The organism is Parahaliea mediterranea, from assembly GCF_003402235.1.
GTDB classification, from domain to species: Bacteria; Pseudomonadota; Gammaproteobacteria; order Pseudomonadales; family Halieaceae; genus Parahaliea; species Parahaliea mediterranea.
The window spans coordinates 230,687-287,746 of sequence record NZ_QEWO01000004.1; the positions used below are offsets into that span (position 1 = coordinate 230,687).

Below are 57,060 nucleotides of genomic sequence, written 5' to 3' on the forward strand. Positions count from 1 at the left end.
CGGATGCGTTCCTGCAAACCCTGCCAGAAGGCCACGTCGTAAATATCACTGTGCATAGCGTCAAACACCTTCCTTGCGCGCTGGTTGCCGGAGAAAAACAGGCGAAACTCCTCCGGGAAAATATCGTTGGGCCCCACGGTGTACCAGGGCTTGCTGGCCAGCTCTTCCGCCTCGCTGCGGGGCTCGGGAATCTTGCGGAAGTTGCAGTCCATCAGCGGCTGGATTTCGTCGTAGTCGTAAAACACCACCCGGCCGTGGCGGGTCACGCCAAAGTTTTTCAGCAGCATGTCGCCGGGGAAGATATTGGCCGCGGCCAGCTGTTTGATGGCGTTACCGTATTCATCCATCACCGCCGCAATCTGCTCGTCTGTCGCGTCCTGCAGGTAGAGGTTGAGGGGCGTCATGCGCCGCTCCACATAAACGTGCTTGATGATCAGGGCCTTGCCGTGCTCCTCGATCAGCGACGGCGCCACCTTGCGCAACTCTTCCATCAACTCCTCAGAGAAACGCTCGCGGGCAAAGGCCAGGTTGGTGAACTCCTGGGTATCCGCCATGCGCCCAGCCCGGTCCCAGCGCTTTACCAGCCGGTACTTGGCCTTGACCTGTTCGTGGGTCATTTCCTTGGGCGGAGTGAAGCGATCCTTGATGATTTTGAACACAAAATCGTAGGACGGCATGGTGAACACGCTCATCACCATGCCCTTGATACCGGGGGCAATGATGAACTGGTCGGTGGTGCGGGTCATATGCCGGTAGGCACAGCGGTGGTAGTAGGTTTTGCCGTGCTTGTTGTAACCCATCGCGCTGTAGATTTCCGAAATGGGTTTGGCCGGCATCAGCTGCTGTAAAAACAGCACATACTGCGAGGGGATGCTGGCATCCACCATGAAGTAGGAACGGGTAAAACTGAACAGCACACTGCACTTGTCGGCACCAAACAGGACGGTGTCGACAAACACCTCGGCGTCCTCTTTGGCGTTCTGCATCAGCGGGAACACGATGGGCATGGAGTCCGACCCGGCCGCAATACGCCCGACAATATAGGCGCCCTTGTTGCGGAAGAAGTGATGCTCCAGCATCTGGAATTCGACACCGTCGCGACCCAGATCAAAGCGCGGCGCCAGAAAGCTCTCTATCGCCTCCACAATAAAGCCGATGTCCCGCTCCAGGTTCTCGTAGGGCAGGCTAAAGGCGTAGTCGGCAAACAGCGCCCGCAGCAGTTCGGGCAAAGAGCCATCCAGCGGGTAGCGCCGCACGACCTTGCGGAAGTCCGAGGGCGGCATATCGCCCTGGGGCGAGAACACAAAGGCGTGCTCGTCGCGAATTTTGCGATGCTTGAACACCGCGCAGTACACCGAGTTGAAGAAGGTCTCGGCCATCTCGAAGTTGTTGTGGCCCTCTATCAGACTGGCATACTCGGCCTTGGTGTCGGTCCAGAACTGGTAGTCGCGCAGCTGGTCACCAGCGATAAGCTCGACCACATCCAGCACCGCCGTGGTTTTGGCCTTGTACAGGTCGATACGCTCAATCGACGAGGCGTGCATGCCGTGCCAGTCGGCATTTTCAAAGCGGGTGCGTGCCGCCAGGGTAACGTTCTGGAACTCGGCAAAGTAGGATTCAAAGCCGTTGAGAATGCTGCGGGCAAAGCGCTCTTTCTTCTCTGTCTGGCTCACGTCCCGCAGCTCACCGGACATAGCGATCCCCCTGCCTGACATGCGGCTTCGTCGTTTGGAATTTCATCGCCTGCAATGTCACAACCTGGCGCCTCACAGCTTGGGGTTGCCGAACTTGCGCCGCAGTTTGCGCATGCCACCCAGCCAGCGGTCGTAGTTGGCGGCCTTGTGGGCGCGATAGTCGACAACTTCCTTGTGGGGCAGAATCAGGAAGCTCTCCTCGGCCAGCCCGTCAATGACCGCCTGGGCCACCGCCTCGGCGCTGATCACCCCGTCCACGCCGGCGGTACCGCCGTCCTTGTTGTCGCCGATCATGCGCGTTGCCACCGCCTGGGGGCACAGGGCAGACACCTTGATGCCATCGTCGCCATGGGTGATGGCCAGCGCCTCGGCAAAGCCGATGGCCGCATGCTTGGTGGTCGAGTAGGCGGCATCGCCCACCTGGTTGAGCAGGCCCGCCGCGGAGGCGGTGTTCAAAAAGTAACCCTCGCCACGGCGGATCATTCCGGGCAGGCAGGCACGGGCGGCGTACACGTGGGACATCACGTGAATATCCCACATGGCCTGCCACGTGCTGTTGGGCGCCGAGGTGGCATGCCAGGGCTCGCCATCGCCGGCGATAATACCGGCGTTGCTGCAGAACAGGTCGATACGGCCGTGCTGCCCTTCCACCGCCTGCACCATGGCGGCAATCTGCGCCTCGTCGCGCACGTCCACCCCGTAGGCTTCACCGCCTATGGCCGTGGCCACTTTGGCGGCGTTGTCTTTTTCCAGGTCTGCCACCACCACGCAGGCAGCGCCCTCGGCGGCAAATCGCTCGCACAGCGCCCTGCCAATGCCATTGGCGCCGCCGGTGACCACAACGACCTTGCCCTGCACCTGCATCAGAGCAACTCCTTGGCGAACAGCTCCAGCACCGCCGTATCGTGAACGCCGAGCAGCATGGTGCCCACTTCGCCGCGCTTGCCGGCCTCTTTCCAGGGCGCCAGGCGCTCGACAATGCGCTCCTTGGGCCCCACCAGGGCCACCTCGTCCAGCAGGGCATTGGGCACTTTGGCTTCCGCCTCGGCCTTTTTACCCGACAGGTAGAGCTCCTGGATCTGCTGCGCCTCATCGCCGTAGCCGAGGCGGGTGGCGTAGTCGTTGTAGAAGTTCTTGTTCTTCGCGCCCATGCCGCCGATGTACAGGGCCAGCCAGGGGCGCAGGGAGTCGTAGGCGGCTTCCAAATCGTCGTTCATCGCCACAGACACAAAGGGCGCCACGTCGAAGTTGTCCAGGCTCTTGCCGTTGCCAGCCTTGTCGAAACCCTGCTGGATGTGCTCGCCCAGCACGTCGAATTTGTTCGGGTCCATCCACACCGGGAACACGCCATCGGCAACCTCACCGGCACAGCGCAGCCCCGCGGGAGTGATGGAGGCGGTGTAGATGGGGATATCCGGGCTGCCGCTGAGGATGGACTTCAGGGGCTTGCCAAGGCCGGTGGTGCCGGGGCCCTTGTTGGGCAGCTGGTACATATCGCCGTCGAACTCCACCGGGCCGTCGCGCTCCATGATTTTGCGCATGATCTGGATGTACTCGCGGGTGCGTGTCACCGGCTTGCCGTAGGGCACGCCGTGCCAGCCTTCCACCACCTGGGGGCCCGAGGCGCCAAGGCCTACGATAAAGCGGCCGCCAGAGAGCTGGTCCAGGGACATGGCGGTCATGGCGCACATGGCCGGGCTGCGGGCCGGCATCTGCATGATGGCGGTGCCCACGCGAATCTTGCTGGTGTTGGCCAGCACCCAGGTGGCGGTGGTAACCGCGTCGTTGCCGTAGGCCTCGGCGGTCCACACCGAGTCGTAACCCATGGTTTCCGCCTGCTGGATCAGGTCCAGGGGCAGGTGAATCTCTTTGCCGGAATAGCCGAGCAGAAAGCCTAGTTTCATTGTTGTGCTCCGGATAGGCGGGCGTTGGCGCCCGGTCAAGGTGGGGTATCTACGTTACGCCGGCCAGCGCCCGGGGGCAAACCCGGGCGCTGGCATCTTCATGCGTAGCGCAGCGCGTCAAAGCGGCCCTGGTGATAGTCGCCGTTGCCGAAGGTGGCGTTGATCATCATCAGGCGCTTGGCATAGTGGCCGATATCCAGTTCGTCGGTCAGGCCCATGCCGCCGTGCAGCTGGATAGCCTCGCCGTAGATCAGCTTGCCGGCACGATCGACCATGGCCTTCAGGGCATGCGCCGTGGTGGCGGCTGAGTCGGCGCCCTCTTCCAGTTCGCACACCGCGCGGTACAGCAGGGACTTGGTCTGCTCGTAGGCCATGAAGGTATCCACCATGCGGTGCTGCAGGGCCTGGAAGCTGCCAATGGCCACGCCGAACTGCTTGCGCGTTTTGGTGTATTCCAGGGTCTTGGCGTTGAGCTGGGCCATGATGCCAAGCGCCTCAGCTGCCAGGGCCACCACGGCGGACTGCACCACCGGCTCAATCAGCGCCAGGGCGCCACCGGCCTCGCCAATCAGCGCGGTGGCAGGCACCGCCACGTTATCCAGGGTGATATTGGCCACCGTCTGGCCGTCCATCTGCTTGAAGGGGGTCACCACCACCCCCGCCGCGCTGGCCGGCACCAGAAAGAGGCTGATGCCCTCGGCGTCGGCCTGCTCCCCGGCGGTGCGCGCGCTGACGATCAGCGCATCAGCATTGGCGCCGTTGAACACCACAACTTTTTCGCCGTTAAGGCGATAGCCCTCGCCGTCATTGCTGGCGCGGGTTTTCACATCGCGCAGTTCAAAGCGACTCTGGCGCTCAAGGTAGGCAAACGCGCCCTGGCAGCTGCCCTCAATGATTTTGGGCAGGTATTCATCGGCCAGGGCCTGGTTGCCGCCGCGCTGCAGCAGGGCGCCAAACAACAGCACCGTGGCCAGGTAGGGCTCCAGCACCAGGCCCTTGCCGAATTCCTCCATCAGCAGCATGGTGTCCACCGGGCCACCGCCGAAGCCGCCGTACTCTTCGGCGAAGGGCACCGACAGCCAGCCCAGTTCGGCAAAGGTCTGCCACTGCTGGGCGCTCATGCCGGCCTGGGAGTCGGCAATGGTGCGGCGGGTTTCAAAGTCGTAGCTGTCCTGCACGTAACGGGCGACGCTGTCGCGCAGCATGCTTTGTTCTTCAGTGAAATCGAAATTCATGGTGTTATCTCCCGTGCTTACAGGCCCAGCACGGCCTTGGCGATGATGTTTTTCTGCACCTCGTTGGAGCCCCCGTATACAGTCGCGGCGCGGCCGTACATAAAGGACTGGCGGGCAGCGCTGCCGAATGCATGGCCGAGTTGCTCGGCGCTGAGCGCATTGGGCAGTACCCCCTGGTAGTAGGCTGCCAGGTCCATGCGTAGCTCCTGGATAGCCTGCTGGATTTCCGTGCCCTTGATCTTGAGCAGGGACGATTCCGCCCCCGGCGCGCCGCCGGATGCCACCGTGGCCAGCACCCGCAACTCGGTGAACTCCAGCGCCATCAGCTCGATCTCGATATTCGACAGGCGCTTGCGGAACAGCGAATCGTCAAGCAGGCGCTGGCCGCCATTGACCTCTGCGGCCGCCTCCTGGCGCACCATTTCCAGGCCGCGCTTGCTGTCTGCCACACCAGCGATGGTAGTGCGCTCGTGGGCAAGCAGGGCCTTGGCGTAGGTCCAGCCCTTGTCCTGCTCGCCAATGCGGTTGGCCACCGGCACCCGCACGTCGTTGAACTCCACTTCGTTCAGGCTGTGGTGATTGTCGATGGACACAATGGGGTTTACCTTGATGCCCGGGCTTTTCATATCGATCAGCAGGAAGGTGATGCCCTCCTGCTTCTTGCCCTCGTTGTTGGTGCGCACCAGGCAGAAAATCCAGTCGGCGTACTGGGCGTAGGTCGTCCAGATTTTGGCGCCATTTACGACATAATCGTCACCATCGAGCACCGCTTTGGTCTTCAGGGATGCCAGATCGGACCCGGAGCCCGGCTCCGAATAGCCCTGGCACCACCAGTCGTCACTGCGCAGAATGCGGGGCAGAAAGCGCGCCTTCTGTTCGTCGTTGCCAAAGGTATAGATAACCGGCGCCACCATCTGCAGGCCAAAGGGCACCACATCGCGAATGCCATGGGCCGCGCGCTCAGACTCGTAGATGTACTTCTGGGTGGGGCTCCAACCCGTGCCGCCGTACTCCACCGGCCAGTTGGGGGCAATCCAGCCCTGCTCGAAGAGCCGCTTCTGCCAGTCCACCACCGCGTCCTTGAAGGTAGCTTTGTCCGCCAGGCGAGCCTGCAACTCGGCGTCGTAGGCATGCTTGAAAAAGGCCCGAACCTCATCGCGAAAGGCGATGTCATCGGGGGAGAAGCGGGTATCCATGTGAACCTCCTGGGGCCCGGATTTGACCTTTGGGTATGTTTATTGTGTGAGGGGCATGTACGATAGCGACATTATGCAGTGTAGACAAGCGTGGCTGCTGCTGTGGGGGCTGAAAAGCGTTCGCTAATTTAATGAGGCTGGTTAAGGGATAGCGCCGCACAACGGTCGTGAGGTGCCCACCGACCTTAAGATCGACGGAAACAAGTACGACCTATGTCGTCAAATTAGACTGACAGCCACGGAACTGGCCTTTAAGGCGATGTACGAAACGCTGGACGGTAAGCCATTTCCCCCATCGTCGAAATTAGTCGGCGTCGAGCAGCTGCCCTACACCGAAATGCCGGTCGAAATTTCTGCCATCGCGGCGCTAGACACCTGATGTTCGTCACGCGCTGCTGCAATGAGACTTGGCGCGCATGTGGGCTTGGGTTGACACAAGCTATGACACCCGAGGTTTTGTCACACAATATCGTTCCATTCGCGTGACCGCGCATGTAGTTCAGAATACGAAACGCACTGGCGGCTCCGCGATCGATGACAGAACGACACGGCATCCCGGGTGCAACATCTCGATGCGAAAGAGAAAATGCATCACGCAGTGTTTTGGTTGGGCCAAGATCATCGGTGGACTGCGCCAATTGATGTTCAGGGGCCTGGAGCGCGTCGACCAGCGCTTCACTCTGGCGATGGCAGTTTACAACCTGGTGCGGATGCGCACATTGGTAGCGCAATGATCGCCCAGGACAGCGTATGCGGCCTCGATCTGTGTGGATATGAGCCAAATCCAGACTGCGGACGCGTTGCTTGCCAGTTCGACGGCTCATTGAGCGACCAGCACATGAAGATGCGGCACTGCTCCAAGGAACACCGGCTACGTTCCCGGTGAATTGCGAAGCGTTTCGTCTCACCTGTTTTTCAACGGCTTGCTAACTGGCAGGTTACTCAACGTTCATGGCTTCGTTGGCAGTGTGAGCCTTAAAGATGACTGCTGGGAAAACGCAGTGAAACATCAAATTATTGCTCGACACAGTACAATCCAGGGTCAAATACATTACATGACAGTTCTATTACCCGAATGGAAAAGGCGTCATCCAAGTCGGACCATCCAAACGCTCCCTCTAGGGCAGTATCCGAACTTGACCAGGATGAACATGTCTCAGGCGCCACCGCCCATCGACCAGCAGAAACGATGTCGATACCTGTCCAAATTTCAATGGGCAATGAACTGGACGTACTGAAAGGCAGGTTAAGCGGAAAATCAAACACCGCAACGGTATTTGCACGCGCGATAAAATCCTCTGTCGCATTGAAGTAACTGGTACCCGCGCTCAACACCCAGTCAACGGCTGGATCAGGCCCGCGATCAGCACCACCAAGCAGGGCTGCATACACGCCACCACTCGGCTTGTTCGCGTCTTCGTTACACTTTTGATCGGCCCCCGCTATGCCGCCGAGATCACCATTGAACGAGCCCGCCGTCACAAATATTCGCTTATCCTCGGAGGAAATGGACATGAGGGCCGCACTTTCAGCGCCAATGGTATACGCGGCAGACGCGGTCAGGGTCAATTCGACCGTCTCGCTGGGATCGTAGACCTGATCATCGAGCACGGTGATGGTTACATCGACCGATGACGCCCCGGCGGGAATTGTCACTGCTGTCAGGCTATCGACAGCATAGTCCTCAGCGTCGGTCAGATCAGCGGTAGGCGTGCCGGTAATCCCTGTCGCGCTGCCGCCCAAAGTAAAGCTGACGTCCAGTGGATTAGTGGTATCCCCGGTTCTGGCTAGAGTGAAAGCCCCCGGTGTCGGAGACCCGGATTCAACGCCATCGGCTTGCTTGATGACGGTGACCTCGGGCAGTGTACAGGTATAGTCAGTATGACAACTGGCACCCTCGGGAAGCGGCATGCCTGTGACACATTCATTCGCAGGAGAGTTCGAGGTGCAGGCCGGTGGTGGTGTGATATCAGTGATGGCAAGGGCCACCCCAGCTGTGTTGGTATAGCTTGCCTCGCCCAGCGGGATATCGACCGTGCCACCGCCAGGCTGGCTCAGTGCAATCATCAAAGCGGCGATGGCCGTCGGAACTTGCATGCTGGAGATAGCGCCTAACCCGGTGCCGATGGCCAGCAGCAGAATGCCGTGGAGTTTTTTGCCGTGCTGGCGGCGTAGATAGCGCCCACCCAAAACGGCCAGGCCAATTGCCAGTGGCAGGAGTAGCAGTGAGGGAATCGGCACGGCCTGAACGGTTGAGCCGCCGCCAGCGGCGGGCTCGACGGCCGGTCTGTAGGTTAAAGAACCGGTCTGCGCCAGAGAGGGAGTACTGGCAAGCAGCAGAAGAAAGGTGCTGCCAGGCCCTAAGGTGCTCATTCGTTTTATCATTGTCGCTTTCTGCTCCTGTGCTGCCGTGCTAGGAAGCGGCACTGTCCAACGCTATTTTTTAGGTCAGCCGGGGAGGATAGTCGGGCATCGCTAGCCATTCGTCAGTACAGCAAAACGTCGCAGGATGAAGTAAATCATGGTACAGCGCTCGTTGCCAAGTCTATGGTGAATGCCAGATGGGTGACGTCCACCCGCGTTCCTGAATGGGGTACTAGCAGGCTGCTGAAAGACCCCTGCCTACCGGCAGTGGGTTTGAGACAATGCAGATATCGATTCCGGCGGAGACGCGAACCATGCGCGGCGGCGACAACTACACTAAAAGCCGTTTCTCTGTCGTCCGACTTGAAGACTTCGTTCCTGCCAGCCACCCGCTGCTTCCGCTTCGCCTTTGGATCAACGACGCGCTTGAGCGTATGGATTTGCTGTTCAGCCGGATGTACGACAAGGGTCACCTGGGCGGACGTCCGAGCATCGCTCCCGAGAAGCTGCTTCGCGCCATGCTTCTGCAGGTCTTCTACAGCATCCGCAGTGAGCGACAACTCGTTGAGCAGATTTCCTACAACCTGCTGTTCCGCTGGTTCGTCGGGCTTTCTATCGATGACAAGGTCTGGAACCACAGCGTATTCAGCAAGAACCGAGACCGTATGCTTGAGCACGATGTTGTGAAAGCGTTCTTCAATCAGGTCGTTGAGATGGCTGAGCAGGAAGATCTTCTCTCCAGCGAACACTTCAGCATTGATGGTACACCGCTGAAGGCTTGGGCGGGCCACAAGAGCATCCGCCGAAGGGATGGATCTGACAGTGATCGACCGCCGGATGGCTGGCACGGTGAGAAGCGCAGCAACAAGACGCATGCGCGACTACGGATCCGGACAGTCGAATCTACAAGAAAACGCGAGGCACTGCGGCTGAACTGGCGTACCTTGGCCATGCGCTCAGCGACAATCGGCATTCCCTGATCGTGAACGTGCGTACAACCCATGCAACAGGTAAAGCAGAACGTGAAGCTACTGCTTCGATGCTGGGCGACATTGGCGAGGGCAAACGGGTGACACTGGGTGCCGACAAAGGCTATGACACCCGAGGTTTTGTCACAGACTGTCGATCCATTCGTGTGACGCCGCATGTAGTGCAGAACACGAAACGCACCGGCGGCTCCGCGACCGACGACAGAACGACACGGCACCCCGGGTACGACATCTCGATGCGAAAGCGAAAATGTATCGAGCAATGCTTTGGCTGGGCGAAGACCATCGGTGGACTTCGCCAATTAATGTTCAGGGCCTGGAGCGTTTCACTCTGGCGATGGCAGCTTACAATCTGGTGCCGATGCACACGTTGGTAGCGCAATGGTCGCCCGGGACGGCCTATGCGTGCGGCGTCGATCTGTCCGGTTGTGAACCGAATTCAGACTGCGGACGCGATGCGGCACTGCTCCGAGGAACACCGGTTGCAATCACGGTGAATTGCGAAGTGCTTAATCTCAGCAGTCTTTCAACGGCCTGCTAGGCACCCACTAAGGGGCGGAGGAACCAAGCAGCGTTTTCAATAGCTGCCAAGGGAAGGGCTTGAGTTGCTCCAGGCGCTGGGCGGGCGAGCGCTCGCTGTCGGTCAGCCGGAAACTGGCCACCAGTACCGTGTCCTGCCCGGCGCCGTCACGCGGCCCGGCCACTTCGGTAATCATGAAAACAATGGTGTCGTGGCGGTCGTGGAAAACATAGGTCATCTTGCCGGGAAACGGCTTTTTATCACTGTGGCTGAGCCCCCCAACGGCGAAGCTCACACTGAAATCCAGCTGCGATGGCGGCAGGCGCTCTACATCGAAACGCTCCAGCGCCAGAAATTTAAAGACGAACTGCAAGTGCCCACGCTGCCCGCTGGTGCGGCGATACTCACATTGGCTGTAAAACGTGGGGATATGCTCGTTGCTGGACAGGGGTTTGACCGGCGCACCAAGGACGCCCACCGCCAGCGACTGGGTCAGCTGCTCACAGGCCTCTGGTATCGTTGCAATCTGCTCGGGCAGGCCCGCCCAGACTGGGCGAGTCATACTCAGCAATATCACGGCGAACATCACGCTTGCTGTGCGCATGGGCACTCCTTTAGCTTTAGCATCGCCCGCCAACACCGCGCGGGCGATACTGGCTATTTGTTGAGCAGGCCCTGGGCCAGGGCCACGGCACGCTGGCGATCATCGGCGCGGCTCTCGCCGGCGTTGACTGTCAGGTGCAGCACTTGCACCCCGTCCACCACACTGAGCTGGCGCATACTCTCGGCCCAGGCGGCCTTGTCGCCCACGCCATCCACCGGCACAACATCGGCCTGGATGGTCACCTGCCGGGTTTCGGTACCGCCGGTCACACCCTCGGTCAGCTTGCGCATGGCACCGTCAAAATTGGCCAGGGCCTGGGCGGGGCTCTCGGCGGGCTCCAGCAGGGTCAGGGACACCTCGGAATAAGCCTTGATGGATGGCAGTGCGACGTCTTCGCCGCGGGTTTTGCGAAGCAGGTAGTCATTCATGGCAGCCGCCTGCGCTTGCGCCAGTTCCTCGGCGTTGGGCTTGGGGATCTGCACAATACACAGGGGGTGCGGCGAATACTGGCTGGGTCGACGGTTAACGGGGGCGTCTGCGCTCATTTCGAAATGCTCACCCAGTAGTGCGTCGCTCAACAGCGTGCAGGGGTCCGCACTGGCGAATCGCGCGCCGTGTCCATCGCCGGAACTCACGCTGCTACCATCGCCGCCACTACTGCCACTACCGCTGCCACCGGCAGTCCCGTCCCCGCAGCCCACCAGCAGCAACGCCAGTAACCAGGGTACGCCAATCCATTGAAACCGGGCGTTGTTCATGTGCTTCCCCTTATTATGCTTGTGAACGTTTGTGAACGCGTGAGCGCGCCATAGCCTGACTATAGACCAGTTTGCGACACCAGCCCCACTAGCAGCCCACCCGGCGATGGCAGCGCGCGGATACGGCCAGCCGGTTACCTGCGCCGCGCCGGTATCGCCCCATACAGGAATCGAGCGGTTCAGCAACGCACTCGCGCAATGAAAGCCGCTGGGTATCGCAATTAACCATACCTGTAACAGCTAATCGCATTAGGGCAGCGGCGCCTTACGGTACAGAATAGGCGAATCGTCTGCCACTTCGGATAATCAGGTTCCAACATGCCGACTTCCCGCCGCGATTTTTTGCGCTCCGCCACTACCCTTACCGCCGCATCGTCGCTGGCATCGCTGCCGCCGCTGATCCAGCAGGCCCTGGCGGTGGAGGCCAACCACGTGACCGGCACCATCCGCGATGTGGAGCACATTGTGATCCTGATGCAGGAGAACCGCTCCTTCGACCACTACTTCGGCACCCTCAAAGGGGTGCGCGGCTTTGGCGATCGCTTTCCCATTCCGCTGGAAAGCGGCAAGCCGGTGTGGTTTGAAAGCGACGGGCAGCGTGACATCACGCCCTTCCACCTGGACCAGGACACCATGAATGCGCTGAAGGCCAATACGACCTCGCACGAAATCGCCGACACCCAGGCCGCCTGGAACCAGGGTAAGTTTGGCTACTGGCCCAAGTACAAGCTGGATATGCGCACCCGCCAGACCACCGGGCACTCCATGGGTTACTACACCCGCGCGGAGATCCCCTTTCAGTTTGCCCTGGCGGACGCCTTTACCCTGTGCGACAACTACCACTGCAGCGTAGCCTCCGGCACCGACCCCAATCGTATTTTTTTCTTCTCTGGCGCCAACTACGACCCGAAGCGCTGCGCCCAGGGGCTCAATCACACACCGGAGAATTCCGAACCGAACAACCTGCGCTGCTGGGTAACGGGGCAGTGGCCAGACCCGGGCTATGCGTATCTTGGTGAAGGCTTTGACTGGCCCACTCTGCCCGAACTGCTGCAGGACGCCGGCGTCAGCTGGCGCATCTACCAGGACCCCAACAACAACTGGACCGGCGCCATGCACGGCTGCCTGGCCTTCAACAGCTTCCGCCAGGCTCAGAAAGGATCGCCCCTCTACGAGCAGGGCATGAGCCACTGGACCCTGGCCGACCTGGCGCAGCAGGTGAAGGACGAAACCCTGCCCCAGGTGTCCTGGATACTGCCCTCGCAGGCCGACTGCGAACACGCTGAAGGTTCCAGTCCACTCAGCGGCGCGGACTTCACGGCGCAGGTGCTGGCAGCGCTGGTGGCCAACCCGAAGGTGTGGAGCAAAACCGCCCTGTTCATCACCTTTGACGAAAACGACGGCTATTTTGACCACCTGCCACCGCCGGCGGTGCCCTCCTACAACCCGGACGGCTCGCTGGCCGGCGACGCCACCCTCGATGTGCGCGGCCACTACTTTGAAGCGCCAGGTTTTGAGCCCTACCGCGACCTGTTGCGCGAACGCATGCTCAAGCTGATGAATATCGATATGCCGCCACTGAACCAGTATCTGGACCCGCGCGACAGCGAGCACGGCCTGGTGCGCCCCTATGGCATGGGGCCGCGGGTGCCGATGTATGTGGTGTCTCCCTGGAGCCGGGGCGGCTGGGTAAGCTCCCAGGTGTTTGACCACTCATCGGTGGGGCGTTTTCTGGAGCAGCGCTTTGGCATCACTGTGCCGGCCATTTCACCCTGGAACCGGGCCGTGGCGGGCGACCTGACCAGCGCCTTCGACTTTGTCTCGCCCAATGACCCTTCACTGCCGCCGCTGCCCAATACACGCGAGCGCCTGACGCTGGAAAAAACCCAGCTGACCATGCCCGCCGCCGCCGCGCCCGACCCGCTGCCCGCTTTTGCGCAGGAGCCCGGCACCCGCCCCTCACGGCCAACCGGCTATGCCCTGCAGGTTCACGACCGCGTCGACGAAGCCGGCAACGTCACCCTGCAGTTTGTGAACGACGGTGCGGTGGGCGCGGTCTTCCATGTCTACGATCATCGCCACCTGGACCGCATTCCCCGCCGCTACACCGTCGAAGCGGGCAAGTCACTGACGGCAGCCTGGAGCGGCGACGACGGCCTCTACGACCTGGAAGTTCACAGTACCAACGGCTTTTTTCGGCGTTTCAGCGGCCGCAGCGCCAGTGTCAGCCATGAAAGCGTCGCGCTGCAGCTGCGGCTGAGCTACGCGCCGGCCACCGACACCCTCAAGGCCAGTATCCACAACGCCGGCACAGGCAGCGCCCGGCTTGAGATCAGCGCCAATGCCTATCGCGAGGACGGGCCCTGGCCACTGAACATTGCACCGGGGGAGACCACAGAGCAGGCCTGGTCACTCAAGGACAGCGGTAACTGGTACGACTTCACCCTGAGCAGCGACAGCTACCAGCGCCGGGTTGCCGGGCGCATGGAAAACGGCCGGGACCTGATCAGCGACCCGGCCATGGCAAGGGGCTAGCCCGCCCGAGCGGGCGGGCGGCGGATATCAGTAGAGCAGGCTGTAGAGCTTGCGCTGGTACTCAGCGGCCAGGGGGTCGCCCTTGCCGAGGCTGGCAATGGCGTCCAGGAAGGACTTTTTGGTTGCGCCGTCGGCGTGGTTGATGTCCGCCTTCAGGATCAGGAACAGGTTCTCCAGGGCCTCTTTGGCGTAGCCGCTGCCGGAGTAGGCCACCGCCAGCTGGGCGCGCAGGTCGCGATTGTCCGGGTCCTGTTCCAGCTGCTGTTCCAGCGCCTCGATCTCCGGGGATTTGGCCGCCTCGCGCTTCAGGGTGACCTGGGCCTTGAGCTGCTCCCAGCTTGGGTCCTGATCCGCCATGCGCACGGTATCGAGCACCTGTTCGGCCTCGTCCAGGCGCATCGCCTCGATCAGGCAGTGGGCGTAGGCCAGGGTGATGTCATGCGCCTGGCCGGAATCCTCCCAGGCCTGGCGCAGGGGGCTAAGGGCCGCGGCAAAATCGCCCTTGGCCATGGCCTCCTGGGCCATTTGCAGCAGGCCGTCCCAGGCCTTGGGCAGGTATTTGGCCAGCAGCTCCCGCACCTGGGCCTCGGACTGGGCACCGGCAAAGCCGTCCACCGGCTGGCCGTCCTGCATCACCATCACGGTGGGCAGGCTGCGCACGCCAAACTGCTGGGTGATCATCTGCTGCTGGTCGGCGTTGACCTTGGCCAGCAGGAAGGCCCCGTTGTACTCCCGGGCGATTTTCTCCAGCACCGGCATCAGCACCTTGCAGGGCTCGCACCAGTCGGCCCAGAAATCCACCACCACCGGACGCTGGTGGGATTCCTCAATCAGCAGCTGGGCGGCGTTGGTTTCGTCGATATCGACGATAATGTCGGCGGCGGCATTCATGCGCGGGTTCCTCTGTGTATGGCGTGCGGGGCCAAGCCCCGTCTAGTCGGCGTCCGGTTGCTCGGCGTCCGGTTACTGGGCATCCGGCTTCAGGCCGAGCACGTCCTGCATGTCGTACAGGCCCGGCTGGCGCGCGGCCAGCCAGTGGGCGGCGCGCACGGCGCCGCGGCCGAAAGACATGCGGCTGGAGGCCTTGTGGGTGATTTCAATGCGTTCGCCCTCGGCAGCGAACAGCACCGTGTGATCCCCCACCACGTCGCCGGCGCGCACGGTGGCAAAGCCGATGGTGTCCCGGTCGCGGGCGCCGGTCTGGCCCTCGCGGCCGTAGACTGCCACTTCCGCCAGGTCGCGGCCGAGGGCGTTGGCCACCACCCCGCCCATGCTGAGGGCCGTGCCCGAAGGCGCGTCGATCTTGTGACGGTGATGGGCTTCGATGATTTCGATGTCCACCTCGTCACCCAGCACCCGGGCGGCCATATCCAGCAGTTTGAAGCACAGATTCACGCCGGTGCTGAAGTTGGAGGCCTTGCACACGGCGGTTTTGCCGGCGGCGGCGTCGATCTGCTGCTGCTGTTTGGCGGTGAAGCCGGTGGTGCCGATCACCATGCCCACGCCGTGCTCGGCGCACAGGGCGGCGTTGGCGAGGGTGGCATCGGGAATGGTGAAGTCGATCAGCACATCGATGTCACTGATCACCTCGGCCAGCTCGCCACGGATGGCAACACCATTCTTGCCAAGGCCTGCCAGCTCACCCGCGTCGGCGCCAATCAGGCTGCTGTCGGGGCGCTCCAGCGCGGCGGCCAGTGTCACGCCCTCGGCGGCGGCTACGGCCTCCACCAGGGTGCGCCCCATGCGTCCGGCAACGCCGGTGATGCCAATGCGTACGCTCATGATTTCATGTCTTCAAAAAAGTTTTTCACACCCTCGAACCAGCTGCTCTGGCGCGGGGACTGGGCGCCGCCGGCCTGGCCGAGGCTGTCCTGGAATTCCTTCAGCAGGTCTTTCTGCTTTTTGTTCAGGTTGACCGGGGTTTCCACCACGGCCCGGCACAGCAGGTCGCCCACGCTGCCGCCGCGCACTGGCTTCACGCCCTTGCCACGCAGGCGGAACAGTTTGCCGGTCTGGGTTTCGGCGGGGATCTTCAGCTTCACCCGGCCATCCAGGGTCGGCACTTCCAACTCGCCACCCAGGGCCGCATCCACAAAGGTGATGGGCACTTCGCAGTAGAGGTTTTTGCCGTCGCGCTCGAAGATGGGGTGCGCGCGCACCGACATCTGCACAAACAGGTCGCCGGGCGGCCCGCCATCAGGGCCGGCTTCGCCTTCGCCAGTGAGGCGGATACGGTCGCCGGTATCCACGCCGGGGGGCACTTTGACCGACAGGGTTTTGGTTTTTTCCACCCGGCCCTGGCCGTGACAGCCGCGACAGGGGTCGGAGATGGTCTTGCCGCGGCCGCGACAGGCGGGGCAGGTTTGCTGCACGGCAAACAGGCCCTGCTGCATGCGCACCTGGCCCATGCCGCCGCAGGTATTACAGGTGACCGGGGACGAGCCCTTGCGGGCACCGGAGCCGTCGCATTCGTCACAGGCCGCCAGCGTGGGCACACGGATTTCCACCGTGGTGCCGCGCACCGCATCTTCCAGGGAGATATCCAGGGTGTAGCGCAGGTCGGAGCCGCGCTGCGGGCCGCCGCGACCGCGGCCGCCGCCCCCGAAGATGTCGCCGAACACGTCGCCGAAAATATCGCTGAAGCTGCCGCCGCCAAAACCACCGGCGCCGCCACCCATGCTCGGGTCCACGCCGGCGTGGCCGAACTGGTCATAGGCCGCGCGCTTTTCGGCGTTCATCAGCACGTCGTAGGCCTCGGTGGCCTCCTTGAACTTGGCGTCGGCGTCGGGATCATCCGGGTTACGGTCCGGGTGGTATTTCATCGCCACCCGGCGGTAGGCCTTCTTGATCTCTTTTTCATCGGTGCTGCGGTCGACACCGAGCACTTCGTAATAATCGCGTTTTGACATGGTGGCCGTGGCCCTGGTTGATCCGTCCTACAAATGACTACGCGGGCCCAGTGTCCCGCGTGCGTTGCCAGCTGCCGGCCACCCCCACACGGGCGGGGATGGCCGGCAGTGTCTTCAAGGCCCGCCGCGCCTGCCGGATACTCCCGGGCCGGGCGCTGCGGGCCTGAACTGCCCGACTTACTTCTTGTCGTCGTTCACTTCCTCGAACTCGGCATCGACCACGTCGTCGCCATCGTTCTTGGCACTGTCGCCGGCGTTATCGGCGGCGCCTTCACCGGCGGCGGCCTGGGCCTGGTACATCTTCTGGGCCACGGGGCCGGTCGCCTCGGTCAGCTTGGTGGCTGCCGCGTCGATGGCGTCCTTGTCGTCGCCCTTCAGGGCTTCCTCGGCCTCGGCAATCGCCGCTTCAATAGCAGACTTCTCGTCGTCGGTCGCGTGTTCGCCACCTTCTTCCAGGGTCTTCTTCGCCGCATGCACCAGGCCTTCACAGGTATTGCGCGCGGTGATGAGCTCCTCGAACTTCTTGTCCGCCTCGGCGTTGGCCTCGGCGTCGGCCACCATCTTCTCGATGTCCTCCTCGCTCAAACCGCCGGACGCGGTGATGCGGATGGACTGCTCCTTGTTGGTGGCCTTGTCCTTGGCGGACACGTTCAGGATGCCGTTGGCGTCCAGGTCGAAGGTCACCTCGATCTGGGGCATGCCGCGGGGCGCCGGCGGGATGTCCGCCAGGTCGAAGCGACCCAGGGATTTGTTCTGGGACGCCTGCTTGCGCTCACCCTGCACCACATGAATGGTCACGGCGGTCTGGTTGTCTTCCGCGGTGGAGAAGGTCTGCGATTTCTTGGTCGGAATCGTGGTGTTCTTCTCGATCAGCGGGGTCGCCACGCCACCCATGGTTTCGATACCCAGGGTCAGCGGGGTCACGTCCAGCAGCAGCACGTCCTTCACGTCGCCGGACAGCACGGCGCCCTGGATGGCGGCGCCCATGGCCACGGCCTCGTCGGGGTTCACGTCCTTGCGCGGCTCCTTGCCAAAGAAGTCGGCCACCACCTTCTGCACCATCGGCATGCGGGTCTGGCCACCGACCAGGATCACTTCCTGAATCTCGCTGGGGCTCAGGTCGGCGTCTTTCAGGGCCACTTTCACCGGCTCCATGGAGCGCTTGACCAGCTCTTCCACCAACGACTCCAGCTTGGAACGGCTCAGCTTGACCACCAGGTGTTTCGGGCCGGTGGCATCGGCGGTGATATAAGGCAGGTTGACCTCGGTCTGCTGCGAACTGGACAGCTCGATCTTGGCCTTCTCGGCGGCTTCTTTCAGGCGCTGCAGGGCCAGCGGATCGTTGTGCAGGTCGATGCCGCTCTCTTTCTTGAACTCTGCCGCCAGGTACTCGATCAGGCGCATGTCGAAGTCTTCACCACCCAGGAAGGTATCGCCATTGGTGGACAGCACCTCGAACTGGTGCTCGCCGTCCACTTCGGCAATCTCGATGATGGAGATGTCGAAGGTGCCGCCGCCCAGGTCGTAAACCGCCACGGTGCGATCGCCCTTGGCCTTGTCCATGCCATAGGCCAGCGCCGCCGCGGTGGGCTCGTTGATGATGCGCTTCACTTCCAGGCCGGCGATTTTGCCGGCGTCCTTGGTGGCCTGGCGCTGGGAGTCGTTGAAGTAGGCCGGCACGGTGATTACCGCGGCGTCGACCTTCTCGCCCAGGTATTCCTCGGCGGTTTTCTTCATCTTGCGCAGGACTTCAGCGGACACCTGGGGCGGTGCCATCTTGTTGTCCTTCACCTGTACCCAGGCGTCGCCGTTGTCGGCCTCGATGATCTTGTAGGGGACCATCTTGATGTCTTTCTGAACCACATCGTCCTTGAACTTGCGGCCGATCAGGCGCTTCACCGCAAACAGGGTGTTCTGCGGGTTGGTCACGGCCTGGCGCTTGGCGCTCTGGCCCACCAGAATCTCGCCGTCTTCGGTGTAGGCGACGATGGAAGGCGTGGTGCGATCGCCCTCTGAGTTTTCAATGACCTTGGCCGATGTGCCATCCAGCACGGACACACACGAGTTGGTGGTGCCGAGGTCGATACCGATAATCTTGCCCATGGTTGTTCCTCCTTCAATGGCCAGCTCTGCCGGCCATGTTCAATGCGATGTTCTCTATATTGGCGCTAGTTGGTGCTTTTCAAGGGGCGCTGGCTGCTAGCTGGCCGCCTTGCTCACCATCACCATGGCCGGGCGCACCAGCCGCTCGTTCAGGGTGTAGCCCTTTTGCATCACGGCAATCACCGTGTTGGGCTCCACGTCGGGGTTCTCCACCATGCTCATGGCCTGGTGCAGCTGCGGGTCGAAGGGCTCGCCCTGGGGGTCTACGGCGACAATGTTGAAGCGCTTCAAGGCGTCTTGCAGGCTCTTCAGGGTCAGCTCCACGCCCTCGGCGATGGCCTTCACCTGGGCTTCGTCGCCCGCGGCGGATTCCAGCGCGCGCTCCAGGTTGTCCACCACCGGCAGCAGTTCCCGGGCGAAACCTTCCAAGGCAAATTTGCGGGCCTTTTCCACGTCCAGCTCGGCGCGGCGCTTGGCGTTCTGGGCCTCGGCCTGGGCGCGCAGGGCCACATCCTTGAGCTGGGCCACCTCGTCCTGCAGTTGGGCGAGCGGGTCATCCTCGGCGGCAGCTTCGGCCACCTCAGCCTCCGGGGCTTGCTCCGGCTCGGCGGCAGCGGCCGCGTCTTCCACAGACTCAGGGGAACTTTCCGGGGCCTCTGCCGCCGGTTCGATATCAGGCTGTTTCGGGTCTTTCTCGGCCACGATCTCACTCCAATACTGGCATTTTCGTTACAAATAGCTGCCACAGGCGGCATATGCGGCCACCCGCGCACGGGGATCTCGCAGTGAATGTGGGGCCGGCTCGGGGGAATTCAAGGGCCGGCGGGTGGACTCAGTGGGCCAGGGCCGACGACAGCAGGCGGGCGGTCACATCCACAATGGGTATGACCCGCTCGTAGGCCATGCGGGTGGGGCCAATGACCCCCAGCACGCCCAGGGTGCGGGCGCCGTCGCCATAGGGAGCGGTAATCACGCTGTAGTCGCCAAACACTTCGTAACCCGCCTCTTCGCCGATGAAGATCTGCACCCCCTCGGCCCGGGAGCAGCGCTCCAGCAGGTGCAGCAGGTCCTTCTTCTGCTCGAAGGCGTCGAACAGCTCCCGCAGGCGGGTGAGCTCCTGTGCCGTGGCGTTGCCCAGCAACCGCGACTCGCCGGCCACCAGGTAGTCATCGTCATCGCCCTCTTCCTGGTCCAGCGCCTGGCTGGCCAGATCCAGGGCCGCCTGCAGGTAAGTATCGATGCGCGAGCGGGCCTCTTCCATCTCCCGCAGAATGCCCTCCTGCACCAGCGACAGGGCCTGGCCGGCAAAGCGCCGGTTGACCAGCTGGGCCGCCTCCCGCAGCTCCTTTTCGCTGAAGGGGCGCTGGGTGTGGATGATGCGGTTTTGCACCTCGCGCTCGTTCACCACCAGAATCACCAGCACCCGGTTACCGGACAGGGGCAAAAACTCCACCTGCCGCAGCTGGTTGGCCTCGGGCCGGGGCACGGTGATCAGCCCCGCGTGGGCGGTGATAGACGACACCAGGTTGGACGCCGACTGCACCAGTTCACCGGCGGGGCGATCCGGGTTCAGCTCTTCGCGCAGGATGCGAATGGCCTCACTCTCCAGCGGCTGCACCTGCAGCAGCTGGTCGACAAACAGCCGGTAGCCAGCGGCGGTGGGTACCCGGCCGGCAGAGGTGTGGGGCGAGTGCAGAAAGCCGCGCTCTTCCAAATCGGACATGACATTGCGCACCGTGGCGGCGCTAACTGGCAGGCCGGCTTCTTCCAGCAGGGTGCGCGAGCCCACCGGCTGGCCGTCGCGGATGTGCCGCTGCACCAGGGCTCGCAACAGGGTGCGCGCGCGTTCGGAAAGTTCGGGGGCTGCCATACCATCTCACTGTCGGTTTCTGGCGTTTTGTATCACAGGGCCGGGCTTTCACCAAATGGGCCCCGCGCCACTGCCCACCCGTTCGAAAAATCGACACATGCGGGCGGCGGGCGGTTCCCGCCGGGCCGGCAACGCGTTATAACAGGCAGCATCTTTGGCCAGGGCACTACAGGCACATGCTCACCCATATCAGCATCCAGAATTACACCATCGTCGAGACGCTGGAGATGGAATTCAGCGGCGGCATGACGGTTATCACTGGCGAGACCGGCGCGGGCAAGTCCATCATGCTGGACGCCCTCGGCCTGTGCCTGGGCGACCGGGCCGACCCCAAGGCGGTGCGCCACGGCCAGGACCGGGCCGACATCACAGCCTGCTTTGACCTCAGCGACAACCCGGCCGCCCGCGACTGGCTGGGCCGCCGCGACCTGCTGCAGGGCGACGAGTGCCTGCTGCGCCGGGTGGTGACCGCCGAGGGGCGCAGCCGCGCCTACATCAACGGCAGCGCCAGCACCGTGCAGGACTGCGCCGAACTGGGCGGCCTGCTGATCGACATCCACAGCCAGCACGCCCACCAGTCGCTGCTGCGCAAGGGCGTGCAGCGGCAGTTGCTGGATGCCTTCGCCGGCCAGCGCGACCTGGCCCGCAGCGTAGAGAAAACCGCCTCTGACTGGCTGCGCCAGCAGCGCGAGCTTGAGCTGCTGACCGGCGCCCGCGACGAGCAGACCGCCCGCGCCCAGCTGCTGGCCTACCAGGTGGAAGAGCTGGACGCCCTGGCCCTGCAGGAGGGTGAGCTGGCGGAACTGGAGGCGGAGCTGAAGCAACTGGCCAATGCCGAGGACATCCTGCGCAGCGCCCACCAGGCCCTGGAGCTGTGCGAAGAACTGGACAGCGGCAGCCGCCGCGCCCTGCACCTGATGGAAGACGATGCCCACACCAGCCGCGCCGCCCACAACGCCCTCGAACTGCTGGACTCCGCCGCCATCCAGTTGCAGGAGGCCCGCACGGAAATCCAGCACCACATCGACGGGGTGGAAGTGAACCCCGAGCGCCTGCAGGACGTGGAGCGCCGGCTGGAGGCCATCTACGACATTGCCCGCAAGCATCGGGTGCAGCCGGAGAACCTGGCCGAGCTGCACACCCAGCTGGCAGAGGAGGCCAGCACCCTGGCCGGCGGTGGCGCCCGCATTGAGGAGTTGGAACACAGCCTGGCGGAATTGCTGGCGCGCTACGAGAGCGAAGCGGCCAAGCTGTCCAAACAGCGCGCCAGCGCCGCCCGCAAGCTGGAAAAAGAGGCCGGCAAGGTGCTGGCCACCCTGGCCATGGAGCACTGCCGCTTCGAGATTGCCCTGGCCCGCCGGGACGGCAGCGCGCCCCACCCTCAGGGCCGGGAAGAGGTGGAACTGCTGATCAGCACCAACCCCGGCAGCCCGGCCCAGCCCCTGGCCAAGATCGCCTCCGGCGGGGAGTTGTCGCGCATCAGCCTGGCGGTGCAGGTGGTTACCGCCAGCTCAAGCGCCCTGCCCTGCATGGTGTTCGACGAGGTGGACGTGGGTATTGGCGGCGCGGTGGCCGAGGTGGTGGGCCGCCTGCTGCGCAGGCTGGCGGCAAACACCCAGGTGCTGTGCGTCACTCACCTGCCCCAGGTGGCGTCGCAGGGACACCAGCACCTGCAGGTGACCAAGGTCAGCAGCAAACAGTCGGCGCACACGCAGATGTCGCGCCTGGATGGCGAGCAGCGCACCGAGGAAGTGGCGCGCATGCTGGGCGGTGTGAAGATGACCGAGCAGACCCTGGCTCACGCGCGGGAAATGCTGGCCCAGGCCGAGGCAGGCTGAGCCCGCCACACCCCAGTCAGGCGGCTGCGCGCCCCCCCAGCGCGCAGCCGCCATCTTCCCCTTAAACGAACATCATCAAGCGGGTTAGCTGTGCCCAGGCACCTAGCCGTGCAGGCCCGCCTCGATGGGGCACTCCCCGCGCGCCAGCTTGCGGGCGCGCTCCACCAGGGTTTCCTCCATCGCCTCGCGGCCAATCATGATCACGAAATCGCCTTTCTTCAGGCCGTCCAGGGCAAACTCGGCCAGCTCGTCCAAATCCTGCACGGGCAAATCGACGCCGATGGCCTTCATGCCTTCCATGAACTCGTCAAAGGTCATTTCGCCACCGGCGGGCACCGGTTTTTCGCGGGCCAGCTCCGCTGGGCGGTTGCGGCGGGTAGTCCAGATGCCGGTGGGCAGGATGCCGCCAGAGGGGTAGAAAATGCTGGCGCGCAGCTTGCTCTGCTGGCCCACCAGTTGTGCGTTCAGGCACTCGGTAATGATGGACACGCCGGCCTTGCTTGATGCGTACACGGACTGGTCTGCCAGCGGCGAAATGCCGCCGTCACCGGAGCTGGTGTTCATGATGATGCCCTCTTCGCCGGATTCGAGCATGCGCGGCACAAAGGCCTGGATGCCGTGGGCCACGCCGCGGACATTCACCCCGTGCACCCACAGCCAGTCGTTCGGGGTGGTGTCCCACACGTTGGCGTTGGTGACAGAAACCCCGGCGTTGTTGCACAGCACATGGCAGGCGCCGAATTCATCGAACACGGCATCCGCCAGGGCGTTGACCGATTCGGGCTTGGAAACGTCGGTGACGATGGCGCGAATCACCGCGCCGGCAACCTCGCCGGCCAGCTCCGCCGCGGTGGCCTCCAGCGCCGGGGCCTCCACATCCGACAGCACAACCTTCGCCCCCTGCTTGAGGAAGGCGCGGGCGAGTGATTTGCCCACACCGCTGGCGCCACCGGTCACTACGGCCACTTTGTTATTGAAATCCTGCATGCTGCACTCCTGTGGTTGTCTTATCAATGCGTCGTTGCGTTGGTTCGGCGCTGGCCCTAGAGGTTGGTTTTCACCCACAGGGACTTGAACACCACCGCGTTGTGATCGCTGCCGTCGCGCTCGGGCTCGCCGTCCAGCGCCAGGTTCGGGAAGCGCTTGAACAGCTCGCACATGGTCAGGTACAGCTGGCGCTTGGCCAGGGCCGCGCCAATGCAGTAGCGGGGGCCGTAGCCAAACAGCACGTCCGGGTTGAACTCGCGCTGCACGTCGAACTGCTCTGGGTTGCTGTAATAGGCCGGGTCGCGGTCTTTCAGGTGCGGCATCAGCAGTACCATCTGGCCCTTGCGAATCTGCTGGCCCAGCAGCTCCATATCCTCGGGCGCGTAGCGCGCAAAGCCCATCTTGGACTGGGTGGACCAGCGCATGATTTCGCTGAAGGCGTTGGAGAAGGCATCCGGCGAGGCCAGCGCGGCGGGTATCTGGTCGCGGTGCTTGAGAAGGGAATACACCGACCACTGCTGGGCCACCAGGGTGGTGTCGGCACCGGCGCCGATCAGGGCCAGAATCAGGGTGACGATGTCCCAGTCGGTGAACTTGTCGTTCTCGGCTTCAATTTTCAGCAGCACGCTGAGGAAGTCATCGTCCTGCCCCGGGTCGGCCCGGCGCTCGGCGATCACCCGGTGCAGTATCTCAATCGCGCGGTTGCTGTCCTGCCGGGCGGCCTCGCGGCGCTCATCGGAAATGGTGGGGTTCCAGGTTTCGGTAAAGCTCAGCACCACCCGCTCAATCTCGGGCCAGTAGCGCTCGGGCACGCCCACCATGCGGCTGATGGAGATAAAGGGAATACGGCTGGCGATTTTGTCGATGTAGTCGAACCGCTCCACCTGGCCCAGCTCGTCGAACAGCTTTTCCACATCCGGCTTGATGCGCCGCTGGATCTCGTCCACCACGTTGCGCGAGAACGCCGGCGATACCACCTTGCGAATCAGCCGGTGATGGTCGTGGTCGGCCAGCAGGCTGTGGCCGATCATGGCGCGCTCAAAGTTGCTCCACTGGTCTTCCGGCGGGCGCGGCGGTGCAAACTCCCAGTCGTAGAAATCCGAGGACAGATACTCCCGCCGCCAGCAGTCCATGATGTCCGGCATACGGGTCATGATCCAGGCCTGCCAGGGGGCGTACCACACCAGCGGGCCGCGGCTGGCCAGGGCCAGGCACTGGGGAATGGGGTCGCTGAGGTAGGCTTCGGAAGAAGGGTCAAACAGCGCTTCGATGGGGGTGTTGTTATTGGCTTCGGTGGCAGCGTTCATGGCCTCGCTCCTCGGGCGATCACTCGACCAGCACAAATATACATATGTGCATTTTTGCTCACAAGTTTACTTTTATTAATCTGCCGACAGGGGCCACTCAACTGCCCGCGGGCAAACCGCCGCGCACAACGACGCATCCCGGCCGGGGCCGGGATGCGGTGAAGGATTCAGGGCGATGCTGCGGGGCGGTGCGCGAAGCTCCGATGGAAGACGAAGCTCCGGTGCAGGCGGGCTTTAGTAAAGCACGGGGCTTTTTTGAAAAGCAGCTTCGTGAAAAGCAGCTTTGCGAAAAGCCGCTCTGTGAATAGCCGTTATATGAAAAGCAGCGCTTCGGCGGCGGGCCCGCGCGGTTTGACGCGGCTTACTTGTCGCCGGCCTTGCGCACGTAGAGCACCAGGGAGTGATCCACCAGTTCAAAGCCGTGCTGGGCGGCTATTTCCTTCTGGCGCTGCTCGATCACTTCGTCGTGAAACTCCACCACCTCGCCACTGTTCACACAGACCATGTGATCGTGATGGTCGCCCCGCGCCAGCTCGAAGACCGAGTGGCCGGTCTCAAAATTGTGGCGGGTAACCAGGCCCGCGGTCTCGAACTGGGTGAGCACCCGGTACACGGTGGCAAGGCCAACATCCTCACCCGCATCCAGCAGGGCGCGATACACATCCTCGGCGCTGAGATGCTCGGCACTGTCACCGGTAGACTCCAGGATTTGCAGGATTTTTACACGGGGCAGGGTAACTTTGAGGCCTGCTTTGCGCAGTTCCTGATTCTCTACGGCCATGGGGGAGGGGTTCTCGTTGCGTTGCGGTGGGGGTATGATGCCACCCCTGTTACTGAAGTGGAAGTTTAGACCCTATGCGCAGCCTTTTCCTCCTGCTGATTGCCATTTCCCTGAGCGGTTGCGGCGCCCTGGGCTTCCCCGGCGTGTACAAAATCGACGTTGAACAGGGCAACCTGGTAAATCAGGAGATGGTGGATCAGCTGCAGCCGGGCATGAGCCGCCGCCAGGTGCGCTTCATCCTCGGCACCCCGCTGGTGGAAGACCCCTTCAACCAGAGCCGCTGGGATTACCCCTACGTGCTGCGCAACGGCACCGAGGTGATCCGCCAGGCCCAGATGACCGTGCATTTTGACGGTGACCGCCTGGTGAACGTGACCGGCGACTACCTGCCCGCCTGGGCCGGTGGCACCCCCGCCGCTGGCGCCGAATCAGCCGCCGAAGCGAATTCGGACAATAGCAGCGACGACGCAAGCGACAACACCGATTCAGGCGACGGCGACAGCCAGGGCTGAGCCAGTCTCTCTACTTGCTACTCTCTATCAGTAGCGCCCTGCCCGCTTCTATTTATAAAGAATCTTGATCCGCGTCAGGCCGGCGCATCGCCTTTGCGGCGCTCCTTGACCCGCGCCGCCCGCGCCTTGCGCACTTCCTTGGGGTCGGCAATCAGCGGGCGGTAGACTTCCACCCGGTCACCCTCGCGCAGCGCCTGCTGGGGGCCAACGACCTTGCCAAAAATGCCCAGCTTGGCGTTGTCGATATCCAGCCCTTCGAACTGCCGGTCCAGCCCGGCCCGGCGCACCGCGTCGATGGCGGTGGTGCCCTGTGCCACCTGCAGGGGCACAATGGCCTGCTTGTCGGGCAGCGCGTAGGCCACCTCCACATGAATGCTGTCGCTGTGCTTACTGTCTGCGCTCACCGGCTCCCTCCTGCCCGTAGATCTGCTTGGCGCGCTGGCCCAGTGCATCCACCAGGTTATTGCTGACCTTGTCGAACAGCCTGGCGGCGGCCAGGCCAAGCACCGCGTTGGATGCGCTGAACTCCAGTTGCAGGCTCACCTTGCAGGCGCTCTCCCCCAGGGGCTTGAAATCCCAGCAGCCGTGAAAGCGGTCGAAGGGCCCGTCCAGCAGCTCCAGGCGAATCGCGCGGTTTTCCTCAAGAAAGTTGCGGGTGCTAAAGCTGTGGCTGATGCCGCCCTTGGCGAGATCCAGCCGCGCCTCTACCAGGTTGCCCTCGCGGCGCAACACCTCGGCGCCCACGCAGCCGTCCATAAAGGCCGGGTAGGCCTCGATGTCGTTGACCAGGTCGTAGATTTGCTCTGCCCGATAGGGCAGCAGTGCGCTGCGGTTGATGTTTGTCATGCGTCCTGTGGCATCAGTTTGCCGGCCACCACCGCGACCAGGCGGCGGTCAGCAGCACCAGCACAATGGCCGGCGGGGCAATATAACGTAACAGCCCGTACCAAAGCGAAAAAAATCCGTCCTGCTCCCGGTACAGGCAGGCGCGCAGCAATTCCCGCCGCATGCGCCAGCCAACAAACAGGCTCAGCAGCAGGGCGTTCAGCGGCAGCAGCCATTCCCCCACCAGCCGGTCCAGTTGCACGAACAGGCCGTGGGGCCGCGCGGGGGCCTCCGCCAGCGAGGCCGACAGCAGCACCACGGCCGAGGCGCACAAACCCACCGCCACCACCAGGGCAGCGCCGCGGCGCAGGGGCAGGCAGCTGCACAGGGCCTGCACCACCACTTCCAGCAGGGCAATAGCTGCCCCCAGGGCCGCCACCACCACCAGCAGAAAGAACAGCGCGCCGAACAGCTCGCCACCGGCGGTGTTGCCAAAGGCGTAGGGGGCCGCCACAAACAGCAGGCCGGGGCCGGCGGCCGGGGCCAGGTTGTGGGCGAACAGAATGGGGAAGATGGCAAGGCCGGCAGCAATGCCGATCAGGCAGTCAAATAGGGCAACGGCAATCACACTGCGCCCGATGGGAATACGCTCGGGGGCGGCGGCACCGTAGATCACCCCCACCGCCAGGCCAATGCCCAGGGTGTAAAAGGCCTGCCCCATCGCGGCCTGCAGCGAGCGCAGGTCAAAATCCAGCAGCTGGGCGGAGAACAGGAATTCGCGGGTAGCCGACAGGTCGCCCTCGGCCATGGCGTAGCGCACCAATACCCCGAGCAGGGCAATCAAGCCGGGCAGCAGCAGCCAGGGCGCCAGGCCAAGCCCGCGGTGCAGACCACAGCCCACCACCGCCGTCAGCGCGAGCAGGAACAGGCCCTGCCAGTAAAGCTGCCGGGGTAAGTCCAGCAGCAGCTGTTCGAAGAACTCCCCGACGTTGACCAGGCTCGCGGAGGCGAACGCGCCAGCGTGCACGCTGCTGGCAAAGGCCAGCGCCCAGCCCGCCACCACCACGTAGTAGGCCAGCAGCAACAGGGCCGTCACACTGGCCAGCGCGCCCAGCCACACCCAGCCCCGGGAGCGCAGCGACCGGTCTGCCCCGTCGCGCAGGGACTGCAGGGGCCCGGCACGGCTGTAATTGCCCAGCACCACCTCGGCAATCATCACCGGTACCGCCAGCACAAACAGGCACAGCAGGTAGAGCAGCACAAACGCGCCGCCGCCGTGCTCGCCGGTGAGGTAGGAAAAACGCCAGAGATTGCCAAGCCCGACTGCAAAAGCCGCCAGGGCCAGTACAAAGGTTGTGCGGGAGCGCCATTGGGCGGGAGCTGGGAGATTACGCAGAGGCAAGAGAAAAACACCGTCTTATCATGGGTTTAGATTGCATCAGGGCGGCGGTGATGAAAAGGGAAAGATTCACCTTCCCCGACTGGCGGCGCTCCGTATAATGCGCGCCATGGCAAAGAAGAAACCCAAAGTCTCCGACAACGTGATCGTGCGCAACAAGCGTGCGAGCTTCGACTATCAGCTGCTCGAAACCTTTGAGGCCGGGGTCTCCCTGATGGGCTGGGAGGTGAAGAGCCTGCGCATGGGCAAGGCGCAGCTGACCGACACCTACGTCATGATGAAAAATGGCGAGGCCTGGCTGCTGGGTGCCCAGATCACCCCGCTGGATACGGCATCCACCCACTTTGTGACCGACCCCACCCGCACCCGCAAGTTGCTGCTGCACAAAAGGGAGCTGGCAAAAATTCTGGCGGCCACCGCGCAGAAGGGCCAGACCTGCGTGTGCACCCAGCTCTACTGGAAGGGCCACCTGGTGAAGGCGCGCATTGCCCTTGCCCAGGGCAAGCAGAGCCACGACAAACGCGACACAGAAAAGGACCGCGACTGGGGCCGGCAGAAACAGCGCATCATTCGCGACAACGTCAAGCAATAGCCCGCCCTACCAGCCCGCCTGCTTATGCAGGATCAGTCTAAGCCGCGGCTTGCGAAAGCGGGCTTGGCCGACCATAGTTAAATCGCAGCCGGCGTCCGCGCCCGCCATCTGGCAAGGGCAAAAATACCGGTTGCAGCAATACGGTTATGACACCGCAATACTCTCCCATGGAGGAGAGCGCCAGGCGAGGGGCCCTGGCGCGATGCAAACCCCTCGCCACAGGCTGACTAACCGTCCCAGCCGCACTCGGGTGGCACTCTGCCAGTCGACTGCGGCTTTCTAATGCCCGCCACCCTCACCCGCCCTCGTCACCCGCCGGCCGGCGCATCAATCACGCAGGCGCCCCATCGCTCTGGCGCCTTACAGCAACGCCCGCAGCGTAGTGGCCGCGCCAATGGCGAACAGCACTACCACCGCCACCCGCCGGTAAAAGCGGCTGCCGTAGCGGTGGAACAGGTAATAGCCCAGCTTGTCGCCCAGGAACATCGCCGGAAAAGCCAGCAGGAACAATAGCGGCGACTGCCGGGTGACAAAGCCGGCGGCGCTGTAGGACGCCAGGGCCATCACCGCCGAAAACAGAAAGAAGGTCATCAGCAGGGCCCGGGCCCGCCGCGGGTCGCTCTCGCCCGCCACCGCATACACCACCACCGGCGGGCCGGGAATGGCAAAGGCGCCATTGAGAATGCCCGACAGCGCCCCGGCGCCCGCCCGCCACCAGGCACCCGGACGCGGGACATCGGCGGCGGGGCGGTACAGGCTGAGCACCAGCGACGCCGACACCACCGCCAGCCCGATCCACAGCTGGAACTGCGCCGGCGACAGGCCGGCCAGCAACGACGCCCCCGCCAGGGTGCCAAACAGCGACAGCACCAGCATCGGCAGCATCGGGCGCAGGGGATACTGGCCCCAGTAGGTGTTCAGGGTCAGCAGGCTCACCGCCAGGGTCAGGGAGGCGCTGAGCACCACCGCCAGCGAAGGCGGCATGATCATGGAAAACACCGGCACCGCCGCCAGGGCAAAGCCGAAGCCGGTGAAGGCGCGCATGATGGCGGCAAACACCACCACGCCCCACACCAGCGCCAGTTGGGCAAGGTCCAGCTGGCCCAGCCATTGCAGCGCCAGGGTCATGGCGGCCTCAGCCGCATGCATGCAATGATCCGAAAGCTATTCAGGCGGCGGCGCGCTCCGTGCACTGGTTGGCCCGCACCAGCCGCCCCGGGTAGGCGCCGGTCAGCCGGTCGTTTTCCAGTACCGTCTGGCCGGCCACAATCACCGCCCGATAGCCGCTGGCTTCCTGCAGCAGGCGCTGGCCGCCGGCCGGCAGGTCCTGCACCATGTGCGGCGCGTGCAGGCGCAAAGCGTCGATGTCGATCACGTTGAGGTTGGCCTTCTGGCCCACCCGAATGCGGCCGCGGTCGGCCATGCCGCAGTAATCGGCAATGTCGCTGGTCAGGCGGCGCACGGCATCCGCCAGCGTCAGCTTGCCGCCGCGCTCGCGGTCGCGCGTCCAGTAGCTCAGCAGGTAGGTGGGAAAACTGGAATCACACACCGTGCCCACATGGGCGCCGCCGTCCGAGAGCCCCATGATGGACAGGGGGTGCTGCATCATGGTGTAGACATTGTCGTAATTCATTTCGGTGTAGTTGTAGATGGGGAAGTACAGCAGCTCCCGGCCGTCGTTTTCCAGCATCAGGTCATAGATCATCGCCAGCGTGGGCACGCCACGATCCTTCGCCATCTGCAGCACCGAGGTATCTTCGGTCTGCTCGTAATCCGGGTTTTCACCCAGGCGGAAGGTTTTACTGGCCACAAAGTCCACTGCCGCCAGCAGGGCGTCGGCAATCGGTGGCACCGGTGTGCCATCGCCCGCCATCGGCTCGGACGTTTCGCTCAGCAACTGCGCCTTGAAGGCTGGGTCGCGCATGCGCGCCACGCGCTCGGGCAACGGCAGGTGGCAGATGCGCTTGTAACTGGGGAAGCCAATAAAGGGGTGGAAGGTACACTGTAGCCCCACGGTAACGCCAATGCCCCGCGGCGCCGTTTGCAGGCGAATGTTCAGGCCCTTGTCGCTGGCCTGTTCCGCCCGCCGGATAATGCGCAGCCACTGGTCCGGCGCAAAGTCACGCTGCATCAGCGACAGCGAGAAAGGCCGGCCATTGGCCGCCCCGGCAAACTGCTCCAGCAGGTCAAACTCCTCGTCGAAGCGGTCGCCGTCCTGGGCCACCCGCTCAAGGTTGAAGTCATTCACCGCCTGCAACACCCCATGAGACAAACCGTCGAAGGCGCTGGCAATGCCGGCCAGCTCACCCGGGGAGGCTTCCGACGACGGCGTCCATTGGCCATCGGCGCTGCGGTGCACGTCGGAGCGCCCGGTGGAAAAGCCGATGGCGCCGGCCTCCAGCGCTTCGCGGGTCAGGCGTCGCATTTCGGCGATGTCCGCCTCGCTGGCGGCCTCATCGAACACTGCCCGCTCACCCATCACATACACGCGCAGCGGGTCGTGGGTCACCTGCACGGCAAAATCGATGCTGTGGGGCTTGGCGTCCAGGGCGTTCATGTACTCGGGCAGCGTTTCCCAGTCCCAGCTGATGCCCTCGGCCAGGGCGGTGCCGGGAATGTCCTCAACGCCTTCCATCAGGCGAATGAGCTTGTCGCGATCGCCGGCCCGCACCGGCGCAAAGCCCACCCCGCAGCTGCCCATCACCACCGTGCTCACCCCGTGATTGACGCTGGGTTGCAGGTCCGCGTCCCAGGATACCTGGCCGTCGTAATGGGTGTGCAGGTCGATAAAGCCCGGGGTGACAATCAGGCCGGCGGCGTCGATGACCCGCGCGGCATCGCCGGCGCAATCGCCCACTTCCACGATAACGCCATCTTTGACCCCCACGTTGCAGTTCACCGGGTCGCTGCCTTCGCCGTCGTAAACGGCACCGTTGATGATTTTCAGATCGAAGTGCATGGCATCTCCCGGGCTGTGGCAGGCCCTTATCGCTTGCTTGTATGTTTATAGCTTGCTGATTGATTGCGCATCCGCTCGGCGGCCTGACAGGCAACCTGAAGCAGTGATCGACAGCAGTCTAGTCAAGCGGCGGCGGGGCCAGAAGGGTTAAATCAGGCCAAGTCGGGTGATTCCAGGCCGGCGCCCCGCCAGCAACGCGCAGACACCGTTCAGGCACCGTCCAGAAACCGGATAGCGCAGCAAAAGGCGATTCAGAGCGGCGCGGGCAGGGCGACACCCCAGCGCTCCGCCCAGGGGGCGAGGTCGTCCATGATGCTTGGGTAAAGTGCCACTCCCTCGGCGCGCTGGCGCTGGCGCAGGGTCCAGGCCCTGCGACCCGGGAAGCGCGCCGGGGGCGCCCCCGCCGGCACGGCGCTCTGTTCGCACAGCGCCTGCAGCGCGGCAAGCTGGCGGCGGAAATTCTCCGGCGCGGTGAAGGCACCGGGGTCTATCACCTGCAAAAACACCGCATTGGCTTCGCCGTCATTGGCCGCCGCCGCATCGGCGCGCCCGTAGCCGCCGAGCGCCATGCTCAGCACCTCCGTCAGCAGCGACAGCGCCGCCCCCTTGTAGCCGTGGCTGGCGCCCCCGATGGGCATGATGCTTCCGCCAGCGTCCAGGGCGGCGGGGTCGTCCGTCACCGCGCCGGTGCCGTCTTTCAGGCAGGGCTCGGCCATGGTTTTACCCTCGCGCTGGGCCCGCGCCACATAGCCACCGGCGGTAATGGACATGCTGACATCAAACAGCAAGGGGCAGTCCTCCCCCGGCGCGGCGAAGGCAATCGGGTTGGCGGAGAACAGCGGGTCGATACCGCCAAAGGTGCTCACCGTGTGCTCCGCGGGTGTGGAACAGGTCATCAGCACCGCGTAACCCGCCTCCACCACCCGCGGCAGATAGGCCGCCAGGCAGGCGATATGCTGGCTGCGGCGCAGGGTGGCGGTAACCACCCCATGCTCGGCCACCCGTTCGAGAGCCTCATCCAGCGCCTGGCGCACTACCCAGGGGCCGGGCAAAAAGTCCGCATCCCAGTTGAACAGCGCCCCACGGTCCGCCAGCACCTGGGGCTCGCCTTCCACGCGGCTCGGCCCGTCCACCAGCCATTGGAGGTTGTGCGGCACCCGGTTCAGGCCGTGGGTGGAAAAGCCCATCAGGTCCGCCTCCAGAAACACCTCGGCCAGCACCGCAGCGCGCGCCGGAGCAAGGCCGGCATGGCCAAACAGCGTGGCAACCGTTTCCTGCAGATCATCAGCCCTGTAGCGCAACGCCATGGTGTCTCCTCAATGCCGGGTTTACCTCACCCTAGTGCAGAGCACCCTCCCGCTTCAAGGGCGCGCTTATTGCACCGCCCGCCTTGTGGCCCTGCACGTGTCGACCATGCCCGCTCACAGCGCCCAGCGGTATCCGGGGTTTGGCGCTCCGCCCTCCCGGGCAGAGGAACTTTCGCAAAATTCACGGTCGAACTCTGTGCGGAGTGCGTTATACTCCGCGGTTCACTTATGGGGGCGATCTGGATTCGACGACGGTTACAAACCCTGAGGTGCATGCCGTGATGGTAGCGAATCACGTTAATCCAAAGCTGCAAACTATTAGTTGCCAACGACGACAACTACGGTGCTCAACTGGCTGCGTAAGCAGTCCGGTGACAGCACTTTCTAGTGGCTTCGGCCCTAGCGGTCTTTAGCAAGGTGCCAGTATCGCGCTATTGACTGTCATACAGAACTGGATCGCTGTGAAACCTGCCTGGGGCGGATCGGCTAAAACTTACACAGGCTCGCCAATCACGTCCTGCCCGTTGGGCTGTGTGCGGCTAAATCAATTAACGGAAACTAAGCATGTAGAGCCGAAGGCAGAGTGCTGGCGGACGCGGGTTCGATTAACGCAATGGTCGCCATGGGGAGTGATCCCCATTGGAAAAAGAGGGCTCATACGGTGAACGCTAAGGGGCAATGCCCTATGCCAACGCCGTCCGGTGAATGGGAAACCAGTAAGCCGGCTAGAGACTCATAGGCTCCTAACGGGAAACCCACGGAGTACTAGGGTGGGCGCAAGCTCACAAACGCCCTCCCCTGCAGCAACATCGCAGGTGAAGGAATAGTCCAGCCCATGTCGAAAGGCATGGATCAGCTGTCCCGCCGCCTCCACCAATTCAGCCGCCCCGAGCCCGGGGCGGCTTCCTTCTCTTGGGAGTAACATGGATGGTTGCACCCAGAACCCCACTTTCGCTTGACCCTGTAGACGCCGCCTATGTTGCCGGCCTGATTGATGGCGAAGGCACGATTACCCTTATCCGCAAGCATCGCGGCGAAAGCCGGCAACTTTCCCTCTCGATCAGCAGTACAGAAAAACCGCTGCTTGAATTTGTGCTCACCGCCGCCGGTGTGGGTAAAATCACCAGCAAAGTGCGCTATCGACAGCACCACCGACAAAGCTTCACGTATGCCGTCTATAACCGCCAGGCATTGCAATTACTGACACAGGTTGCCCCCCTACCTGCGCAGCTACAAAGCTGAGCGTTGCCGACTCATCCTTGAGAACTACATTGCACTTACGCCACGCAACGGCAAGTACACCGCTGAACTCAGACAACGCAGGAACCATTTCGAACAGGCAGTGCTGAGTATTCAGCCCTGACCAACAAGCTCAGGAGCCCAGCAATTGCAATTACCCGAAACCCCATCACCTGCCCCTACTGCGGCGAGTCCATTGACGTACTGATTGACCAGCAGGACGCCGGCGACCAATACATTGAAGACTGCCAGGTGTGCTGCCAGCCTATTGTGTTCACGCTGATGATCGACGAGGCTGGGGAACCAACACTGACGGTACAGGCGGAAAACGATGTTTAAGCACTTCAGCACGGCAACGGGAAACTGGCGCGCCACTGCGCTGGTGGCCGCTGGCCTGGCGGTCTGTCTTTCGGCGCCGGGGGCGCTGGCGGCGGATGAAACAGCGGGCCATTCAACGGCCGAAGCTACGACTGACTCAAAGGCTCACTCAACGACTCTGGCACCGCCAGCCAGTGCGGTGAGCGAGCAGGTTGTGAACTACCACCCCCTGCGCCCATTGATCGCCACGGCGGGCACGCTGCAGGCGGGCGGTGTTGAGGAACTGGCGGCGCTTGGGTTTCGCACGATTATCGATTTGCGCACACCACCGGAGGGCACCGCCAGTGAGACGGCGGCTGTGGAGCGGGCCGGCCTGCGCTATGTGAACCTGCCCCAGGGCGGCGCGTGGCCCGGCAGCAATGACGTTGCGCAGTTCCAGCGCCTGCTGGAGGAAGCGGAGCCGCCGGTGATGGTGCACTGCGCATCCGGCAACCGGGTGGGCGCCCTGTGGGCGGCCCTGCGCCTTAAGCAGGGGGCCGACCTGGATACAGTGCGCAGCGAGGCCTATGCCATTGGCCTGAAGCCGGCCCGCGACAGCCAGCTGCGCGATTATGCCGCCGGCCTGGAATCGCCAAGCAATACAGCCCCGGCCAGCCAATAGCCCTGCGCGGCCAACACCGGCTGTAACGAAGGGCGCGCCCCGCGTAAATCCCCCGCTCCCGCTCCGGCCGGGTTTTCCGCCTCTGCCTGCTTTGCTGAACCAGTTTGCAGTGCCGGTCGCCCGCCGGTTGGTAAACGCCGCGCCGGCGCGTTAAATGGCTGCTCCTGCTGCACAAAGGAAGGAACCGCCATGACAAGAAAAATCGCCTTCATCACCGGCGCCAGCCGCGGCATCGGCGCCGCCACCGCTGTGGAGTTCGCGCGCCGGGGCTATGACCTGGCGCTGACCGCGCGCACCCTCAAGGACGGCGAGCAACATGAACACGGCAGTTGGACACCCAGCGCCAGCGCCCTGCCCGGCTCGCTGGAAGCTACCGCGGCCGCCGCCAGGGCCCACGGTGCCGAGGTATTGCTGCTGCGTTCGGACATTCTGGACACCCCCTCGGTGCTGGCGGCGGCCGATGCGGCCCTGGCGCACTTTGGCCGTGTGGATGTGCTGTTCAACAACGCCTGCTACCAGGGCCCCGGCAATATGCAGCGGGTGCTGGATGTGGCGGTAGAACAGGCAGAGAAGATCTATCGCGGCAACGTGTTAACGCCATTGGCGCTGGTGAAGCAGCTGCTGCCCGGCATGCTTGAGCGCCGCTCGGGCGCGGTGATCAACATGGTGTCGGGCTCGGCCCTGAACGATCCACCCGCTCCCGCCGACGAGGGTGGCTGGGGCTTTGCCTACCCATCCTCCAAGGCGGCGCTGATCCGCATGATGCCCGCCCTGCGGGTGGAGCACCCGGACAGCGGCGTGCGCTTTTTCTCGGTGGAACCGGGTTTTGTGCTGACCGAAGTGATGAAAGCCAACGGCTTCGACGACAAAATCGCCGCCCGCTTCAACCCCACCGCGCCCGAGGCCATTGCCGACATTATCTACTGGCTGGCCGAAGACGCAGCGGCCATGGAGCAGCACCAGCGCGCCGTTGTGTTTGCGCCACAGTTGCATAAAAAGCTGTTCGGGGAGGGCCACTGATGCTGCTGCAGGACAAGGTCGGCCTGGTGACCGGCGGTGGCAGTGGTATTGGCCGTGCGACCGCCCTCACCTTTGCCCGCGATGGCGCCCGCGTGGCGGTGGTGGATTACCACCTGGAAACGGCCCAGGAAACAGCGGACATGATCCGCCAGGCTGGTGGCGAAGCCATTGCCGTGCGCGCCAACGTGGCACAGCCGGTGGAGGTAGAGGCCATGGTCGAGCAAACCATGGCCGCCTTCGGCCGCCTGGACTGTGCCTGCAACAATGCCGCTTTCGGCGGCGGCTTTGCGCCGCTGACAGACGTTGAGGAAAAAAGCTGGCAACTCGCCCAGGATGTCACCCTGAAGGGCGTGTGGTTGTGCATGAAGTACCAGGTGCCGCAAATGCTCACCCAGGGGCGCGGCGCCATTGTCAATATCGCCTCGCTCTCCGGGGTGCGCGGCGAAGCCCTGCAGGCGCCCTACAGCGCCGCCAAAGGCGGAGTGCTGGCGCTGACCCGCACCGCCGCTGCGGAATACGCCCAGCGCGGTGTTCGCATCAACGCGGTGAACCCCGGTGGCATTCGCACGCCGGCCATTCTCAATTATTTCGCTCAGGTACCCGGTGCAGAAGAGCGCACCGCAGCCACTCACGCCATGCGCCGGCTTGGCGAACCGGAGGAGGTGGCGGATGCCGTGGCCTACCTGTGCTCTGACCGGGCCACGTTTATCACCGGCACCACTCTGGATGTGGATGGCGGCATCATGGTGAACCCGCACACGCTCTAACTGGGCAACCGCCCGACATTCGGCTCACTCAATCGCCACCTTCGGAATTTCACAATTCCGCATAGCCTGTGTGGTTGACTATAGTGAACGTCAGTGTCGGAACGCACTCCAACACAAGGCCGCATCCCGCAAGCAGACAGGAGATCACCATGGACAACAAGCCATCCACTTCCTCCGGCAAATGCCCGGTCATGCACGGTTCCATGACTTCCGCCGGCACATCCAACACCGACTGGTGGCCCGAGGCCCTCAACCTCGACATTCTGCACCAGCACGATCGCAAGACAGACCCGCTGGGTGCCGACTTCAACTACCGCGAAGCGCTGAAAACGCTGGATGTGGATGCCCTGAAAGCCGACCTGCACGCCCTGATGCACGACAGCCAGCCCTGGTGGCCCGCCGACTGGGGCAGCTACGCCGGCCTGATGGTGCGCATGGCCTGGCACGCAGCCGGCAGCTATCGCCTGGCCGATGGCCGCGGGGGCGGCGGCACCGGCAACCAGCGCTTTGCGCCGCTCAACTCCTGGCCGGACAACGTCAGCCTGGACAAGGCCCGCCGCCTGCTGTGGCCGATCAAGAAAAAGTACGGCAACAAAATCAGCTGGGCGGACCTGATCATCCTCGCCGGCAACATCGCCTACGAATCCGTGGGCCTTAAGACCTTCGGCTTCGGCTTTGGCCGCGAGGACATCTGGCACCCCGAGAAGGACACCTACTGGGGCTCCGAGCGGGAATGGCTGGCCCCCAGCGACAACGCCAACAGCCGCTATTCTGGCGACCGCGAGCTGGAGAACCCGCTGGCGGCGGTGATGATGGGCCTGATTTACGTGAACCCGGAAGGGGTAGACGGCAACCCCGACCCGCTGAAAACCGCCCAGGACGTGCGCGACACCTTTGCCCGCATGGCAATGGACGACGAAGAAACCGCGGCCCTGACCGCCGGCGGCCACACCATCGGCAAGGCCCACGGCAACGGCGACGCCGAACTGCTGGGCCCCGCGCCGGAAGCGGCGGGTGTGGAAGAACAGGGCATGGGCTGGCACAACCCCACGGGCAAGGGCGTGGGCCGCGACGCCATCACCAGCGGCATTGAAGGCGCCTGGACCACCCACCCCACCCAGTGGGACAACGGCTACTTCAAACTGCTGCTGGGCTACGACTGGGAGCTGAAGAAGAGCCCCGCCGGCGCCTGGCAGTGGCAACCGGTGAATATCCGCGAGGAAGACATGCCGGTGGATGTGGAAGACCCGTCCATTCGCTGCATGCCGATCATGACCGATGCCGACATGGCGATGAAGGAAGACCCGGCCTACCGCAAGATTATCGAGCGCTTCGCCGCCGACCAGGACTACTTTTCAGAAACCTTCGCTCGCGCCTGGTTCAAGCTGACCCACCGCGACATGGGCCCCAAGGTGCGCTACATCGGCCCGGAAGTGCCCCAGGAAGACCTGATCTGGCAGGACCCGGTGCCCACCGGCAACAGCAACTACGATGTGGCGGCGGTGAAGGCGAAAATCGCCGATAGCGGCCTGTCTGTGAGCGACCTGGTGTGCACCGCCTGGGACAGCGCCCGCACCTTCCGCGGCTCCGATATGCGCGGCGGCGCCAATGGCGCGCGTATTCGCCTGGCACCGCAGAAGGACTGGGAAGGCAACGAACCCGAGCGCCTGGCCAGGGTGCTGGGCGTGCTGGAGGGCATAGCCGCCGACAGCGACGCCTCGGTGGCGGATGTCATTGTGCTGGGGGGCAATGTCGGTATCGAGCAGGCCGCCAAGGCGGCGGGGCACAGCATCACGGTGCCCTTTTCACCCGGCCGCGGCGACGCCACCGACGCGATGACCGACGCCGACTCCTTCGACGTGCTGGAGCCCATCCACGATGGCTATCGCAACTGGCTGAAGCGGGACTACGCGGTCAAGCCGGAGGAGCTGATGCTGGACCGCACCCAGCTGATGGGCCTCACCGCACCAGAGATGACAGTGCTGGTGGGCGGCATGCGGGTGCTTGGCACCAACCATGGCGGTAGCCAGCACGGCGTGTTCACTGAGCGCGTTGGCACGCTCAGCAATGACTTCTTCGTCAACCTGACCGACATGGGCAACAGCTGGAAGCCCGCCGGGGAAGGGCTCTACGACATCTGCGACCGCAACAGCGGCGCGGTGAAATGGACCGCCACCCGCCTCGACCTGGTGTTTGGCTCCAACGCCATCCTGCGCGCCTACGCCGAGCTGTACGCCCAGGACGACGCCCAGGCGAAGTTTGTTGAAGACTTCGTAGCCGCCTGGACCAAGGTAATGGACGCGGACCGTTTCGACCTGCGCGCCTGAGCCCCACCCTCCGCTGCCCCGTGCCGGGGCAGCGATTCCCCACAAATGGCAAAATAAGCGGCGACCGAATCGGCAGGAGCCGGACGAGCCAAAATACGCACAGGCACCCAGCCACAAGGCCACCCACCACAGGCGTTGTGATTTGTGCATGTGCTGTGTCCTCGGATAAGTCACGGCAAGTCGCTACAATCTACACCCCGCCGCACCACCCGCCCAAAGGAAAGGAACAGCATGCACGACAAGGCCACCATTCCCGCTTCGGTTGTGTTTGTACTGGGCTTTACCATGATGCTGGGCCCCTTCGCCATCGACACCTACCTGCCGGCCTTCCCCCTCATTGCAGACAGCCTGGGCGTTACCATTCACCAGGTTTCGCTGAGTATTTCCATCTACATGCTGGGTTTCGCTGTTGGCCAGCTGAGTGGCGGCGCCTTCTCCGATCGCTACGGGCGGCGGCGGGTGCTGGTCACCGGGCTGTGGGTTTTCGCCCTGGCGGCCTTTTACCTGTCGCAGGTGGACTCGCTGCAGCAGTTGCTCGCGGGCCGCTTTGTGCAGTCCGTGGGTGGCGGCTGGATTGGCGTTTCCATTCCCGCCATTGTGCGCGACCAGGTGCAGGGCGTGCAGGCGGCCAAGCTGTTTTCCATGATCGGCATGGTGTCCATTGTGGCGCCGGCCATTGCCCCCGCCATCGGCGCGGCCATTCTGGAGGCGGGCAGTTGGGGGCTGATCTTTGTCTACCTGGGCGCCTATGCCCTGGCCATGCTGCCGCTGCTGATGGTCACCGTGTTTAGGGGGCCACGCAAACCCCGGCCACCGGCAGATGGTATCGGGTTTGTGGCGCGCTACGCTGGCGTTATCAAAACCCCCAGCGCCCTGCCCTACATCCTGTGGCAGACGGCCTCCTTCGGTGGGCTGATTCTGTTTGTCACCTATGCGTCCTACATCTACCAGGGCCATTTCCAGCAGTCGCGCGGCATGTTCACCCTGCTGTTTGCCTGCAATATCTTTGCGATGTTTGCCTGCGTGCTGCTCAACCGGCTGCTGCTGAATCGCCTGTCTCCGCGCCCCATCAGTTACGTGGCCACCCAGGTGCAGGCGGTTGCCGCTGTTCTTCTGCTGCTGGCCGCGGTGCTGGACTGGCCGGTATTCGGCTTTCTGCCCGCCATGATGCTCTATGCCGGCACCCTGGGGGCCATCAGCCCGAACATCCAGGCCTGCTATCTGGAATACTTCCCGCGCAGCGCCGCCTCCGCTGCCGCCGTGATGGGCACCGCCCAGTTCGGGCTGGGGGGCGCAGCGTCTGCCCTCAGTAACCTGCTGCCAGAATCCCTGCTGAGTGTAGTGATCTGCATTGCTGCCTGCGCCGCTGCCAGTTTTGCCTGCATGCGCTGGTCGCGGCGGCGCGAAGACGCCACCCTGGCCTGACGCGCCCGGCCAGGCATCCGCTCAGGCAATGAAACAGGCACCACCGCGCCGCAGACGTTAACCAGCGGACAGCGCTTTGGCGGCTACGACGCACTGCGCCAATACTTCGGCAACGCCCCGCCCGCACAGGGTGAAACCAGCTACCGCCCGGTAGCCACCCTGCTTGCCCAGCGACGGCGCGCTATTTCACCTGCTGCTTGGCGAGCTTCCTGGCCAGGGTGCGCCGGTGCATGCCGAGCCGGCGCGCTGTTTCGGAGATGTTGAAGTCGGTCTCCGCCAGGGTCTGGTGAATACGCTCCCATTCCAGGGTTTTGATGGAGGTGGAACGGCCGGTGATGGCCACTTCGGTATTGCCCTCGGCGGTGTGGAAGGCGGCCTCGATGTCGTCGGTGTTGGAGGGTTTGGCCAGGTAGTGGCAGGCCCCCAGCTTCACCGCCTCCACGGCGGTGGCAATGCTGGCGTAGCCGGTGAGCACCACAATCAGCATGTCCGGGTCGTGCTTGTGCAGGGCCTTGACGCAGGCCAGGCCCGAGGCCTCCCCCTCCAGTTTGAGATCCACCACCGCGTAGCCGGGCTGGTGATTGGCCAGCAGGGGCAGGGCCGTGTCCAGGCTGCTGGCGGTGAGCACGGTGTAACCCCGGCGCTCGAAGGAGCGGCCCAGGGTACGGGCAAAGGCGGCGTCGTCCTCAATCAGTATCAGTGTGCGTTCAGTGGTGCCGGGCTCTACCTCAGCCACGTTGGACTCCTTGCTTGCTTGTTATTGTCTGGGCGGTTCAGTCTTCTTCCAGTTCCAGCGCGGCCAGCGGCAGGCTCAGGGTCACCTCGGCCCCGCCCTGGGGGTTGTTGCGGGCGGTGAGGTCGCCGCCCAGGGTGCGCGCCACATTCACCACCAGAAACAGCCCCACACCACCGCCGGCGCGCCCCTTGGTGGACTGGTAGGGACGCCCCAGGCGCTCCAGCATATCCCGGGAAAAGCCCGGCCCGCGGTCGCGCACCACAATCAGCAGTGTATCGCCCTCGCGCGCCGCCTCAAGCCCCACCCAGTCGGGGGAGGCTTCCAGGGCATTGTCCAGCAGGTTAGTCAGGGTTTGTTTCAGTACCGAGTCCGAGGCAATGTCGAGGTCTTCACCAAAGTGGTTGTCGAAGTTCAGGTGGGTCACCGGCCGGCTGGCCTGCCATTCGGCCACCAGATCATCCAGAAATTCGCAGACGGTGGTTTCCTCCGACGACTCACCCCGGGTTTCACCGGCGCTGAGCAGGATGTCGCTGACAATCCCCTTGCAGCGCTGCACCTGGGCCTGCATTTCCTGGATTTCCTGGTACAGGTCCGGGTCGGAGGTAAAGGCCGGCATGTAGCGCCAGTCCCCGAGAATCACGGCAATGGTGGCCAGCGGCGTGCCCAGTTCATGGGCCGCGCCAGAGGCCAGCAGGCCCATGCGCACGATGTGTTCCTCTTCCGCCGCGCGCTGGCGCAGCTCCGCCAGGCGGGCGTCGCGCTCGCGGCGGCTGTGGGTAATGCGGTGGATGAAAATCAGCAGCAACACGGCGTTCAGCACGAAGCAGATCAGCATGCCCTGCACGTACACGCTGAACAGGCCCATGTAGTGATCCTGCGGCAGGGCCAGGGGCTGGCCGGCCACCGCCAGCCAGAGAAAGCAGCCTATAGCCACCACCAGCAGGGTCCAGGCCCAGCGCGAGGCAAGCAACACCGCCGCCAGGCCCACCTGCAGAATGTAGAGAAACACAAAGGGGTTGGTCACCCCGCCGCTGAGGTAGAGCTGGTAGGTGAGCGTGCCCATATCCACCAGCAGGGCGAAAAACAGCTCCCAGGAATACACCGGCCGGCGAATGGACAGGCTCAGCAGGCTCAGGCCGTTAAACAACACCAGCCCCCCCAGCACCGCCAGCATCTGCTGCAGGGGCAGCTCAACGCCAAAACCGAAATAGGTGATGAGGATGGTCAGCAACTGGCCGAGCACGGCCATCCAGCGCAGCTGCGCCAGCTGCTGCATGTTCTCGCCGAGGGTGACGTCGTTCTCGGTCACCGATACCCGGTTCAGCAGGGTGGGCTTGCGGGCCGCCTGGGCTTTGTTCATGAGCGGTTATTCACGCGGGTTATTCATGGGGATGATGCATTGGCGTTCCTTCGGCGGGCAGTATACGCCGCCGCCGGCAGGTGCGCCCAGCCACTGCCGCCCTCCGCCTGCTAGCTCGGTTCTTGTTCTGGAGCCGGCGTTACGGCGAGCGACGCCGCGCCTCGCGCCGCACCAGAACCACCGCCCCCGCCACCATCAACGCAAGGCCGTACCAGGTGATGGCGTACACCAGGTGGGAGTTGTGAAACTGGATCACCGTCAGCCCGCCCACTGGGCCAGCGCCGCCGGGGCTGCCGGCGGTATCGGCCGCGGCGTCGACAAAGTAGGGGGCCACGTCATCCAGCCCCCGGGCCTTGGCAATGGCGGCAACGTCCCGCGAATACCAGCGGTTTTCACCCTGCACATTGTCACGCAGCACGCCGCCACCGGGCTCGCTGATGCGCAACAGGCCGCTGACTGCCACCTCACCGGCGGGCACCGGGGCGGGCTCATCGCCCTGGTGCACAAAGCCGCGATTGACCAGCACCGTGCTGCCATCGCCTAGCTGCAGGGGGCTGAGAATCCAGTAGCCGGTGCCGAGTTCGGTAGCGCTGGCAACGCGGGTATCGAGTTGGGGAAGAAAGCGGCCGCGCAGCAGCACGTGGCGGTACTCGTCGCTGTCGCGGCTGACGCTGGGCCAGTCGGCCCGGACGGGCGGGGCAGTGGCGGGTGCGGCCACCCGCGCTTCAACGCGCTCGATCAGCTCAAGCTTCCATGCCCGGCGCTCCACCTGCCAGTTGCCCAGGGCAACAAAACCGGCAAAGGCCGCCAGCGCACACAGGGCAAGCAGGCTGTGCAGCAGGCGGCGCGGGCGAGGGTTGGCATTCACAGGTGGATCAGGAGGCTCCCATCATGGACGGCATCATGTTCACGTTCATGTGGTACATCACCCACAGGGAACCAAACAACGTGATGAACAGCAGCACCACGGTGAAGATCAGCGACAGCATGGTCCAGCCGCCCTGGGACTGGAAGTCCATGTGCAGGAAGTAAACCATGTGGACGACAATCTGCACCACGGCAAACGCTAGGATGATCAGCACCGTGGCGTTGCGCGAGTCCAGCACGTTGCCCATCACCATCCAGAAGGGAATGGCAGTGAGAATGACCGAGGCGACAAAGCCGATCATGTAGCCTTTGAAGGTACTGTGCGGCGCCTCTTCGGCGTGGTCGTGATGATCGTGATGTTCGCTCATACCATGGACCCCATCAGGTAGACGTAGGTGAAAACGCCAATCCAGATCACGTCCAGGAAGTGCCAGAACATGGACAGGCAGAAAACGCGGCGCTTGTTCTCCTGGATCAGCCCGTGCTTGCGCAGTTGCAGCAGCAGGGTCACCAGCCAGATGCAGCCGAAGGTCACGTGCAGGCCGTGGGTGCCCACCAGGGTGAAGAAGGCAGACAGGAAGCCACTGCGCTGCGGGCCGGCGCCCACATGAATCATGTGATAGAACTCATACAGTTCAACCGCCAGGAAGCACAGGCCAAACACGCCGGTCACCGCCAGCCAGCCGATGGTGCCGCGCAGGCTGTTCTGCTGCATCTTCAGCACGGCAAAGCCGTAAGTGATGGAAGAGATCAGCAGGAAGGCGGTGTTCAGGGCCACCAGTTCCAGGTCGAACAGGTCTGCACCCGACGGGCCGCCGGCAAAGTTCAGGCTCAGCACGCCGTAGGTGGCGAACAGGGAGGCAAAGATGAGGCAGTCGCTCATCAGGTAGATCCAGAAGCCCAGCAAAGTGCCCTGGGCCGGGTGATGCTCGCCGCGTACCAGAAATTCCAGCTTGCCGTTGCCGGCGGCCGGTGTTGCTACTGCATTACTCATCAGGCCAGCACCTCCGCCCGCCGGTTTTCCACCGCGGCCACTTCTTCCACCGGAATGTAGTAGTCGCGCTTGTAGTTAAAGGTGTGAATGATGGCGCCGAGGATCAGCGCGCCGAAGCTCACTGCCGCCAGCCACCAGACGTACCAGATCATGGCAAAGCCAAACACCGTGGCCAGCCCGGCCAGCACCATGCCCGCCGCTGTGTTCTTGGGCATGTGGATGGGCATAAAGCCTTCCTGCGGCGGCTTGAAGCCGTGCTGCTTCATCTGCCACCAGGCATCGTTCTCGTGCACCTGGGGGGTGAAGGCGAAGTTGTACTGCGGCGGCGGCGACGAGGTGGACCACTCCAGGGTGCGGCCGTTCCAGGGGTCGCCGGTTTCGTCGCGCAGGGAATCGCGCTTCTTGTAGCTCACGTACAGCTGGATCAGGAAGCTCAGGATACCCAGGCCAATCAGCACCGCGCCGAAGGCCGCCACCTGGAACCAGATCTGCAGGGACATATCCTCAAAGTGGCTCATGCGGCGGGTAACGCCCATCAGGCCCAGTGCGTACAGCGGCATGAAGGCCACGTAGAAGCCGATCAGCCAGAACCAGAAGGAGCACTTGCCCCAGAATGGATCCAGCTTGTAGCCGGTGACTTTCGGGTACCAGTAGGTGATGGCGGCGAACACGCCGAACACCACGCCGCCGATGATCACGTTGTGGAAGTGGGCGATCAGGAACAGGCTGTTGTGCAGCACAAAGTCGGCCGGGGGCACCGCCAGCAACACGCCGGTCATGCCGCCGATCACGAAGGTGACCATAAAGCCCACTGTCCACAGCATCGGTACGTCGAACTGGATGCGGCCGCGGTACATGGTGAACAGCCAGTTGAAAATCTTCGCCCCCGTCGGTATCGAGATAATCATCGTGGTGATACCGAAGAAACTGTTCACGGTGGCGCCGGAACCCATGGTGAAGAAGTGGTGCAGCCACACCAGGTAGGACAGCACGGTGATCACCACGGTGGCGTACACCATGGACGAATAGCCAAACAGGCGCTTGCCGCTGTAGGTGGAGACAATCTCGGAGAACACACCAAAGATCGGCAGGATCAGGATGTACACCTCCGGGTGACCCCAGATCCAGATCAGGTTCACATACATCATGGCGTTGCCGCCAAGATCATTGGTGAAGAAGTTGAAGTCCATGTAGCGGTCCAGCGACAGCAGGGCCAGCACCGCGGTGAGGATGGGGAAGGCGGCAACAATCAGGATGTTGGTGCACAGGGCCGTCCAGGTGAATACCGGCATTTTCATCATGGTCATGCCGGGGGCGCGCATTTTGACGATGGTGACCACAAAGTTCACCCCGGACAGCAGCGTGCCCACGCCGGCGATCTGCAGCGCCCAGATGTAGTAATCCACCCCGACCCCGGGGCTTTGTAATATCCCCGTTAACGGTGGATAGGCGAGCCAGCCAGATTTGGCGAATTCCCCCACAAACAGAGACAGCATGATGAGCACCGCGCCGGAGGCGGTCATCCAGAAGCTGAAGTTATTCAGGAAGGGGAAGGCCACGTCGCGCGCGCCAATCTGCAGCGGCACAATGTAGTTCATCAGGCCCACCACGAAGGGCATGGCCACGAAGAAGATCATGATCACACCGTGGGCGGTGAATATCTGGTCGTAGTGGTGCGGCGGCAGGTAACCCAGGCTGTCGCCAAAGGCCATGGCCTGGTGCAGGCGCATCATGATGGCGTCGGCAAAGCCGCGCAGCAGCATGATGATGCCGAGGATCATGTACATCACGCCAATGCGCTTGTGATCGATGCTGGTGAACCACTCATTCCACAGGTAGCCCCAGACCTTGTACTTGGTCAGCGCCGCCACCAGGGCGATGCCGCCCACGGCCACCATGATGAAGGTGCCGAGGATGATCGGGTCGTGGAAGGGGAAGGAGTCCCAGGTCAGGCGGCCGAAGACGGCTGACGTGGTGTCGGAGTAGGTCTGTACTGCTGACGACATAGTTGTGGCGCCCTTGGGTTTGACAACTGGGCCGCCCCGGGGGCGGCCGTAACGGGTTTAGCTTAGGGGGCGTGCTGCCCGGGCTTGCTGGCCCTATCCTTCGCCGTGGTGTGCGTGGTGGCTTTTCATCAGGTCCTTCATGCAGACCTGGCCAGGGTCAACGCAGCGATTGAGAATGGCGTCGTAGAGGCCCGGCATGACCTCGCTGTAATAGCGCACCGGATCATCGATACTGGGCTTCTCCAGCGCCTTGTAGACATCGCGGCTGAGGGGGTTGCCCTGGGCCTTGACCTGGGCCACCCACTGTTCGAAGTCCGCCTCGGACTGGCCGAGAAACTCAAAGCGCATTTTGTTGAAGCCTTCGCCAGAGTAGTTGGCCGAGAAACCCTCGTAGCTGCCTTCTTCGTTGATTACGGCGTGCAGTTGGGTCTCCATGCCACCCATGGCGTAGATCATCCCGGCCAGGGCCGGCACGTAGAAGGAGTTCATCATGGTGGTGGCGGTGATCTTGAACTTGATCGGCCGATCCACCGGCGCCGCCAGTTCATTGACGGTGGCAATGCCCTGCTCCGGGTAGAAGAACAGCCATTTCCAGTCCATGGCCACCACTTCTACCACCAGCGGCTGGGTGCCCTCGGGCACCGGCACGCCTTCGTCAACGCGATCCAGCGGGCGGTAGGGGTCCAGCTTGTGGGTGCTCACCCAGGTCAGCGCGCCCAGGGCAATGATAATGGCCAGCGGCGCCGCCCAGATCACCAGCTCCAGCTTGGTAGAGTGATCCCAGTCGGGCTTGTAGGTGGCGTTCTTGTTGGAGGAACGGTAGCGCCAGGCAAACAGCAGGGTGAGCAGAATCACCGGCACAATAATGATAAGCATCAGGTAGGTGGACCACAGGATCAGGTCCGCCTGCTGGGCAGCCACGTCGCCCGACGGGGACATTACCACCCACTTGCAGCCCGCCAAAGACAGGGCGAGTACAGATGCCAGGAGTGTTTTGCAGAGTGTTCTGGGAGTTGCCATTGCCGCTCGCAATTCCGGATTGTGGGAAGAGTGGCGCGCACTCTACGGGATCGTGACCGGCGAGGGAATTGGACAATTTGTCCTATGGTGCCCACGACGGAATGGGGGTAGCCTGTGAGGTCATTGTAGTCTCAATTCCGGAATTTTCTCGCCATGGCCAACGCGACTGGACACCCCGTTTCTTCCCCCCACGCCAGCCCGGAGACCGTCGCCGGCCACTCCCCCCTCGCCTCCGGTGAAATCGCCGTTGGCGTGGTGATTGGGCGCACCTCCGAGTACTTCGACTTCTTCGTGTTCGGCATCGCCTGTGTGCTGGTCTTTCCCTCGGTATTCTTCCCCAATGCCAGCCAGCTTGAGGGCACAATTTACTCCTTCTGGATTTTTGCCCTGGCCTTTATTGCGCGCCCCTTCGGCACCGCCCTGTTCATGACCATCCAGCGCCGCTGGGGCCGCAGTGTCAAGCTCACGGCCTCGCTGTTCCTGCTGGGCACCGCCACCGCCGGCATCGCCTTCCTGCCCAGCTACGACACCCTGGGCACCGCGGCCATTGTGTTCCTGGCCTTCTTCCGCGCCCTGCAGGGCTTTGCCACCGGCGGCTCCTGGGACGGCCTGCCCTCGCTGCTGGCGCTGAACGCCCCGTCCGAGCGCCGCAACTGGTACGCCATGCTGGGCCAGCTCGGCGCGCCGCTGGGCTTTTTGCTGGCCAATGCCCTGTTCCTTTACCTGGTGCTCAGCGTGAGCAGCGAGGACTTCCTGAGCTGGGCCTGGCGCTATCCCTTCTTTGTGGCCTTCGCCATTAACGTGGTGGCCCTGTTTGCCCGCCTGCGCCTGGTGCTCACCGAGGAATACACCTTCGCCCTGGAAGAGAGCGAACTGGAGCCCATCAGCACCCGCGAAATGCTGCGCGAGCAGGGCCGCAATATTTTCATCGGCGCCTTTGTCGCCCTGGCCAGCTACGCCCTGTTCCACATTGTCACCATCTTCCCCCTGTCGTGGATCGCCCTGAACGAATCGCAGGTAATCGACAAGGTACTGGAAATCCAGATCTGGGGCGCCTGCGCCGGCATCCTCGGCACCATGGCCTCGGGCCTGATTGCCGACCGCATCGGCAAGCGCACCACCCTCGGCCTGATGGCCGCCGCGATCGGTGTGTTCGCCCTGTTCTCGCCCATGCTCATGGACGGCAGCCCGGCGCAGCAGAACGCATTCATCCTGATCGGCTTTGCCCTGCTGGGTGTGTCCTACGGCCAGGCCAACGGCACCGTTACCGCCAACTTCCAGCGCCGCTACCGCTACACCGGCGCGGCCCTGACCGCCGACTTCGCCTGGCTGTTTGGCGCCGCCTTTGCCCCGCTGCTGGCCCTCTCCCTGTCGGCCAAGTTCGGCCTGGTGGCAGTGAGCGGCTACCTGCTCTCGGCGGTGGCCTGGACCCTGCTGGCCCTGTGGGTCAACCGCCGCCTGGAAGCCCGGGCACGCGCCCAGGCGCAATAACCTGCATGCCACCCGGCCTGTCACGCCAAGTGCTGACAGGCCGGGGCTTTTTTCTCTCCTTTTCCTCTCTCCTTCTCTTCCCCCTTAACACCCCTCCCCCGCACCATCACCGGCCCTCGCCGTACATCCAAAAAACAGAACATAAGCTTCTGAATTTGCAATTGGGCTGTATCACAGCGACCTGCCTATACTTCTTCCCGATAACAAGAGAGTGCCGGCCAGTTGGCCTGTGCTACACAACCGGGGGAACTTATCCGCCCTCTGTTATCGCGCCGCAGTAACGACTCAAAGATCAGAGAGAGGATCCTATGAAACAATCCAGACTGCTGAGAAAGGCCATCACCGTCGCCACCCTGTGTGCGATCGGCCAGACGGCCCTGGCTGCTGACAAGCCCGCCGTGCCCGACAACGATTACTGGTGGCCCAACCGCCTGAGCCTGGAGCCGCTGCGCGACTCCGCCGGCTCGGCAGATCCGATGGGGGCCGACTTCGACTACGCCGACGCCTTTGAGGAACTCGACCTGAAAGCGCTGCGCAAAGACCTGGTGGCGCTGATGCGCACCTCCCAGGACTGGTGGCCGGCGGACTACGGCCACTACGGCCCCTTCTTCATTCGCATGTCCTGGCACGCGGCCGGCACCTACCGCACCATTGACGGGCGCGGCGGTTCCGACGGCGGCATGCAGCGCTTTGCGCCGCTGAACGCCTGGCCCGACAACGCCAGCCTGGACAAAGCCCGCCGCCTACTGCTGCCGATCAAACAGAAATACGGCAATGCCCTGTCCTGGTCCGACCTGATCGTACTGGCCGGCACCGTGGCCATGGACGACATGGGCTTTAAAACCGCCGGCTTCGCCTTTGGCCGCGCCGATGCGTGGGAGCCCGAGGAAGTAAACTGGGGCCCGGAAGGCGAGTGGCTGACCGACCAGCGCCGCGACGAACAGGGCAACCTGGACAAGCCCTTCGGCGCCACCGAGATGGGCCTGATTTACGTGAACCCCGAAGGCCCCCACAAAAACCCCGACCCGCTGGCCGCCGCCCAGGCGATTCGCACCGCTTTCGGCCGCATGGCCATGAACGACGAAGAAACCGCCGCCCTGATTGCCGGCGGCCACACCTTCGGCAAAGCCCACGGGGCACACAAGGCATCCGACTGTGTAGGCGCCGACCCGGAAGCGGCCTCCATCGAAGAACAGGGCCTGGGCTGGAGCAACAAGTGCGGCACCGGCAAGGGCGCCGACACGGTAACCAGCGGCCTGGAGGGCGCCTGGACCATCAGCCCCGCCGAGTGGACCCACAACTACCTGCAGAACCTGTACGGCTTTGAGTGGGAACTCACCAAGAGCCCCGGCGGCGCCCAGCAATGGCAGCCCAAAGACGGCAAGGGCGCCGGCATGGTTCCCGATGCCCACGACAAGAGCAAGCGCCACGCGCCGATGATGTTCACCACCGACCTCGCGCTGAAGGAAGACCCGGCCTACCGCAAAATCACCCAGCGCTGGCTGAACAACCCGGAGGAGTTCGAGGACGCCTACGCCCGCGCCTGGTTCAAACTGACCCACCGCGACATGGGCCCCACCTCCCGCTACCTGGGCGACTGGGTGCCGCAGGAAACCTATCTGTGGCAGGACCCAGTGCCCGAAGCCGACTACAAGCAGATCGACAGCGGCGACGTGAAGAAGCTGAAGTCTGCCATCCTGAAATCCGGCCTTAGCACCGCGCAGCTGGTCAAGACTGCCTGGGCATCCGCCGCGTCCTACCGCGACACCGACATGCGCGGTGGCGCCAACGGCGCGCGCATTCGCCTGGCACCTCAGAAGGACTGGGCCGTTAACCAGCCCCAGGAACTGGCCGCCACCCTGGCCAAGCTGGAGCAGGTGCAGCAAGACTTCAACAAAAAGGCCGGCAAAACCCAGGTCTCCCTGGCGGACGTGATTGTGCTGGGCGGTGCCGCGGCCATCGAGGAAGCGGCCAGGAAGGGCGGCCACAAGATCGAAGTGCCCTTTATGCCCGGCCGCACCGACGCCACCCAGGCCATGACCGATGTGGAAGCCTTTGAAGTCCTTGAGCCCAAGGCCGACGGCTTCCGCAACTACCTGGCGCCGGACTTCCCCCGCCCGCCGGCCGAGGCCCTGGTAGAGCGCGCCGCCCTGCTGGACCTCACCGTGCCCGAAATGACGGCCCTGGTAGGCGGCCTGCGGGTACTGGGTGCCAACGCCGATGGCAGCGAGCACGGTGTATTCACCGACAAGCCCGGCACCCTAAGCACGGACTTCTTCGTCAACCTGGTGGACATGTCCACCGTGTGGGAGAAATCCGAAACCATCGATGGCGTGTACGTGGGCAAAGACCGCGACAGCGGCAAGGCCAAGTGGAGCGCAACCCCGGTTGACCTGATCTTCGGGTCTAACTCCGAGCTGCGCGCCGTTGCCGAGTTCTACGCCTCCAGCGACAGCAAAGAGAAGTTCGTGCAGGACTTCGTCGCCGCCTGGACCAAGGTGATGACCGCCGACCGCTTCGATGTGAAGTAACAACCAGCAAAACAAAAAGGCGCTGCCGGTTTCGGTAGCGCCTTTTTTATTGGTATCTGTAATGACTGCTGGTATTTAGCTTCGAGGAAGAAATTATCGTCGTCGAATTCAGTGAAACGGAGGCGAATTGAGGGGGTTACCGCTTTTGGAGCTTGCTATGAGGTGCGTGCGGGCTGGCCCTCACCGTCCGCAAGCGGACCTTTTTGTAGCGCCGTGCTGCCGAATAATTCTAGGTGGCCTACTGCCAAAGCAGCTTTCAATCCATCGCAAATTGTAATGTTGACCGTTCACCTGAACGGGTGCGCGTATGACAGGGGCTTAGCTACACTACATATCACCTTAACGAGTGATGATAAGATCAAATTTATTAGACCTAATTTTACTTAAACGGACGAAATACAGCCGGGATGGTTCGCAAAGATTCACGAAACTATCGTGGCGCTCCATCTTTTAAAGGATGCTAGAAACGACATAAAGGATATCTATCGTTTACAAGTCATATGGCATTCATTGCTCAAGTTTCCTCATCATTAGTTTTTCGGGCTATCAATAGGTTTGCACCTAATATAAAACCTAGCCCTACAAAATAACTTAAAATTAGAAAAATTTTTTCTACATTCGTAGAGTTAAAATTTAAAACAACATCTACAACTATAAGCAATATGGCTGATATAAAAAGACCCGTAACAAATATTGTTCGCCGCTTAATGTCACCGATTAGCCCGAAGAATGGGAACAAAGATGCGAGAATTGAAGAAAGTGCAAAAACACTTATCAGAGCTACTGCTGGTCCCAGCCTTGAATAGATGTATCCGAATACTACCCAGGCTGGTATTGTCAAAAATGTCAGCTTTCTATAGTCCATAGTCTCATTCTCTGGGCAGTATTCCGAGAAGTTCACCGATAAACATGTCTATGGCTTGGTTTACCGGGTGAGTTCCGCCAAATCTGGCTTTGTAGGCTTCATACCCGAGAGAGGTCGCATCCATTGCATTAGGATTTTGTACAAAATTTGCTGTTGTCTCGGCTGCACCATACGCTGAGCAAGGAGTTGGGAATGTTACACATACAATTGCCTTCAATTCCCACACCAATACTCTTGCGGCCTGATTTCCTGCCGGATCAGTCGGTCGATACGGGGCTCTAATAAATTCTATGCCGGTGTTCGCCTTCAATTTCGCTAGTTTTGCACCTTCATATCGGGCCCGAACAATTATTTCCTCAACAATCCCAGAGCGAGAGTAGGCAGGCGGAGATCCCGGGCCTTTTGCCTGGCTAGAACCGTCGTCAGAAGGCCAGTCTGGCTCGATGTTCGGTTCAGTTGTAGCTGAGGCTTCAGGCCCTATTGGCACCAATATTTCAGGTGATGGTGCGGGCTCAGTTCCTCCCGCAATGCCATTGATTCCGGAATCATCAGAATCCAATGGATCTGAAGCCTCAGATTTTACCGCGGAATTACTAGATGTTTCTGAGAGCACTCCATTCAATGTCCCTACTCGCTGTGGCGATTTGGTGGCTCCATTAGTACTAGGTGAACGGACTCTAAGCCCACCTTTCAGTGGAAGATTACTGGGATCGTCGGTTGCTTTACGCTTGTTTTTTCGTTCAGCTTTGTAGCCCGTTGGATCTGTGGCACTGAGTGGATTGTTGAGAACATAGCTGTAAGGATTAAGTGCCTGGCTATTGCCGGGTTCGATAATGAAGGGATCGACACTCAGGAAGCGGCCTAGGTTGTAGTCGTAGCCCCGCCCGTTCATATGAATGAATACCTTTTAGTCACATTTATGATCAGAAGTTGTGCGCATACAGCCCGGGTTTAGAAGTCCTCTTGGCCATTTCTCCGGAATAGCAGCGGCGGGCTCACATTCAGTGGAGCTGAGTGAAAACTTCCGGGTGCTGCTCCGCAATGCGTAGCAACGCCACAGCCGGACCTTGAGGCTCACGACGGCCTTGCTCCCAATCCTGGAGTGTTCGCATGCTAACACCCAGCAAGCCGGCAAACTCGGATTGCGACATTTTGAGTTTTTGACGGATGACTTTAGGCGGGGAAGGCTCCGACAGTTCGGTAACTCTTAAATGAAGCTTCCCCTTTTTGTGCTGCTGGATTTCTTTAATACCATCCAGGATCTCAGCACCAAGGTCGCGTTTACTCATGATCGATTGCCTCCGCGATTTTCTTAAGGATATGACCGGGAATCGTGGCCTGCTCCGATTTACTGTAGATAGTCAGCATCCAGATTTCATGATCAGGCTTCTTCCAGTAATAGATAACTCGAACGCCACCACTTTTCCCTTTGCCAGCGGGCGCCCAACGGACCTTCCTAACTCCCCCTGATCCTTTGACAATGTCCCCGGCATCAGGCTTTTGCATCAGATAGCTCTGCAGAGCCCGATACTCCTCATCCGAAAGATAAGCCGGAAGGAGCTTGGAGAAGATACTGGTTTCGATGAATATCATTGCGCAAGATAATACGGCATTGCCGTATATTTGCAAGAGGCAGAACTGGGGCGAGACTGCGAGACGGTTTTCCCGGCGCAATCCTTAGAAACTTCCGTTTCGTGGCGGCAGCGGTAAATCGCTCATCTGCGATATACCGCCGCCGAGGACACTGTAGAACGATTGATTGTTTGCACGGTTATCCGTGTTTTACACAGACCGGCGATGCTGTCGCCGTTGTCCCGCTGAATGCTACTTCCCAACCAGCGATCATTTGTTGATCAAACTGTAAGCCGTCCGACCCAATCGGATAATCTGGATACCCTTTTTATTGTGCGCCACTTTTCATCTCGCCTCGCCTCGCCCCGGCCGCCTCGGCCGGGGCTGATGGCGTTTACATCACCCCGTAGGCCAGCATGGCCGAGGCCACTTTGTTGAAGCCGGCAATGTTGGCGCCGCGGAAGTAGTCCACGTGGCCTTCGGCGGTGGTGCCAAATTCCACGCACTGGTCGTGAATGCCGCGAATGATGCCGCGCAGGCGCTGGTCCACTTCTTCGCGGCTCCACTGCAGGCGCAGGCTGTTCTGGCTCATCTCCAGGCCCGACACCGCTACCCCGCCGGCATTGGCGGCCTTGGAGGGAGCGTGCAGGAGGTTGGGCTCGTCCTGTATGACTTTGATGGCCTGGGGTGTGGTGGGCATGTTGGCCCCCTCGGAGATACCGCGGCAGCCGTTCTTGATGAGGGCCTTGGCTTCCTCGGCGTCGATCTCGTTCTGGGTGGCGCAGGGGAAGGCGAGATCGCAGGGCACGTTCCAGGGCTCCTGGCCTTCGTGATAGGTGGCGCCAAACTCGCGGGCGTATTCTTCGATGCGCCCACGGCGTTTGTTTTTCAGCTCCATCACCCAGTCGAGTTTTTCCTGGGTGAAGCCCTCGGCGTCGTGCACGAAGCCGGAGGAATCCGACAGGGTCACTACTTTGCCGCCGAGTTGGATCAGTTTTTCTGCGCAGTAGGTGGCCACGTTGCCGGAGCCCGACACTACGCAGGTTTTGCCGTCGATGGTTTCGCCGTGGTGGCTGAGCATGTCCTGCATCATGTACACGGCGCCGTAGCCGGTGGCCTCGGTGCGAATGCGGCTGCCGCCAAATTCCAGGGCCTTGCCGGTGAGCACCCCTTCAAAGCGGTTGGCAAGCCGCTTGTACTGCCCAAACATGTAGCCCACTTCCCGCGCGCCAACGCCAATGTCACCGGCCGGCACGTCGGTATCCGGCCCGATATGTTTGGCCAGTTCAGTCATGAAGGCCTGGCAGAAGCGCATTACCTCAAGGTCGGATTTGCCCTTGGGGTTGAAGTCCGCTCCGCCCTTGCCGCCGCCCATGGGCAGGCCGGTGAGGCTGTTCTTGAACACCTGTTCGAAGGCGAGGAATTTGAGCACTGACTGGGTCACGGTGGGGTGGAAGCGAATGCCGCCCTTGTAAGGGCCGATGGCGTTGTTCTGCTGCACCCGGTAGCCACGGTTCACCCGGATATCGCCACTGTCGTCCTGCCACACCACGCGAAAGCTGACGATGCGATCCGGCTCGGTCATGCGCTCAAGGATTTTGAGTTCCTTGTAGATGGGCTTGTCGGCAATGTAGGGAATGATATCCATCGCCACTTCATGCACTGCCTGGTGAAACTCAGGCTCCCCCGGGTTGCGGCGCTCAACGCCGTCCATAAACGTGGCCAGATCCTCTGCCAGATGCTTGCTCATGCTCTCTCCTTAGCTCATTATTCGCGCGCGGCCCCGCCGCTACTCAATCAGCATAGCCGGCAATGCCTGCAGCACAAGCCGCCATTGTGATGCAAGACGCATTTTGCGTGGCCAAATTCAACAGAGCCCCCGTATAATCCGCCGCATGATTACTGCCCTGACTGCCGTTCTGATCGGCCTCATTCTGCTGCTGTGGAGTGCAGATAAATTCGTTGATGGCGCCGCGTCCATCGCCAGTCATTTCGGCATGCCCACGCTGCTGATCGGCATGGTGATTCTGGGCTTTGGCACCTCGGCACCGGAAATGCTGGTGTCGGCCCTGGCCGCCGTGCAGGGCAATCCCGGGCTGGCCCTGGGCAACGCCTACGGCTCCAACATCACCAACATCGCCCTGGTGCTGGGCCTGACCGCCCTGATCAGCCCCATTGCGGTGAAGTCCCAGGTGCTGCGCAAGGAACTTCCGATTCTCACCGGCATCACTGCCCTGGCCATTGTGCAGCTGCTGGACGGCGAGCTGTCCCGCGCCGATGCCTTCCTGCTGCTGGTGGTGTTTTTTGTGCTGATGACCTGGACCATAACCCAGGGCATGCGCAACAAGGACGACAGCCTGGGCGAGGAGCTGGACCTGGAAATGCCCAGCCGCATCCTGCCCATGAAGCGCGCCTGGATCTGGCTGGTTATGGGCCTGACCCTGCTGATAGTGAGTTCCCGCATTCTGGTGTGGGGCGCGGTAGAGCTGGCCCAGGGCTTTGGCGTGAGCGACCTGATCATCGGCCTGACCATTGTTGCGGTGGGCACCTCGCTGCCGGAGCTGGTGTCTTCGGTGCTGGCGGCGCGCAAGGGCGAGCACGACATGGCCCTTGGCAACGTGATCGGCTCCAACCTGTTCAACACCCTGGCGGTGGTCGGCATTGCCGGCTGCA

The 57,060-nt window shown here is 62.7% G+C and carries 50 protein-coding genes, 1 other RNA gene and 2 pseudogenes (2 of these 53 only partly in view); 18 read left to right on the forward strand and 35 right to left on the reverse strand.

Features of this window, described 5'->3' with window-relative positions; translation table 11 throughout:
• The 5 genes from aceK to DDZ17_RS13375 all read right to left on the reverse strand — a co-directional run.
• Positions 1-1,694, reverse strand: partial view of a bifunctional isocitrate dehydrogenase kinase/phosphatase gene (gene aceK / locus DDZ17_RS13355; protein WP_116367459.1) — the 5' portion only. 85 nt of this gene lie to the left of the window's left edge; only the first 1,694 of its 1,779 coding nucleotides appear in the window; the start codon lies at positions 1,692-1,694; its stop codon lies beyond the left edge, outside the window.
• A gap of 72 nt (positions 1,695-1,766) precedes the next feature.
• Positions 1,767-2,558: an SDR family oxidoreductase gene (locus tag DDZ17_RS13360; protein ID WP_116367460.1), complete on the reverse strand. Its 792-nt coding sequence runs from the start codon at positions 2,556-2,558 to the stop codon at positions 1,767-1,769.
• Positions 2,558-3,598 (reverse strand): LLM class F420-dependent oxidoreductase, encoded by a 1,041-nt coding sequence (locus tag DDZ17_RS13365; RefSeq protein ID WP_116367461.1) that lies wholly within the window; start codon positions 3,596-3,598, stop codon positions 2,558-2,560. Before DDZ17_RS13365 ends, DDZ17_RS13360 begins: the two co-directional genes overlap by 1 nt.
• A 98-nt stretch (positions 3,599-3,696) precedes the next feature.
• A complete protein-coding gene (locus DDZ17_RS13370) occupies positions 3,697-4,833 on the reverse strand; it encodes an acyl-CoA dehydrogenase family protein (RefSeq protein ID WP_116367462.1) in 1,137 nt (378 codons plus the stop codon).
• A 17-nt stretch (positions 4,834-4,850) separates the two neighbouring features.
• Positions 4,851-6,029, reverse strand: a complete 1,179-nt coding sequence (locus DDZ17_RS13375) for an acyl-CoA dehydrogenase family protein (RefSeq protein WP_116367463.1) — start codon at positions 6,027-6,029, stop codon at positions 4,851-4,853.
• A 172-nt stretch (positions 6,030-6,201) separates the two neighbouring features.
• Here DDZ17_RS13375 and DDZ17_RS13380 point away from each other — a divergent pair, with 172 nt between their 5' ends.
• Together DDZ17_RS13380 and DDZ17_RS22820 are read left to right on the forward strand one after the other, a co-directional pair.
• On the forward strand, positions 6,202-6,408 hold the full coding sequence (locus DDZ17_RS13380) for a hypothetical protein (protein WP_116367464.1): 207 nt from the start codon (positions 6,202-6,204) through the stop codon (positions 6,406-6,408).
• A gap of 52 nt (positions 6,409-6,460) precedes the next feature.
• Positions 6,461-6,763 (forward strand): annotated as a pseudogene (locus DDZ17_RS22820) (IS5/IS1182 family transposase); the annotation flags it as partial.
• A 280-nt stretch (positions 6,764-7,043) separates the two neighbouring features.
• Here DDZ17_RS22820 and DDZ17_RS13390 read toward each other — a convergent pair.
• Positions 7,044-8,402, reverse strand: coding sequence for a midcut-by-XrtH protein (locus tag DDZ17_RS13390; RefSeq protein ID WP_170150213.1), 1,359 nt, complete (start codon positions 8,400-8,402; stop codon positions 7,044-7,046).
• A 305-nt stretch (positions 8,403-8,707) separates the two neighbouring features.
• Here DDZ17_RS13390 and DDZ17_RS13395 point away from each other — a divergent pair.
• A pseudogene (locus tag DDZ17_RS13395) lies at positions 8,708-9,761 on the forward strand (IS5 family transposase); the annotation flags it as partial.
• A gap of 169 nt (positions 9,762-9,930) precedes the next feature.
• Here DDZ17_RS13395 and DDZ17_RS13400 read toward each other — a convergent pair.
• Complete coding sequence (locus DDZ17_RS13400) at positions 9,931-10,506, reverse strand: hypothetical protein (protein WP_116367467.1); 576 nt, start codon at positions 10,504-10,506, stop codon at positions 9,931-9,933.
• A 53-nt stretch (positions 10,507-10,559) separates the two neighbouring features.
• Positions 10,560-11,264 (reverse strand): hypothetical protein, encoded by a 705-nt coding sequence (locus DDZ17_RS13405; protein ID WP_116367468.1) that lies wholly within the window; start codon positions 11,262-11,264, stop codon positions 10,560-10,562.
• A gap of 318 nt (positions 11,265-11,582) precedes the next feature.
• Between DDZ17_RS13405 and DDZ17_RS13410 the strand changes: the two genes are divergently transcribed.
• Positions 11,583-13,799, forward strand: a complete 2,217-nt coding sequence (locus DDZ17_RS13410; protein WP_116367469.1) for a phosphocholine-specific phospholipase C — start codon at positions 11,583-11,585, stop codon at positions 13,797-13,799.
• 27 nt (positions 13,800-13,826) lie between these two features.
• Here the strand turns inward: DDZ17_RS13410 and trxA are convergent, their stop codons facing one another.
• From trxA to hrcA, 6 genes are all read right to left on the reverse strand, one after another.
• Entirely contained in the window at positions 13,827-14,690 is an 864-nt protein-coding gene (gene trxA / locus DDZ17_RS13415; protein WP_116367470.1) for a thioredoxin, read from the reverse strand.
• A gap of 72 nt (positions 14,691-14,762) precedes the next feature.
• Positions 14,763-15,581 carry a 4-hydroxy-tetrahydrodipicolinate reductase gene (gene dapB / locus DDZ17_RS13420; protein WP_116367471.1) on the reverse strand — a complete coding sequence of 273 codons (819 nt, stop codon included), beginning with the start codon at positions 15,579-15,581 and terminating at the stop codon, positions 14,763-14,765.
• The gene (gene dnaJ, locus DDZ17_RS13425) at positions 15,578-16,708 is read right to left on the reverse strand and encodes a molecular chaperone DnaJ (protein WP_116367472.1); all 1,131 of its coding nucleotides are present in this window, start codon (positions 16,706-16,708) and stop codon (positions 15,578-15,580) included. The genes dapB and dnaJ overlap by 4 nt, the downstream gene beginning before the upstream one ends.
• 177 nt (positions 16,709-16,885) lie before the next feature.
• Positions 16,886-18,811, reverse strand: a complete 1,926-nt coding sequence (dnaK, locus tag DDZ17_RS13430) for a molecular chaperone DnaK (protein ID WP_116367473.1) — start codon at positions 18,809-18,811, stop codon at positions 16,886-16,888.
• 96 nt (positions 18,812-18,907) lie between these two features.
• A complete protein-coding gene (gene grpE / locus DDZ17_RS13435) occupies positions 18,908-19,513 on the reverse strand; it encodes a nucleotide exchange factor GrpE (RefSeq protein WP_116367474.1) in 606 nt (201 codons plus the stop codon).
• 130 nt (positions 19,514-19,643) lie between these two features.
• Positions 19,644-20,681 (reverse strand): heat-inducible transcriptional repressor HrcA, encoded by a 1,038-nt coding sequence (gene hrcA, locus DDZ17_RS13440; protein ID WP_116367475.1) that lies wholly within the window; start codon positions 20,679-20,681, stop codon positions 19,644-19,646.
• Between the two features lie 176 nt (positions 20,682-20,857).
• Here hrcA and recN point away from each other — a divergent pair, with 176 nt between their 5' ends.
• Positions 20,858-22,519, forward strand: coding sequence for a DNA repair protein RecN (recN, locus tag DDZ17_RS13445; RefSeq protein ID WP_116367476.1), 1,662 nt, complete (start codon positions 20,858-20,860; stop codon positions 22,517-22,519).
• A gap of 102 nt (positions 22,520-22,621) precedes the next feature.
• Here the strand turns inward: recN and DDZ17_RS13450 are convergent, their stop codons facing one another.
• From DDZ17_RS13450 to fur, 3 genes are all read right to left on the reverse strand, one after another.
• Positions 22,622-23,506: an SDR family NAD(P)-dependent oxidoreductase gene (locus DDZ17_RS13450; RefSeq protein ID WP_116367477.1), complete on the reverse strand. Its 885-nt coding sequence runs from the start codon at positions 23,504-23,506 to the stop codon at positions 22,622-22,624.
• A gap of 56 nt (positions 23,507-23,562) precedes the next feature.
• On the reverse strand, positions 23,563-24,813 hold the full coding sequence (locus tag DDZ17_RS13455) for a cytochrome P450 (protein ID WP_116367478.1): 1,251 nt from the start codon (positions 24,811-24,813) through the stop codon (positions 23,563-23,565).
• A 361-nt stretch (positions 24,814-25,174) separates the two neighbouring features.
• On the reverse strand, positions 25,175-25,594 hold the full coding sequence (gene fur / locus DDZ17_RS13460; RefSeq protein WP_116367479.1) for a ferric iron uptake transcriptional regulator: 420 nt from the start codon (positions 25,592-25,594) through the stop codon (positions 25,175-25,177).
• 74 nt (positions 25,595-25,668) lie between these two features.
• Between fur and DDZ17_RS13465 the strand changes: the two genes are divergently transcribed.
• Positions 25,669-26,106, forward strand: coding sequence for an outer membrane protein assembly factor BamE (locus DDZ17_RS13465; protein WP_116367480.1), 438 nt, complete (start codon positions 25,669-25,671; stop codon positions 26,104-26,106).
• Between the two features lie 74 nt (positions 26,107-26,180).
• Here the strand turns inward: DDZ17_RS13465 and DDZ17_RS13470 are convergent, their stop codons facing one another.
• From DDZ17_RS13470 to DDZ17_RS13480, 3 genes are read right to left on the reverse strand one after another with little or no spacing between them, the layout of a single operon-like run.
• Positions 26,181-26,510, reverse strand: a complete 330-nt coding sequence (locus DDZ17_RS13470; protein WP_241505886.1) for an RnfH family protein — start codon at positions 26,508-26,510, stop codon at positions 26,181-26,183.
• A complete protein-coding gene (locus DDZ17_RS13475; RefSeq protein WP_116367482.1) occupies positions 26,494-26,952 on the reverse strand; it encodes a type II toxin-antitoxin system RatA family toxin in 459 nt (152 codons plus the stop codon). Before DDZ17_RS13475 ends, DDZ17_RS13470 begins: the two co-directional genes overlap by 17 nt.
• 13 nt (positions 26,953-26,965) lie before the next feature.
• Entirely contained in the window at positions 26,966-28,333 is a 1,368-nt protein-coding gene (locus DDZ17_RS13480; protein WP_241505887.1) for a sodium-dependent transporter, read from the reverse strand.
• Positions 28,334-28,439: 106 nt separating this feature from the next.
• On the opposite strand from DDZ17_RS13480, the gene smpB reads away from it, so the two are divergent.
• A complete protein-coding gene (gene smpB, locus DDZ17_RS13485; RefSeq protein ID WP_116367742.1) occupies positions 28,440-28,922 on the forward strand; it encodes an SsrA-binding protein SmpB in 483 nt (160 codons plus the stop codon).
• Between the two features lie 360 nt (positions 28,923-29,282).
• Here the strand turns inward: smpB and DDZ17_RS13490 are convergent, their stop codons facing one another.
• From DDZ17_RS13490 to DDZ17_RS13500, 3 genes are all read right to left on the reverse strand, one after another.
• Complete coding sequence (locus tag DDZ17_RS13490; protein ID WP_241505888.1) at positions 29,283-30,071, reverse strand: sulfite exporter TauE/SafE family protein; 789 nt, start codon at positions 30,069-30,071, stop codon at positions 29,283-29,285.
• A 19-nt stretch (positions 30,072-30,090) separates the two neighbouring features.
• A complete protein-coding gene (locus DDZ17_RS13495) occupies positions 30,091-31,881 on the reverse strand; it encodes an N-acyl-D-amino-acid deacylase family protein (protein ID WP_116367483.1) in 1,791 nt (596 codons plus the stop codon).
• A 251-nt stretch (positions 31,882-32,132) separates the two neighbouring features.
• On the reverse strand, positions 32,133-33,188 hold the full coding sequence (locus DDZ17_RS13500) for an Ldh family oxidoreductase (RefSeq protein WP_116367484.1): 1,056 nt from the start codon (positions 33,186-33,188) through the stop codon (positions 32,133-32,135).
• A 238-nt stretch (positions 33,189-33,426) separates the two neighbouring features.
• Between DDZ17_RS13500 and ssrA the strand changes: the two genes are divergently transcribed.
• From ssrA to DDZ17_RS13540, 8 genes are all read left to right on the forward strand, one after another.
• Positions 33,427-33,796, forward strand: a transfer-messenger RNA (tmRNA) gene (gene ssrA / locus DDZ17_RS13505).
• A gap of 319 nt (positions 33,797-34,115) precedes the next feature.
• Positions 34,116-34,430 carry an LAGLIDADG family homing endonuclease gene (locus DDZ17_RS13510; protein ID WP_206613547.1) on the forward strand — a complete coding sequence of 105 codons (315 nt, stop codon included), beginning with the start codon at positions 34,116-34,118 and terminating at the stop codon, positions 34,428-34,430.
• Between the two features lie 204 nt (positions 34,431-34,634).
• On the forward strand, positions 34,635-34,766 hold the full coding sequence (locus tag DDZ17_RS13515) for a zinc ribbon domain-containing protein (protein WP_421910261.1): 132 nt from the start codon (positions 34,635-34,637) through the stop codon (positions 34,764-34,766).
• On the forward strand, positions 34,759-35,406 hold the full coding sequence (locus DDZ17_RS13520) for a protein tyrosine phosphatase family protein (RefSeq protein WP_116367486.1): 648 nt from the start codon (positions 34,759-34,761) through the stop codon (positions 35,404-35,406). Before DDZ17_RS13515 ends, DDZ17_RS13520 begins: the two co-directional genes overlap by 8 nt.
• Before the next feature lie 189 nt (positions 35,407-35,595).
• Complete coding sequence (locus DDZ17_RS13525) at positions 35,596-36,426, forward strand: SDR family NAD(P)-dependent oxidoreductase (RefSeq protein ID WP_116367487.1); 831 nt, start codon at positions 35,596-35,598, stop codon at positions 36,424-36,426.
• On the forward strand, positions 36,426-37,193 hold the full coding sequence (locus tag DDZ17_RS13530) for an SDR family NAD(P)-dependent oxidoreductase (RefSeq protein ID WP_241505889.1): 768 nt from the start codon (positions 36,426-36,428) through the stop codon (positions 37,191-37,193). The genes DDZ17_RS13525 and DDZ17_RS13530 overlap by 1 nt, the downstream gene beginning before the upstream one ends.
• 149 nt (positions 37,194-37,342) lie before the next feature.
• Entirely contained in the window at positions 37,343-39,520 is a 2,178-nt protein-coding gene (katG, locus tag DDZ17_RS13535) for a catalase/peroxidase HPI (RefSeq protein ID WP_116367488.1), read from the forward strand.
• Positions 39,521-39,751: 231 nt separating this feature from the next.
• Positions 39,752-40,945 carry a Bcr/CflA family efflux MFS transporter gene (locus DDZ17_RS13540; RefSeq protein ID WP_116367489.1) on the forward strand — a complete coding sequence of 398 codons (1,194 nt, stop codon included), beginning with the start codon at positions 39,752-39,754 and terminating at the stop codon, positions 40,943-40,945.
• Positions 40,946-41,126: 181 nt separating this feature from the next.
• On the opposite strand, the gene DDZ17_RS13545 is transcribed toward DDZ17_RS13540, so the two are convergent.
• The 7 genes from DDZ17_RS13545 to cyoA form a co-directional block, all read right to left on the reverse strand.
• A complete protein-coding gene (locus tag DDZ17_RS13545; RefSeq protein WP_116367490.1) occupies positions 41,127-41,681 on the reverse strand; it encodes a response regulator transcription factor in 555 nt (184 codons plus the stop codon).
• Positions 41,682-41,718: 37 nt separating this feature from the next.
• Positions 41,719-43,041, reverse strand: coding sequence for an ATP-binding protein (locus DDZ17_RS13550; RefSeq protein ID WP_116367491.1), 1,323 nt, complete (start codon positions 43,039-43,041; stop codon positions 41,719-41,721).
• A gap of 139 nt (positions 43,042-43,180) precedes the next feature.
• Entirely contained in the window at positions 43,181-43,909 is a 729-nt protein-coding gene (locus tag DDZ17_RS13555; RefSeq protein ID WP_241505890.1) for an SURF1 family protein, read from the reverse strand.
• Between the two features lie 7 nt (positions 43,910-43,916).
• Entirely contained in the window at positions 43,917-44,276 is a 360-nt protein-coding gene (cyoD, locus tag DDZ17_RS13560) for a cytochrome o ubiquinol oxidase subunit IV (RefSeq protein ID WP_116367492.1), read from the reverse strand.
• Positions 44,273-44,902, reverse strand: coding sequence for a cytochrome o ubiquinol oxidase subunit III (gene cyoC, locus DDZ17_RS13565; RefSeq protein ID WP_116367493.1), 630 nt, complete (start codon positions 44,900-44,902; stop codon positions 44,273-44,275). The genes cyoD and cyoC overlap by 4 nt, the downstream gene beginning before the upstream one ends.
• Positions 44,902-46,908, reverse strand: a complete 2,007-nt coding sequence (gene cyoB / locus DDZ17_RS13570; RefSeq protein WP_116367494.1) for a cytochrome o ubiquinol oxidase subunit I — start codon at positions 46,906-46,908, stop codon at positions 44,902-44,904. Before cyoB ends, cyoC begins: the two co-directional genes overlap by 1 nt.
• A gap of 93 nt (positions 46,909-47,001) precedes the next feature.
• Positions 47,002-47,928, reverse strand: coding sequence for a ubiquinol oxidase subunit II (cyoA, locus tag DDZ17_RS13575; protein ID WP_116367495.1), 927 nt, complete (start codon positions 47,926-47,928; stop codon positions 47,002-47,004).
• A 153-nt stretch (positions 47,929-48,081) separates the two neighbouring features.
• On the opposite strand from cyoA, the gene DDZ17_RS13580 reads away from it, so the two are divergent.
• Positions 48,082-49,419, forward strand: a complete 1,338-nt coding sequence (locus DDZ17_RS13580) for an MFS transporter (RefSeq protein WP_116367496.1) — start codon at positions 48,082-48,084, stop codon at positions 49,417-49,419.
• A 308-nt stretch (positions 49,420-49,727) separates the two neighbouring features.
• Positions 49,728-51,950: a catalase/peroxidase HPI gene (gene katG / locus DDZ17_RS13585; protein WP_116367497.1), complete on the forward strand. Its 2,223-nt coding sequence runs from the start codon at positions 49,728-49,730 to the stop codon at positions 51,948-51,950.
• Positions 51,951-52,464: 514 nt separating this feature from the next.
• On the opposite strand, the gene DDZ17_RS22445 is transcribed toward katG (DDZ17_RS13585), so the two are convergent.
• The 5 genes from DDZ17_RS22445 to gdhA form a co-directional block, all read right to left on the reverse strand.
• On the reverse strand, positions 52,465-52,815 hold the full coding sequence (locus DDZ17_RS22445) for a hypothetical protein (RefSeq protein WP_157976636.1): 351 nt from the start codon (positions 52,813-52,815) through the stop codon (positions 52,465-52,467).
• A gap of 4 nt (positions 52,816-52,819) precedes the next feature.
• Complete coding sequence (locus DDZ17_RS13590; RefSeq protein ID WP_116367498.1) at positions 52,820-53,707, reverse strand: RHS repeat-associated core domain-containing protein; 888 nt, start codon at positions 53,705-53,707, stop codon at positions 52,820-52,822.
• Positions 53,708-53,816: 109 nt separating this feature from the next.
• Positions 53,817-54,104 carry a helix-turn-helix domain-containing protein gene (locus DDZ17_RS13595; RefSeq protein WP_116367499.1) on the reverse strand — a complete coding sequence of 96 codons (288 nt, stop codon included), beginning with the start codon at positions 54,102-54,104 and terminating at the stop codon, positions 53,817-53,819.
• Positions 54,097-54,408, reverse strand: coding sequence for a type II toxin-antitoxin system RelE/ParE family toxin (locus DDZ17_RS13600; protein WP_116367500.1), 312 nt, complete (start codon positions 54,406-54,408; stop codon positions 54,097-54,099). Before DDZ17_RS13600 ends, DDZ17_RS13595 begins: the two co-directional genes overlap by 8 nt.
• Positions 54,409-54,781: 373 nt before the next feature.
• Positions 54,782-56,137, reverse strand: a complete 1,356-nt coding sequence (gdhA, locus tag DDZ17_RS13605; protein WP_116367501.1) for an NADP-specific glutamate dehydrogenase — start codon at positions 56,135-56,137, stop codon at positions 54,782-54,784.
• Positions 56,138-56,282: 145 nt separating this feature from the next.
• Here gdhA and DDZ17_RS13610 point away from each other — a divergent pair, with 145 nt between their 5' ends.
• Positions 56,283-57,060: the 5' portion of a calcium/sodium antiporter gene (locus tag DDZ17_RS13610; RefSeq protein ID WP_116367502.1), read on the forward strand. The gene runs 221 nt beyond the window's last position; the window shows 778 of its 999 coding nt (coding positions 1-778); its start codon is at positions 56,283-56,285; its stop codon lies off the right edge, out of view.

Excerpts from the sequence above, each read along its gene's own strand:
- DDZ17_RS13360 (WP_116367460.1), bottom strand. The coding sequence starts at position 2,558 with ATGCAGGTGCAGGGCAAGGTCGTTGTGGTCACCGGCGGCGCCAATGGC.
- DDZ17_RS13365 (WP_116367461.1), bottom strand. The coding sequence starts at position 3,598 with ATGAAACTAGGCTTTCTGCTCGGCTATTCCGGCAAAGAGATTCACCTG.
- DDZ17_RS13370 (WP_116367462.1), bottom strand. The coding sequence starts at position 4,833 with ATGAATTTCGATTTCACTGAAGAACAAAGCATGCTGCGCGACAGCGTC.
- DDZ17_RS13375 (WP_116367463.1), bottom strand. The coding sequence starts at position 6,029 with ATGGATACCCGCTTCTCCCCCGATGACATCGCCTTTCGCGATGAGGTT.
- DDZ17_RS13390 (WP_170150213.1), bottom strand. The coding sequence starts at position 8,402 with ATGAGCACCTTAGGGCCTGGCAGCACCTTTCTTCTGCTGCTTGCCAGT.
- DDZ17_RS13400 (WP_116367467.1), bottom strand. The coding sequence starts at position 10,506 with ATGCGCACAGCAAGCGTGATGTTCGCCGTGATATTGCTGAGTATGACT.
- DDZ17_RS13405 (WP_116367468.1), bottom strand. The coding sequence starts at position 11,264 with ATGAACAACGCCCGGTTTCAATGGATTGGCGTACCCTGGTTACTGGCG.
- DDZ17_RS13410 (WP_116367469.1), top strand. The coding sequence starts at position 11,583 with ATGCCGACTTCCCGCCGCGATTTTTTGCGCTCCGCCACTACCCTTACC.
- trxA (WP_116367470.1), bottom strand. The coding sequence starts at position 14,690 with ATGAATGCCGCCGCCGACATTATCGTCGATATCGACGAAACCAACGCC.
- dapB (WP_116367471.1), bottom strand. The coding sequence starts at position 15,581 with ATGAGCGTACGCATTGGCATCACCGGCGTTGCCGGACGCATGGGGCGC.
- dnaJ (WP_116367472.1), bottom strand. The coding sequence starts at position 16,708 with ATGTCAAAACGCGATTATTACGAAGTGCTCGGTGTCGACCGCAGCACC.
- dnaK (WP_116367473.1), bottom strand. The coding sequence starts at position 18,811 with ATGGGCAAGATTATCGGTATCGACCTCGGCACCACCAACTCGTGTGTG.
- hrcA (WP_116367475.1), bottom strand. The coding sequence starts at position 20,681 with ATGGCAGCCCCCGAACTTTCCGAACGCGCGCGCACCCTGTTGCGAGCC.
- recN (WP_116367476.1), top strand. The coding sequence starts at position 20,858 with ATGCTCACCCATATCAGCATCCAGAATTACACCATCGTCGAGACGCTG.
- DDZ17_RS13450 (WP_116367477.1), bottom strand. The coding sequence starts at position 23,506 with ATGCAGGATTTCAATAACAAAGTGGCCGTAGTGACCGGTGGCGCCAGC.
- DDZ17_RS13455 (WP_116367478.1), bottom strand. The coding sequence starts at position 24,813 with ATGAACGCTGCCACCGAAGCCAATAACAACACCCCCATCGAAGCGCTG.
- fur (WP_116367479.1), bottom strand. The coding sequence starts at position 25,594 with ATGGCCGTAGAGAATCAGGAACTGCGCAAAGCAGGCCTCAAAGTTACC.
- DDZ17_RS13465 (WP_116367480.1), top strand. The coding sequence starts at position 25,669 with ATGCGCAGCCTTTTCCTCCTGCTGATTGCCATTTCCCTGAGCGGTTGC.
- DDZ17_RS13475 (WP_116367482.1), bottom strand. The coding sequence starts at position 26,952 with ATGACAAACATCAACCGCAGCGCACTGCTGCCCTATCGGGCAGAGCAA.
- smpB (WP_116367742.1), top strand. The coding sequence starts at position 28,440 with ATGGCAAAGAAGAAACCCAAAGTCTCCGACAACGTGATCGTGCGCAAC.
- DDZ17_RS13490 (WP_241505888.1), bottom strand. The coding sequence starts at position 30,071 with ATGCATGCGGCTGAGGCCGCCATGACCCTGGCGCTGCAATGGCTGGGC.
- DDZ17_RS13495 (WP_116367483.1), bottom strand. The coding sequence starts at position 31,881 with ATGCACTTCGATCTGAAAATCATCAACGGTGCCGTTTACGACGGCGAA.
- DDZ17_RS13500 (WP_116367484.1), bottom strand. The coding sequence starts at position 33,188 with ATGGCGTTGCGCTACAGGGCTGATGATCTGCAGGAAACGGTTGCCACG.
- DDZ17_RS13510 (WP_206613547.1), top strand. The coding sequence starts at position 34,116 with ATGGTTGCACCCAGAACCCCACTTTCGCTTGACCCTGTAGACGCCGCC.
- DDZ17_RS13520 (WP_116367486.1), top strand. The coding sequence starts at position 34,759 with ATGTTTAAGCACTTCAGCACGGCAACGGGAAACTGGCGCGCCACTGCG.
- DDZ17_RS13525 (WP_116367487.1), top strand. The coding sequence starts at position 35,596 with ATGACAAGAAAAATCGCCTTCATCACCGGCGCCAGCCGCGGCATCGGC.
- DDZ17_RS13530 (WP_241505889.1), top strand. The coding sequence starts at position 36,426 with ATGCTGCTGCAGGACAAGGTCGGCCTGGTGACCGGCGGTGGCAGTGGT.
- katG (WP_116367488.1), top strand. The coding sequence starts at position 37,343 with ATGGACAACAAGCCATCCACTTCCTCCGGCAAATGCCCGGTCATGCAC.
- DDZ17_RS13540 (WP_116367489.1), top strand. The coding sequence starts at position 39,752 with ATGCACGACAAGGCCACCATTCCCGCTTCGGTTGTGTTTGTACTGGGC.
- DDZ17_RS13550 (WP_116367491.1), bottom strand. The coding sequence starts at position 43,041 with ATGAACAAAGCCCAGGCGGCCCGCAAGCCCACCCTGCTGAACCGGGTA.
- cyoD (WP_116367492.1), bottom strand. The coding sequence starts at position 44,276 with ATGAGCGAACATCACGATCATCACGACCACGCCGAAGAGGCGCCGCAC.
- cyoC (WP_116367493.1), bottom strand. The coding sequence starts at position 44,902 with ATGAGTAATGCAGTAGCAACACCGGCCGCCGGCAACGGCAAGCTGGAA.
- cyoB (WP_116367494.1), bottom strand. The coding sequence starts at position 46,908 with ATGTCGTCAGCAGTACAGACCTACTCCGACACCACGTCAGCCGTCTTC.
- cyoA (WP_116367495.1), bottom strand. The coding sequence starts at position 47,928 with ATGGCAACTCCCAGAACACTCTGCAAAACACTCCTGGCATCTGTACTC.
- DDZ17_RS13580 (WP_116367496.1), top strand. The coding sequence starts at position 48,082 with ATGGCCAACGCGACTGGACACCCCGTTTCTTCCCCCCACGCCAGCCCG.
- katG (WP_116367497.1), top strand. The coding sequence starts at position 49,728 with ATGAAACAATCCAGACTGCTGAGAAAGGCCATCACCGTCGCCACCCTG.
- DDZ17_RS22445 (WP_157976636.1), bottom strand. The coding sequence starts at position 52,815 with ATGGACTATAGAAAGCTGACATTTTTGACAATACCAGCCTGGGTAGTA.
- DDZ17_RS13590 (WP_116367498.1), bottom strand. The coding sequence starts at position 53,707 with ATGAACGGGCGGGGCTACGACTACAACCTAGGCCGCTTCCTGAGTGTC.
- DDZ17_RS13595 (WP_116367499.1), bottom strand. The coding sequence starts at position 54,104 with ATGAGTAAACGCGACCTTGGTGCTGAGATCCTGGATGGTATTAAAGAA.
- DDZ17_RS13600 (WP_116367500.1), bottom strand. The coding sequence starts at position 54,408 with ATGATATTCATCGAAACCAGTATCTTCTCCAAGCTCCTTCCGGCTTAT.
- gdhA (WP_116367501.1), bottom strand. The coding sequence starts at position 56,137 with ATGAGCAAGCATCTGGCAGAGGATCTGGCCACGTTTATGGACGGCGTT.